The organism is Rheinheimera sp. KL1 (assembly GCF_001275035.1).
GTDB classification, from domain to species: domain Bacteria; phylum Pseudomonadota; class Gammaproteobacteria; order Enterobacterales; family Alteromonadaceae; genus Pararheinheimera; species Pararheinheimera tangshanensis.
Genome location: NZ_LAMX01000013.1, coordinates 113,326 through 158,945, shown reverse-complemented (window position 1 = coordinate 158,945; position 45,620 = coordinate 113,326). Strand labels below are relative to the sequence as shown.

At 46.1% G+C, this 45,620-nt stretch carries 47 protein-coding genes, 1 tRNA gene, 1 pseudogene and 1 riboswitch (1 of these 50 running past the window's edge); of the genes and pseudogenes, 13 read left to right on the top strand and 36 right to left on the bottom strand.

All coding sequences use genetic code 11. From position 1 onward, the window contains the following. Positions 1–231: 231 nt before the first annotated feature. Both WH43_RS07055 and katG read right to left on the bottom strand, forming a co-directional pair. Positions 232–1,209 carry a TerC family protein gene (locus WH43_RS07055; protein WP_053423922.1) on the bottom strand — a complete coding sequence of 326 codons (978 nt, stop codon included), beginning with the start codon at positions 1,207–1,209 and terminating at the stop codon, positions 232–234. A gap of 324 nt (positions 1,210–1,533) precedes the next feature. Further along, a complete protein-coding gene (katG, locus tag WH43_RS07050) occupies positions 1,534–3,762 on the bottom strand; it encodes a catalase/peroxidase HPI (protein WP_053423921.1) in 2,229 nt (742 codons plus the stop codon). 230 nt (positions 3,763–3,992) lie between these two features. Between katG and WH43_RS07045 the strand changes: the two genes are divergently transcribed. Together WH43_RS07045 and WH43_RS07040 are read left to right on the top strand one after the other, a co-directional pair. Next, positions 3,993–4,274, top strand: coding sequence for a type II toxin-antitoxin system Phd/YefM family antitoxin (locus tag WH43_RS07045; protein WP_053423920.1), 282 nt, complete (start codon positions 3,993–3,995; stop codon positions 4,272–4,274). Further along, positions 4,271–4,558 carry a type II toxin-antitoxin system RelE/ParE family toxin gene (locus tag WH43_RS07040; protein WP_053423919.1) on the top strand — a complete coding sequence of 96 codons (288 nt, stop codon included), beginning with the start codon at positions 4,271–4,273 and terminating at the stop codon, positions 4,556–4,558. The genes WH43_RS07045 and WH43_RS07040 overlap by 4 nt, the downstream gene beginning before the upstream one ends. A gap of 34 nt (positions 4,559–4,592) precedes the next feature. On the opposite strand, the gene WH43_RS07035 is transcribed toward WH43_RS07040, so the two are convergent. From WH43_RS07035 to WH43_RS07025, 4 genes are all read right to left on the bottom strand, one after another. Next, positions 4,593–5,210 carry a DUF2971 domain-containing protein gene (locus WH43_RS07035; protein WP_053423918.1) on the bottom strand — a complete coding sequence of 206 codons (618 nt, stop codon included), beginning with the start codon at positions 5,208–5,210 and terminating at the stop codon, positions 4,593–4,595. A gap of 111 nt (positions 5,211–5,321) precedes the next feature. Further along, positions 5,322–5,480, bottom strand: coding sequence for a hypothetical protein (locus tag WH43_RS20430; protein WP_286049551.1), 159 nt, complete (start codon positions 5,478–5,480; stop codon positions 5,322–5,324). Positions 5,481–5,779: 299 nt separating this feature from the next. Further along, positions 5,780–7,417: a chaperonin GroEL gene (gene groL / locus WH43_RS07030; protein WP_053423917.1), complete on the bottom strand. Its 1,638-nt coding sequence runs from the start codon at positions 7,415–7,417 to the stop codon at positions 5,780–5,782. Between the two features lie 52 nt (positions 7,418–7,469). Then, on the bottom strand, positions 7,470–7,760 hold the full coding sequence (locus tag WH43_RS07025) for a co-chaperone GroES (protein WP_053423916.1): 291 nt from the start codon (positions 7,758–7,760) through the stop codon (positions 7,470–7,472). A gap of 217 nt (positions 7,761–7,977) precedes the next feature. On the opposite strand from WH43_RS07025, the gene cutA reads away from it, so the two are divergent. The 6 genes and pseudogenes from cutA to prmA all read left to right on the top strand — a co-directional run bounded on the left by cutA (position 7,978) and on the right by prmA (position 13,690). Then, positions 7,978–8,298, top strand: coding sequence for a divalent-cation tolerance protein CutA (gene cutA / locus WH43_RS07020; RefSeq protein ID WP_286049550.1), 321 nt, complete (start codon positions 7,978–7,980; stop codon positions 8,296–8,298). Continuing rightward, the gene (locus WH43_RS07015) at positions 8,291–10,105 is read left to right on the top strand and encodes a protein-disulfide reductase DsbD (RefSeq protein ID WP_053423915.1); all 1,815 of its coding nucleotides are present in this window, start codon (positions 8,291–8,293) and stop codon (positions 10,103–10,105) included. The genes cutA and WH43_RS07015 overlap by 8 nt, the downstream gene beginning before the upstream one ends. Positions 10,106–10,358: 253 nt before the next feature. Continuing rightward, positions 10,359–10,817 carry a type II 3-dehydroquinate dehydratase gene (gene aroQ, locus WH43_RS07010; protein WP_008899125.1) on the top strand — a complete coding sequence of 153 codons (459 nt, stop codon included), beginning with the start codon at positions 10,359–10,361 and terminating at the stop codon, positions 10,815–10,817. A gap of 15 nt (positions 10,818–10,832) precedes the next feature. Then, positions 10,833–11,287: pseudogene (gene accB / locus WH43_RS07005) on the top strand (acetyl-CoA carboxylase biotin carboxyl carrier protein). A 16-nt stretch (positions 11,288–11,303) separates the two neighbouring features. Next, the gene (gene accC / locus WH43_RS07000) at positions 11,304–12,647 is read left to right on the top strand and encodes an acetyl-CoA carboxylase biotin carboxylase subunit (RefSeq protein ID WP_053423914.1); all 1,344 of its coding nucleotides are present in this window, start codon (positions 11,304–11,306) and stop codon (positions 12,645–12,647) included. A gap of 158 nt (positions 12,648–12,805) precedes the next feature. Then, positions 12,806–13,690 carry a 50S ribosomal protein L11 methyltransferase gene (prmA, locus tag WH43_RS06995; RefSeq protein WP_053423913.1) on the top strand — a complete coding sequence of 295 codons (885 nt, stop codon included), beginning with the start codon at positions 12,806–12,808 and terminating at the stop codon, positions 13,688–13,690. Positions 13,691–13,765: 75 nt separating this feature from the next. Here prmA and WH43_RS06990 read toward each other — a convergent pair whose 3' ends face one another. From WH43_RS06990 to WH43_RS06970, 6 genes are all read right to left on the bottom strand, one after another. Beyond that, positions 13,766–13,969, bottom strand: a complete 204-nt coding sequence (locus WH43_RS06990) for a PspC domain-containing protein (RefSeq protein WP_053423912.1) — start codon at positions 13,967–13,969, stop codon at positions 13,766–13,768. Positions 13,970–14,663: 694 nt separating this feature from the next. Continuing rightward, the gene (locus WH43_RS20425; protein ID WP_260394360.1) at positions 14,664–14,789 is read right to left on the bottom strand and encodes a hypothetical protein; all 126 of its coding nucleotides are present in this window, start codon (positions 14,787–14,789) and stop codon (positions 14,664–14,666) included. Between the two features lie 2 nt (positions 14,790–14,791). After that, entirely contained in the window at positions 14,792–15,058 is a 267-nt protein-coding gene (locus WH43_RS06985; RefSeq protein WP_053423911.1) for a hypothetical protein, read from the bottom strand. A 183-nt stretch (positions 15,059–15,241) separates the two neighbouring features. Beyond that, the gene (gene dusA / locus WH43_RS06980; RefSeq protein ID WP_082335709.1) at positions 15,242–16,243 is read right to left on the bottom strand and encodes a tRNA dihydrouridine(20/20a) synthase DusA; all 1,002 of its coding nucleotides are present in this window, start codon (positions 16,241–16,243) and stop codon (positions 15,242–15,244) included. 121 nt (positions 16,244–16,364) lie between these two features. After that, on the bottom strand, positions 16,365–17,189 hold the full coding sequence (locus tag WH43_RS06975) for a glycosyltransferase family 32 protein (RefSeq protein ID WP_053423909.1): 825 nt from the start codon (positions 17,187–17,189) through the stop codon (positions 16,365–16,367). 283 nt (positions 17,190–17,472) lie between these two features. Further along, a complete protein-coding gene (locus WH43_RS06970) occupies positions 17,473–18,891 on the bottom strand; it encodes a hypothetical protein (RefSeq protein WP_053423908.1) in 1,419 nt (472 codons plus the stop codon). Between the two features lie 175 nt (positions 18,892–19,066). Next, positions 19,067–19,161: riboswitch (cyclic di-GMP riboswitch) on the bottom strand. Positions 19,162–19,545: 384 nt separating this feature from the next. On the opposite strand from WH43_RS06970, the gene WH43_RS06965 reads away from it, so the two are divergent. Beyond that, complete coding sequence (locus WH43_RS06965; RefSeq protein WP_053423907.1) at positions 19,546–19,995, top strand: transcriptional repressor; 450 nt, start codon at positions 19,546–19,548, stop codon at positions 19,993–19,995. 178 nt (positions 19,996–20,173) lie between these two features. Further along, entirely contained in the window at positions 20,174–20,638 is a 465-nt protein-coding gene (locus tag WH43_RS06960) for a chemotaxis protein CheX (protein ID WP_053423906.1), read from the top strand. Positions 20,639–20,693: 55 nt separating this feature from the next. Here WH43_RS06960 and alr read toward each other — a convergent pair whose 3' ends face one another. The 6 genes from alr to rpsF all read right to left on the bottom strand — a co-directional run bounded on the left by alr (position 20,694) and on the right by rpsF (position 24,762). Further along, complete coding sequence (alr, locus tag WH43_RS06955; protein ID WP_053423905.1) at positions 20,694–21,770, bottom strand: alanine racemase; 1,077 nt, start codon at positions 21,768–21,770, stop codon at positions 20,694–20,696. Beyond that, positions 21,770–23,161: a replicative DNA helicase gene (gene dnaB, locus WH43_RS06950; protein WP_053423904.1), complete on the bottom strand. Its 1,392-nt coding sequence runs from the start codon at positions 23,159–23,161 to the stop codon at positions 21,770–21,772. The genes alr and dnaB overlap by 1 nt, the downstream gene beginning before the upstream one ends. 180 nt (positions 23,162–23,341) lie before the next feature. Continuing rightward, positions 23,342–23,794 (bottom strand): 50S ribosomal protein L9, encoded by a 453-nt coding sequence (gene rplI / locus WH43_RS06945; RefSeq protein WP_053423903.1) that lies wholly within the window; start codon positions 23,792–23,794, stop codon positions 23,342–23,344. 39 nt (positions 23,795–23,833) lie between these two features. Beyond that, on the bottom strand, positions 23,834–24,061 hold the full coding sequence (gene rpsR / locus WH43_RS06940) for a 30S ribosomal protein S18 (RefSeq protein WP_008899548.1): 228 nt from the start codon (positions 24,059–24,061) through the stop codon (positions 23,834–23,836). 10 nt (positions 24,062–24,071) lie between these two features. Then, positions 24,072–24,377 (bottom strand): primosomal replication protein N, encoded by a 306-nt coding sequence (gene priB, locus WH43_RS06935; RefSeq protein WP_053423902.1) that lies wholly within the window; start codon positions 24,375–24,377, stop codon positions 24,072–24,074. A 7-nt stretch (positions 24,378–24,384) separates the two neighbouring features. Then, a complete protein-coding gene (rpsF, locus tag WH43_RS06930) occupies positions 24,385–24,762 on the bottom strand; it encodes a 30S ribosomal protein S6 (protein ID WP_046520104.1) in 378 nt (125 codons plus the stop codon). A 231-nt stretch (positions 24,763–24,993) separates the two neighbouring features. Between rpsF and WH43_RS06925 the strand changes: the two genes are divergently transcribed. Beyond that, positions 24,994–26,358 (top strand): class II fumarate hydratase, encoded by a 1,365-nt coding sequence (locus WH43_RS06925; protein WP_053423901.1) that lies wholly within the window; start codon positions 24,994–24,996, stop codon positions 26,356–26,358. Positions 26,359–26,397: 39 nt separating this feature from the next. Here the strand turns inward: WH43_RS06925 and rlmB are convergent, their stop codons facing one another. From rlmB to tsaE, 14 genes are all read right to left on the bottom strand, one after another. Next, positions 26,398–27,132: a 23S rRNA (guanosine(2251)-2'-O)-methyltransferase RlmB gene (gene rlmB, locus WH43_RS06920; protein WP_053423900.1), complete on the bottom strand. Its 735-nt coding sequence runs from the start codon at positions 27,130–27,132 to the stop codon at positions 26,398–26,400. 99 nt (positions 27,133–27,231) lie between these two features. Then, positions 27,232–29,664: a ribonuclease R gene (rnr, locus tag WH43_RS06915; RefSeq protein ID WP_053423899.1), complete on the bottom strand. Its 2,433-nt coding sequence runs from the start codon at positions 29,662–29,664 to the stop codon at positions 27,232–27,234. Between the two features lie 57 nt (positions 29,665–29,721). After that, a complete protein-coding gene (locus WH43_RS06910; RefSeq protein WP_053423898.1) occupies positions 29,722–30,339 on the bottom strand; it encodes a tetratricopeptide repeat protein in 618 nt (205 codons plus the stop codon). Between the two features lie 324 nt (positions 30,340–30,663). Beyond that, positions 30,664–31,962, bottom strand: a complete 1,299-nt coding sequence (locus tag WH43_RS06905) for an adenylosuccinate synthase (protein ID WP_053423897.1) — start codon at positions 31,960–31,962, stop codon at positions 30,664–30,666. Positions 31,963–32,095: 133 nt separating this feature from the next. Continuing rightward, positions 32,096–32,284 (bottom strand): DUF2065 domain-containing protein, encoded by a 189-nt coding sequence (locus WH43_RS06900; protein WP_053423896.1) that lies wholly within the window; start codon positions 32,282–32,284, stop codon positions 32,096–32,098. Continuing rightward, positions 32,285–33,448 (bottom strand): aminotransferase class V-fold PLP-dependent enzyme, encoded by a 1,164-nt coding sequence (locus WH43_RS06895; protein WP_053423895.1) that lies wholly within the window; start codon positions 33,446–33,448, stop codon positions 32,285–32,287. 104 nt (positions 33,449–33,552) lie between these two features. Beyond that, on the bottom strand, positions 33,553–34,437 hold the full coding sequence (hflC, locus tag WH43_RS06890) for a protease modulator HflC (RefSeq protein WP_053423894.1): 885 nt from the start codon (positions 34,435–34,437) through the stop codon (positions 33,553–33,555). Positions 34,438–34,440: 3 nt separating this feature from the next. Next, positions 34,441–35,598: an FtsH protease activity modulator HflK gene (gene hflK, locus WH43_RS06885; protein ID WP_053423893.1), complete on the bottom strand. Its 1,158-nt coding sequence runs from the start codon at positions 35,596–35,598 to the stop codon at positions 34,441–34,443. A gap of 71 nt (positions 35,599–35,669) precedes the next feature. Beyond that, positions 35,670–36,956 carry a ribosome rescue GTPase HflX gene (hflX, locus tag WH43_RS06880; RefSeq protein WP_053423892.1) on the bottom strand — a complete coding sequence of 429 codons (1,287 nt, stop codon included), beginning with the start codon at positions 36,954–36,956 and terminating at the stop codon, positions 35,670–35,672. Between the two features lie 16 nt (positions 36,957–36,972). After that, positions 36,973–37,230, bottom strand: coding sequence for an RNA chaperone Hfq (gene hfq / locus WH43_RS06875; protein WP_053423891.1), 258 nt, complete (start codon positions 37,228–37,230; stop codon positions 36,973–36,975). Positions 37,231–37,326: 96 nt separating this feature from the next. Next, positions 37,327–38,247 (bottom strand): tRNA (adenosine(37)-N6)-dimethylallyltransferase MiaA, encoded by a 921-nt coding sequence (miaA, locus tag WH43_RS06870; protein WP_053423890.1) that lies wholly within the window; start codon positions 38,245–38,247, stop codon positions 37,327–37,329. After that, on the bottom strand, positions 38,237–39,982 hold the full coding sequence (gene mutL, locus WH43_RS06865) for a DNA mismatch repair endonuclease MutL (RefSeq protein ID WP_053423889.1): 1,746 nt from the start codon (positions 39,980–39,982) through the stop codon (positions 38,237–38,239). The genes miaA and mutL overlap by 11 nt, the downstream gene beginning before the upstream one ends. Then, positions 39,982–41,430 carry an N-acetylmuramoyl-L-alanine amidase gene (locus tag WH43_RS06860; protein ID WP_082335708.1) on the bottom strand — a complete coding sequence of 483 codons (1,449 nt, stop codon included), beginning with the start codon at positions 41,428–41,430 and terminating at the stop codon, positions 39,982–39,984. The genes mutL and WH43_RS06860 overlap by 1 nt, the downstream gene beginning before the upstream one ends. After that, positions 41,427–41,912, bottom strand: coding sequence for a tRNA (adenosine(37)-N6)-threonylcarbamoyltransferase complex ATPase subunit type 1 TsaE (gene tsaE / locus WH43_RS06855; RefSeq protein ID WP_053423887.1), 486 nt, complete (start codon positions 41,910–41,912; stop codon positions 41,427–41,429). Before tsaE ends, WH43_RS06860 begins: the two co-directional genes overlap by 4 nt. A 202-nt stretch (positions 41,913–42,114) precedes the next feature. Between tsaE and queG the strand changes: the two genes are divergently transcribed. Next, positions 42,115–43,254, top strand: a complete 1,140-nt coding sequence (queG, locus tag WH43_RS06850; protein ID WP_053423886.1) for a tRNA epoxyqueuosine(34) reductase QueG — start codon at positions 42,115–42,117, stop codon at positions 43,252–43,254. On the opposite strand, the gene WH43_RS06845 is transcribed toward queG, so the two are convergent. The 4 genes from WH43_RS06845 to orn all read right to left on the bottom strand — a co-directional run bounded on the left by WH43_RS06845 (position 43,223) and on the right by orn (position 44,854). Then, entirely contained in the window at positions 43,223–43,426 is a 204-nt protein-coding gene (locus WH43_RS06845) for a DUF1289 domain-containing protein (RefSeq protein WP_082335707.1), read from the bottom strand. The genes queG and WH43_RS06845 overlap by 32 nt on opposite strands. A gap of 52 nt (positions 43,427–43,478) precedes the next feature. Beyond that, positions 43,479–43,973 (bottom strand): DUF4442 domain-containing protein, encoded by a 495-nt coding sequence (locus WH43_RS06840; RefSeq protein ID WP_053423885.1) that lies wholly within the window; start codon positions 43,971–43,973, stop codon positions 43,479–43,481. Positions 43,974–44,097: 124 nt separating this feature from the next. Next, positions 44,098–44,173: transfer RNA gene (locus tag WH43_RS06835), tRNA-Gly, on the bottom strand. A gap of 129 nt (positions 44,174–44,302) precedes the next feature. Then, positions 44,303–44,854, bottom strand: coding sequence for an oligoribonuclease (gene orn / locus WH43_RS06830; protein WP_053423884.1), 552 nt, complete (start codon positions 44,852–44,854; stop codon positions 44,303–44,305). Between the two features lie 129 nt (positions 44,855–44,983). Here orn and rsgA point away from each other — a divergent pair, with 129 nt between their 5' ends. Then, a protein-coding gene (gene rsgA / locus WH43_RS06825) for a small ribosomal subunit biogenesis GTPase RsgA (RefSeq protein ID WP_053423883.1) crosses the window boundary here: on the top strand, positions 44,984–45,620 show its 5' portion. 407 nt of this gene lie beyond the right edge of the window; 637 of the gene's 1,044 nt are visible here — the first part of the coding sequence; the start codon lies at positions 44,984–44,986; its stop codon lies off the right edge, out of view.

Below are 45,620 nucleotides of genomic sequence, written 5' to 3'. Positions count from 1 at the left end.
TTTGTGTGACAACTTCACCATAATCCCTCGCAGGGAGGGGAGTCCATACATCTACGTCATACAAGGACAGATTTTAAGGCTTTCTGCCAGCCACTTAGCAACTGCTGGCGCATAGATGGCCCTTGGCATATGTGGATGACTCTAGCCTAGCTGGGCCTGATGTAGTTGGGAAGAGTTAACCAACTAGCATCCATGCAAAAAATAGATGCCAGTTGGGCTTAGCCGTCAGTTTTATTCTGCTGAACCTTCAGCTTCTTTACGATTTTTGCGCAGTGACAGTATCACAGAGGTGGCAATAATAGTCGCTACGACACATAAGGATAAAGCGGTTGGGATCTTCATCAGATCAATCAGCATCATTTTGATACCAATAAATACCAGCACTAAAGCCAAACCATACTTCAGTAAACTAAAGCGATCAGCCATATCGGCCAGTAGAAAATACATAGAGCGTAAACCTAATATCGCAAAGATATTTGAGGTTAAAACGATAAATGGATCTGTGGTAATGGCAAAAATAGCCGGGATGGAGTCAACAGCAAAGATCAGATCCGAGAATTCCACCAGCACCAACACCAAAAACAGCGGCGTGGCATACCGTACCCAGCGGCCATCGACGAAACGTTTGACGAAAAACTTCTCGCCTTCAAGTTGTTCTGTAATGTTGTAACGACGACGTAACCACAAGACGATTTTGCTATTGGCTAAATCAGGTTGTTGCTCAGCAGCCAGCCACATTTTTATACCAGTGAACAGCAGGAAAACGCCAAACACATAAAGTAACCAATGGAATTGAGTAATAAGCCAGGCACCAGCAAAAATCATGATGGTACGCATCACAATGGCACCTATAACACCCAATACCAGCACGCGTTTTTGTAAATCAGCCGGGATAGCAAACACAGTAAAAATCATCAGCCAGACAAAGACGTTATCTATGGCCAGTGACTTCTCAATTAAATAACCTGTGACATATTCCAGAGTTTTGGCTGTGGCTATTTGTTCACCCACAGTGTTATTCAGATACAGCCATAATCCGGCAGCAAACAGCATAGACACCGATACCCAAATACCAGACCAAATGGCAGCTTCTTTGACTGAGACTTTATGTTGTTTACCGCCACCGACCCAAAATAAGTCGATAGCAAGCATGATGATGACCACACTAAAAAATGCGGTCCATAACCAGGGGTTTGCAATGGATTCCATAAAAAGCTCCAAACAGGGTTTGATTCACCGGCTGCTACCGGTATTGTCCAGAACCGCTAGGGCTGGAACTCCTGTTTGAAAGGGATCTTTGCCAGAGCGGCAAAGGTCTTGCTCATCAGTGTGGTACTGACCTGGTTACCGGAAACCTGAAGTTTCGTAATGACGATAAACCAGTAATGAGCTACTCCCCTTTGGGATGGCGCAACTTTAACAAAGCCCGAGTAAAACAGTCAACTACTAAGATGATACAAGTGATCCCAGAAAAAACGGCGACCCAAAGGCCGCCGTGTTTTATCTTCATCATTGACTTCAACAACAAAGCTATCACATAGTCAGATCAAACCTGTCCAGCGTCATCACTTTGGTCCAGGCGTCGACAAAGTCTTTAGTGAACTTCACTTTGCCATCTTGTGCCGCATAAACCTCGGCAATAGCACGCAGCTCCGAGTGCGAACCAAACACCAGATCCACCGGGGTTGCTGTCCATTTCAGTGTGCCAGTTTTGCGATCCACACCTTCGTACATGCCTTCAGTTTTAGCTGACTTGCGCCATTCTGTAGACATATCCAGCAAATTGACAAAGAAGTCGTTGCTTAAAGTGCCGGGTTTACTAGTAAAGACACCGTGTTTCGCACCGCCTGTATTGGCGTCCAGCGCACGTAAACCACCTATCAGCACTGTCATTTCCGGTACGCTTAAGGTCAGCAGATTGGCTTTATCTACCAAAGCCTCAGCAGGAGATAACAGGGTATCTTTGCTGTAGTAGTTGCGGAAGCCATCAGCCATCGGCTCCAACACAGCAAAAGATGCCACATCGGTTTGCGCCTGACTGGCATCAGTGCGGCCCGGTGTAAAGGGCACTTCTACTGTGATGCCCCCTGCTTTGGCGGCCTGTTCTACCGCAGCACTACCTGCAAGCACAATCAAATCAGCCAGGGAAACTTTTTTGCCGCCGCTTTGGGCTTTATTAAAGTCCTGCTGAATAGCCTGCAGTTTTTTCAGTACCTTGGCCACTTCAGCCGGGTTATTTACCGCCCAGTCTTTTTGTGGCGCTAAAGCCAAACGAGCGCCATTGGCACCACCGCGTAAATCTGTACCACGGAAGCTGGCGGCTGCAGCCCAACTGGTGCGAACCAGCTCTGGCACTGTTAAACCTGATGACAACACTTTAGCTTTGAGCGCTTTGATATCCTCAGCGTTGACCAATTCATGATCGACAGCGGGCACAGCGTCCTGCCAAATCAAGGTTTCAGCTGGCACTTCAGCACCTAAATAACGCACTTTAGGCCCCATATCGCGGTGGGTTAATTTAAACCAGGCTTTGGCAAAGGCCAGTTCAAACTCTTTCGGATTTTCTTTAAAGCGCATGGTGATTTTGCGGTATTCAGGATCTTCTTTTAGCGCCAGGTCTGTGGTGAACATAATAGGCGCATGGCGTTTGGTTTTATCATGTGCATCCGGCACTAAGTTCGCGGCCTGACCGTCTTTCGGGATCCACTGAGTGGCACCAGCCGGGCTTTTGGTTTTGACCCAGTCAAAGGCATAGAGATTATCCAGATACTGAGTGGTCCAGGCGGTTGGATTCACCGACCAGGCTCCTTCTAAACCCGAAGTGACTGTATCTTCGGAATGGCCTTTGCCACATTTGTTTTTCCAGCCAAAGCCTTGCTCTTCCAAACCAGCAGCTGCCGGTTCTTTGCCAACACATTCTTCAGGTTTATGCGCACCATGGGCTTTACCAAAAGTATGACCACCCGCTATTAAGGCCACTGTTTCTTCGTCGTTCATCGCCATACGGCCAAAGGTTTCGCGAATATCTTTGGCGGCAAGCAGCGGATCAGGATTGCCATTTGGCCCTTCCGGATTGACGTAAATCAGGCCCATTTGAACAGCTGCCAGAGGTTTTTGTAGCTTACGATCACCGCTGTAGCGTTTGTCATCTAAGAATTTAGTTTCCGGGCCCCAGTAAACAATATCGGCTTCCCAGTCATCGGTGCGGCCACCGGCAAAACCAAAGGTTTTAAAGCCCATAGACTCCAGCGCCACATTGCCTGTCAGCACCATCAAATCGGCCCAGGAAATTTGTCGGCCGTATTTTTGTTTGATAGGCCAGAGCAAGCGCCGGGCTTTATCTAAATTGACGTTATCAGGCCAGCTATTTAAAGGCTCAAACCGCTGCTGCCCACCACCAGCCCCACCCCGACCATCGGAAATCCGATAGGTACCAGCGCTGTGCCAGGCCATACGAATAAAAAACGGCCCATAGTGACCATAATCCGGCGGCCACCAGTCTTGCGGCGTGGTCATAATTTTAGTGATATCGGCTTTGACGGCTTTTAAATCCAGCTTTTTAAACTCTTCAGCATAGTTAAAGCCTTGATCCATAGGGCTGGATTCCACCCCATGCTGACGCAGCGGCGCCAGGTTTAATTGTTCAGGCCACCAGAACTGATTGTCTTTATTCATGCTTTCAGCACTGGCGATATGGGTAGTTAAAGCTAGCGAAACGGCGACTGCTAAAGCCGAGAGTAATGTTGTTTTCCGTTGAAGCATATGCGCTCCCTCCATTGGTTAAAGTTAACCTGCACCGCGATGAACTCTAGACCAATAGAATAGAAAATTCGTTTCTAATCAATTAAAGTGATTAATTGAGGTTTTAGCGATTTGTAAAGCTTTAGGGACAGGGGTTTGGGGCTAACGATCTTTATAGTGAAACTGCCTTGCTTGATTACTCAAATTACACTATATTTTGTACGTTATTTCGTACTTAATAGGACTCTATTGTGGCACGTCTCCGACTTGATCAAGACATCCAACCTCTTTCTGAATTCAGATCCAGTGTTGCGTCTTATATCCGGCAAATTAACGAAACCCGCCGTCCTTTAGTGATTACGCAACATGGCAAAGGCGTCGCTGTGCTGTTGGATGTTGCTGAATATGAAGCTATGCAGGAGAAAATTGAACTGCTGGAAGAACTGCGCACCGCTGAAGCTCAATTGGCTTCAGGCTCCGGAGTTCCAAATGAAGATGCCCGCAGTTTACTGCTAGCGCGGCTGAAAAAATGAATGTGGTTTGGTCGCCTTTAGCTTTGGAAAAGTTGGGTGACGCTGCAGACTTTATTACTCTGGATAATCCAGTAGCAGCAGAACAATGGGTGAATGAGGTATTGGATAAAACAGCACTCTTGAGTTCACTTCCAGAAATGGGCCGAGCCGTGCCCGAACTTCTCTACAGTAATTACCGTGAAATCATCTTCGGTCACTATAGAATTATTTACTGCGTAGACCATGAAGTCCGGATCCTTACAGTGCGTAATTGCCGGCAAATGCTTGGAGATTGGGATGTTTGAATATTAGCCGCCACGAGTGACTAATGAACCTAACCTACTTCCAAAGCCTCTTATTTTCATTACGCACCATTTTAAAAGTTCTAAAGGCAGGACGAACTTTGAATACTTCGATCTTAGATTTTAAATCACCAATCAGTTTATCAAGCTCGCTTCGTGATATCTCACAATTACAGCCGACTATAACTTTCTCCAGATTTAAATTTCCTTCGAAAGGCATGTAATAGTTGCCGTCACTGTCACGTTCTTTAAGTTCAATGACAGTTCTAACTTCTTGTTCATACTCCCAATTTTTATATTTTGTATATAGAGCCTTATCCAGAATTTGCTTAACATTTAGCGAGTTGGCATCGAACTTACTCGTTGAATATTCAACTTCGTGGAAATTATTAGCAAACTCTTTTGGATAACTAAATCCCAGACATATCCCTCGATGACGGTCAGCGTAATGAGCCCATTGGACCGGGCAATTCCATGCCTTAGAAAAACATACAACGCCAACATCATTAGCAATTGCTCTGTGGCCACTTTTGAGTTTGGTTCTGAAATCTGATTTCGATGTATCAAAACAGAAAAATTCGAAAGGGTCATTCAAAGCATCAAGATTTGAAATTTTAAGCCTTCGATGCCTTAAGTTCAGCTTTGCAAATTCCAATGGTAAAAAATGGTTTGAAACATTAGAGACTCTCTTAGCGAAAAAATTAGACTACTTAATTCAATGAAGAACTACTTTCACAAAATGACACCACGCTAAATGTAGACATAGTCATGTTGATAAGAAAGCAAGTTTAAGCCCTAAAAATTTTGTACTTTTCTTTTTTAATCTGGCAAGTACAACTGCCGTTGATTCGCCAGTTTCGATGACTGTGGATGCTCGATAAATCGCTTTTATTATTGGCTTTTTGTTTACTTTTTTTGGTTCCATCTACGGCCCCTTCTTTAATTTCAGCTGGGTTATCTTAGCTATATTTTGTTGAGGCTGGCAGGACATTTTTACTCGTTAACTGCTAAATCATCTGAGCAGTTTGCTACACACCAAACACCAGTAACTGCGTAGTGAGCAATCAAAAGTGAGCGCGGGAGGCGCGAACGGGCGAACGCAGTAGTTGGTGGTGGTTGGGCTGGTTCGGAGAGCGGTTTGTCCCCTTCAAAATCCATTATGTCCATAAACAGAAAACCCGGCATAAGCCGGGTTTTTCTTTGAAAAACAATGATGTAACTAAGTTACATCATGCCTCCCATGCCACCCATGCCGCCCATATCTGGCATTGCAGGAGCGTCTTTCTTCGGCAGTTCTGTAACCATAGCTTCGGTGGTGATCATCAGAGAACCAACAGAAGCTGCGAACTGCAGAGCAGAACGAGTTACTTTGGTTGGATCCAGGATACCCATTTCCAGCATATCGCCGTACACGCCAGTGGCAGCGTTGTAACCGTAGTTGCCTGAACCGTTTTTCACGTTGTTTACTACAACTGATGGCTCTTCACCGGCGTTATCAACGATTTGACGCAGTGGTGCTTCCATCGCACGCAGTGCGATTTTGATACCGTGGTTCTGGTCTTCGTTGATGCCACGCAGTTCAGTCAGTTTGGCAGCTACACGTACTAAAGCCACACCACCGCCAGGTACTACGCCTTCTTCAACGGCAGCACGGGTTGCGTGCAGCGCGTCTTCTACGCGGTGTTTTTTCTCTTTCATTTCGATTTCAGTGGCAGCGCCTACTTTAATCACAGCAACACCACCAGCTAACTTCGCCAGGCGCTCTTGCAGTTTTTCTTTATCGTAATCTGAAGTGGCGTCTTCCACTTGTTGACGGATTTGCTTCACACGACCGTCAATAGCATCTTGCTCACCAGCACCATCGATGATCGTAGTGTTGTCTTTGGTGATCACAACACGCTTCGCAGTACCTAAATCTTCCAGCGTAGCTTTTTCCAGCTCCATGCCGATTTCTTCAGAAATCACTACACCACCAGTTAATACAGCGATGTCTTGCAGCATAGCTTTACGACGGTCACCGAAGCCTGGCGCTTTCACTGCAGACACTTTCACGATACCGCGCATGTTGTTCACAACCAGCGTTGCTAAAGCTTCGCCTTCTAAATCTTCAGCGATGATCAGCAGAGGCTTGCCAGACTTGGCCACGCCTTCTAATACCGGCAGTAATTCACGGATGTTGCTGATTTTCTTATCCACAGTCAGGATGAACGGGTTGTCCAGTTCTACCTGGCCAGCTTCCGGGTTGTTGATGAAGTACGGAGACAGGTAACCACGATCAAACTGCATACCTTCAACCACAGCCAGCTCGTTGGCTAAGCCCTGGCCTTCTTCAACAGTGATCACGCCTTCTTTGCCTACTTTGTCCATGGCATTAGCAATGATTTGGCCAATTTCATCGTCAGAGTTTGCAGAGATAGTACCTACCTGAGCAATAGCTTTAGTGTCGGCACATGGCTGAGATAAAGCTTTCAGTTCTTCAACGGCAGCGATCACAGCTTTGTCGATACCACGTTTTAAATCCATTGGATTCATACCGGCAGCAACAGCTTTTACGCCTTCGTTGATAATGTTTTGTGCTAACACAGTGGCAGTTGTAGTACCGTCACCGGCTTCGTCATTGGCTTTAGAAGCAACTTCTTTCACCATTTGTGCGCCCATGTTTTCGAACTTGTCTTCCAGCTCGATTTCTTTGGCCACAGATACACCATCTTTGGTGATGATTGGGGAACCGAATGACTTGTCCAGAATCACGTTACGGCCTTTAGGGCCTAAAGTTACGCGCACTGCGTTTGCTAAAATGTTGACGCCTTTGAGCATCTTGTTACGGGCTTCATCGCCAAAACGTACGTCTTTTGCAGCCATTTTAAAAATTCCTCTGAATGCTTTGAAATTAAATAAGAAAGTTCGGTTTAGATTATTCGGTGATCACGCCAAGGATGTTGTCTTCTTTGGTGATGACATATTCCTGGCCTTCGATTTTTTCAGTGCGTTCTACGTAAGCACCAAAGATCACTTTGTCGCCGACTTTCACATCTAAAGGACGGACTGTGCCGTTTTCTAAAATGCGACCGTTGCCAACTGCAACCACTTCACCACGAGTAGATTTTTCAGCAGAAGCGCCAGTCAGCACAATACCACCAGCAGATTTGCTTTCAGCTTCCAAACGCTTGATGATGACGCGATCGTGTAATGGACGAATATTCATGCTTTTTTATCTCCTAAAAGCGATTTGAGTTTTAACATTGGGTGTTAAATTTGTTGTGTTTGCTATATGGGGCAATCTCCTTATGAACCCAAGGGCTATTTTTTAAAAATTTTGCGCTTTTAAGTGTTTCTGCTTAGTTTTTGTGCAAACAATTCGTTTTATGCAACAAAATTCAGGTTAAGCAGGTCTTGTTTGCCGTGATGATGAGGATCCGACCATGATGATGGAACTGATTTTGTGTAATTGCCCTGATGCAGAAGTTGCAGAGTGCATCACTCAACACTTGCTGGAGCAAAAGCTGGCAGCTTGTGTTAACGTTTTGCCTGCAGTGCAATCGCATTATGTCTGGCAGGGTAAACTTGAACAAAGCACTGAAATTCCATTGTTAATTAAAGCCAGAAAAGAAGATTTTATCGAAGTCGAACAGGCCATTTGTGCTCTACACCCGTATCAGGTGCCTGAAATTATTGCTATTGCTGCACAACAAGTATTCGCCCCCTATTTACAGTGGGTTCAAGAGGTAACAAGTCGTGATTAAGAGTTTTTTAGTTAGCCTGCTGCTGTGCTTATCTTTTGTAAGTCAGGCACAAAGCACCAATGCGCTGGCAGCCTTGCAGCAAGGTTCGCAGTTTCTGCCGGTAGAGCAGGCTTTTGTGATGGATTTTCGCCAGCAAGAAAACAAGTTGCAGGTGAGCTTCACCATAGCGGACGGTTATTACTTGTATAAAGACAAGTTTAAGTTTGTCGGCATAGATGCTGCCTTTTCTCATCCACAGTACCCAAAAGGTGTGATGATTACTGACGAATACTTTGGTGAGTCCGAAGTGTATTTCCATCAGGTGGTGTTGGATATTCCGTTAAGCCAATTGGGTTCTGAAGCAATGCTCAAAGTGCGTTTCCAGGGCTGTGCTGAAGCTGGCTTATGTTACCCGGTGCAAACGCTGGATATTCCTTTGATAGCACCTGCTGTAACGGCTAGCGCCAGTACAGCTGATGCTGCAGCCGCTTTAGGTATTACGGATAATTCTGCTACAGATGATTCAACAACAACTTCTACAGCACCGGTTTCAGAACAGCTGCAACTGCTAGATAAATTACAAAGCGACAGCACAGTCAAAGCATTGTTTTTGTTTTTCCTGTTGGGTTTAGGTTTAGCCTTTACGCCTTGTGTGTTTCCTATGTACCCGATTTTAACCAGCATTATTGTAGGGCAAGGTCAGCAGTTATCCGGCAAACGCGCCTTTAGTTTGTCTATGGCTTATGTACAGGGTATGGCGATTAGCTACTCCTTATTAGGTTTATTGGTCGCAAGCTTAGGTTTGCAGTTCCAGACCTATTTTCAGCACCCTGTTGTCTTAATCGCCATCAGTATCTTGTTTGTGTTTTTAGCCTTGGCTATGTTTGGCGTCTTTAACTTAAGCCTGCCGGAAAAATGGCAAAACAAAGTAAATAACTTAAGCAACAAACAACAAGGCGGCAGCATTAAAGGTGCAGCGTTGATGGGTTTGCTATCAGGTTTAGTCGCCTCCCCTTGCACCACAGCGCCACTGACAGCAGCACTTTTATATGTAGCCCAGTCCGGTGATTTAGCTTTAGGCGCTTTAACGCTTTATATCTTAAGTATGGGTATGGGCTTGCCTTTACTGATTTTAGGCAGCACGGGCGGTAAGTTTTTACCCAAAGCCGGCGCCTGGATGGATGTTGTTAAAGCCAGCTTTGGTTTCCTGTTATTAGCAGTGCCGGTCTGGTTACTCAGCCGTTTCCTGCCTGCTTATGTGGTGGTCATTGCCGCAACTCTCGTCTTGTTGATGCTGGCTGTGTATTTACACCGCTTATCGCAGCAACTCTCTTCCGGTACTACAGGCCAAAGTATCAGTTGGATGCTGGCCTTAGTGATTGTGCTGGGCACTACAGGCGCGAACTTATGGTATTGGTTACCTGGCGCTACAGTGACAACAACGCAAGTCACTCAAACACAAAATACCGAATTTAAACTGGTGAAAACTTTGGATGAGCTGCAACAGGAAGTAAACAAATCAGCCGAGGCAGGTAAACCTGTGCTGGTCGATTTGTTCGCCGAATGGTGTGTGGCCTGTAAAGAGTTTGAGCACATCACTTTTGCTGATAGCGAAGTGAAAAGCTTAATGGCGCAGTTCACCTTAATTAAGATAGATGTCACCCATGCGACTGAGCAGGATCAGCAATTGCTCGATCATTTTCAGGTTTTAGGTTTGCCAACTTTGCTGTTATTTGATAAAAACGGCAGCGAATTAACGCAATCTCGCATTACAGGCTTCATGGGACCAAAAGATTTTAGCGCCCATTTAGGCCCAATACTGCAGTAAAAATTTCCGCGCTACTCACGCAAAGTCAGACTGGCTCTGACTTTGCCGAAATTTCACAGCTTCATTTTCAACTTCGCAAAAAAGTTCCGCTCTGCTGATAAGACCAGTATTTTGCTGCCATTTGCAACGATTTCACTATAATAAGCGGCAAATCTGCAGCGACAGCTGATCGCTGAACAAAAAAGATGCAATTGCTTTATGCCTTTGGCAAGATAGTTGGCAATTAAACAAGATGACGGGAAATTCGCGCTATATGTCGACAAACTTACGTATTTTGCTGCTCAACGGCCCTAACTTAAATATGTTAGGCAAACGTGAGCCTCAAATTTATGGCGCCGCCACTTTACCGCAAATTGTTGATGGCTTAACTGCCCATGCCAAAGAGCTGAATGCTACTTTGACTCATCTGCAATCTAACGCCGAACATGAGCTCATCAATGCTATTCAGCAAAGCCTTGGACAACAGGACTTTATTATTATCAACCCGGGCGCATATACCCATACCAGCGTGGCGATTCGTGATGCGCTGCTGGCCGTGGCTATCCCTTTTATTGAAGTGCATTTGTCCAATGTACATGCGCGGGAAGAATTCCGTCGTCACTCGTATTTATCCGATATCGCCAAAGGTGTGATTTGTGGTTTAGGGGCCAAAGGCTACCACTATGCACTGGAATCGGCGGTGTCGTCCTTATCAACCATTCCATCAAATTAATTAGGCAACTACGTCATGGATATCAGAAAAATTAAAAAATTGATCGAACTGCTGGAAGAATCAGGCATTAACGAGCTTGAAATTACTGAAGGCGAAGAATCCGTTCGTATCAGCCGCAATGGCCCAATGCAGCAATATGCTCCAATGCAGTATGCTGCTGCGCCAATGCAACAAGCTCCTGCTGCAGCGCCAGTTGCTGCCGCTGCTCCTGCTGAAGCTGCCAAGCCAGTCATCACTGGCCACCAGATGCGTTCACCTATGGTAGGTTCGTTCTACCGCGCAGCATCTCCAACTTCCAAAGCTTTTGTTGAAGTAGGCCAGAGCGTTAAAGTGGGTGATACGCTGTGTATTATCGAAGCGATGAAGATGATGAACCAAATCCAGTCTGACAAGGCGGGTGTGGTGACACAAATTCTGGTAGAAAACGGCGAGCGGTTGAGTTTGACCAGCCATTATTTGTGATCGAATAAGTTAAAAGGCAGACTCATGCTAGAAAAAGTACTGATCGCCAACCGGGGTGAAATTGCACTGCGTATTTTACGTGCGTGTAAGGAACTCGGTATCAAAACGGTGGCTGTGCACTCCACAGTAGACCGTAATCTGAAACACGTGCTGCTGGCCGATGAGACCATTTGTATTGGTCCTGCGCCATCACCACAAAGTTACTTAAATATTCCTGCGCTGATTGCCGCAGCTGAAGTGACCAATGCCCAGGCGATTCACCCTGGTTATGGTTTCTTAGCTGAACGTGCTGATTTTGCGCAGCAAGTGGAAGAAAGTGGTCTGGTGTTTATCGGTCCACGTCCTGAGTCTATCCGTTTAATGGGCGACAAAGTTTCTGCCATTGAAGCCATGAAAAAAGCCGGTGTACCTTGTGTACCAGGTTCTGACGGCGCTGTGGGCGACGACGACGAAGTCAACAAAGCTATTGCTAAACGTATCGGTTACCCGATTATCGTTAAAGCTGCTGGCGGCGGCGGTGGTCGTGGTATGCGTGTGGTGCGCAGCGAAGACGAACTGGTTGAATCTATTGCGATGACCAAAAACGAAGCAGGCACTGCTTTTGGTAATGACATGGTGTACATGGAGAAATTCCTGGAAAACCCACGTCATATCGAAATTCAGGTGTTAGCTGATGGTCAGGGCAATGCCATTCACTTAGGTGAACGTGATTGTTCTATGCAACGTCGTCACCAGAAAGTGGTAGAAGAAGCGCCAGCTCCAGGCATTACTCAGGAACTGCGTAATTTTATCGGTGGTCGTTGTGTGCAGGCGTGTATCGACCTGAACTACCGTGGTGCTGGTACTTTCGAATTCCTGTTTGAAGACGGCGAGTTTTATTTCATCGAAATGAACACCCGTATTCAGGTAGAACACCCTGTGACAGAAATGATCACTGGTGTGGATCTGATTAAAGAACAGCTGCGCATTGCCTCTGGCATGCCACTGAGCATTAAGCAGTCAGACATTGTGATCCGTGGTCATGCTGTGGAATGCCGTATCAACGCTGAAGATGCCAAGACCTTTATTCCGTCACCAGGCACTATCACCCGCTTCCACCCACCAGGTGGCAACGGTGTGCGTTGGGATTCGCATATTTACGCTGATTACACAGTGCCGCCAAACTACGATTCCATGGTGGGCAAGCTGATCACATACGGTGAAAACCGTGATATCGCGATAGCCCGTATGCGTAATGCCTTAAGCGAACTGCTGGTCGGTGGGATCAAAACCAATATCGAACTGCACAAGCTGATTATGACAGACGAGAACTTCAATAAAGGTGGAACTAATATCCACTATTTGGAACATAAACTCGGTCTGAAGTAATCCCCTGCGTACTTGAAGCTGCAGCGTTGTTGACTTTATAGCGCAGCGTTGCAGTCCTCCAAAGCCACCTTCACGGTGCTTTGTTATTTTTACGCCTGATTTTACGCCGCCAAACTGCTACAATTCGCGCCCATTTCCAGAGAGTGAAGAGCAACGCCATGCCGTGGATCCAATTACGCGTAAACAGCACTGAAAAACAAGCCGAGCAGGTCAGCGATATGCTAATGAGCTGGGGCGCGCAAGCTGTCAGTTTTGTGGACGCCAAAGACACCCCTATTTACGAACCAATGCCGGGTGAAGTCTTGTATTGGGAAAATACGGTTGTGGTGGGTTTGTTTGACGCCGAACACAAGATGGACAAGGTTGTTCGTCAGCTGGAAAAAGCAGCCATCTTTAAAAATGGGGTGCAGTACAAGCTGGAACAACTGGAAGACAAAGACTGGGAAAGAGAATGGATGGATAACTTCCACCCTATCCGTTTTGGTAACCGTTTATGGGTTTGCCCAAGCTGGCGTGATATTCCGGACCCAACGGCTGTGAACGTGATGCTGGACCCTGGTTTGGCCTTTGGTACCGGTACTCACCCAACCACAGCGCTTTGTATGGAATGGCTGGATGCACAGGAATTGTCGCAAAGTTTAGTGGTCGATTTTGGCTGTGGCTCAGGCATTTTAGGTATTGCCGCATTAAAGTTGGGCGCTAAGCGTGTGGTTGGTGTCGACATTGACCCTCAAGCTATTGAATCAAGCCTCGCCAACGCTACCCGCAACGGTGTAGAACAACAAATTGAGCTGTATTTGCCCAAGGATCAACCAGCTTCATTACAAGCAGATGTAGTAGTGGCTAATATTCTGGCCGGTCCGCTTGCACAATTGAGCGGCATTATCAGTGCTTATGTCAAACCAAGTGGCTTACTGGCGCTGTCTGGTATTCTGGAAAGTCAGGCTCAGTCGGTGATCGATGCCTATGCGGCAGAATTTGAGTTTGACCCGGTAGCGGTTAAAGAAGAATGGGTGCGCTTAACGGCGCGAAAGAAAGTTTAATGCCTTATCTATAGCCTAATAGCTTAACTGCTCTACAGGCGACCTGCCCGGTCGCCTGTTGCGAACAAACTCATATCAGTACACCCAACGTTCTGGCAGTATCAAAGCGGCGGCTATATAAGCAACCAAAACTGCGACCGGAAAGCAGAATGCCATGACCACTACAAGTGCGCGAATAACCCAAATCGGCTGATCATAATAGGCGGCAAAACCTGCACATACACCAGAAATTTTGCGTTTTGCCTTGTTTACAAACCAGGCGTTTTTGTCGTTTCTCATCACGTTACTCCCCAACTTTGTTAATTACCGCTTTATCCAGCATCCACAGCAAACCAGCTAAAGCCCAGACCACGACAATGTTGATGATAATCAGTGACATGTCCTGTTCCTCCTTCACCGGATTAATCCGTTCAGATTTCGTCTACGGCCCAGCTACCTACTATGCCAAACCATGCTAATACAACCATCAGTGCTACTATTTCCATTTTGACTCTCCTAACCTTTATTTGTGCTTTTGCTGGTACTCACCAACGCTTTGCTATTTAGACTTCGTCAGCTGCCCAGCTTGCAACAATACCGAACCAAGCTAATACAACCATCAGTGCTGCTATTTCCATTTTGACTCTCCTCAACCTTAGTTAGTGGTTTAATTCATCATCAGTTCATCTGTTGATATCTATACATTGCAGCTGTTGTGCCAATTTGAAAATAAATTTTAAACCATTGTTTTTAATGAACTTAATCAAATAAAAACAACAAAACCTTTATAGCTCAAATTTCATTCAAAACACGAAAGTAGTATTTTTGACCATTTTTTAGCTGATTTAAAAACAGCCTATTGAGACTAAACTCAGGCATGCAAATACAGCAGGATGACACTTCAGACAAGTTTGAAAATTGGTAGATCTAAAGGGATCGACAGATACAAACAGGAAAGCAGGAGAGGACGTAAAAAAGCAAAACCCGGTACTACTTAAAACCGGGTTGAAGAAGGAATATCGAAAGGCGGTAATAACCAATGCCAGATCACAGACACCAGGCCAACACTAACTACGGGTAATAAAAATAAACCCAACAACCCTAATGTTAAACTCAGCATCCCTAGTCCACCTTAGCTACTGCAATTACAGTCTCTTTTTCAGTTTCAGTGGTGGTCGCTAAAGTGGTTGCTAGTTCGGCCAGAGCTTTTTGGCTTTGCTCCAGAATAGCAACTTTTAACTCAGCCATTTGCTGGCTCATCAATTCGGCAGCTAACACACTAACGGCTTGTGTATTGACTGAAGGTAAGCTCAGTTCATTGGCTTGCGCTGCTGGAGTCACAGCAAAAGCTGCAGTGGTAACAAGGACTAATGTAGCAAGTGTTTTCATGGTCGTACTCCTTAATGAGTAGTGAAGTTCACTATGTCTATTTCAAGGTGCATGCCATACTGAAAAAATTTACTAAATCACTGATATTTAATGAATTAAATAAAATAAAAAGAATAATCAAAAAAATACACAAAGATTAAAAACAAAAAAGTGGTGAAATTCACCACTTTTTTGTTTTCGAAATTAAAGCTGCGGCACCTTTTTCAGTGCATCCAGCATCACTTGTGGACCACTGGTCGGTAAGTGGCCTATTTCACTTAAATGCCGGCGCCATAAGCGGGCACCAGGTACCCCCTGAAACAACCCAAGCATATGCCGTGCTATATGCCAGAAGCGTGCGCCTTGTGCCATCTGGCGTTCAATATAAGGCAACATCAGCTCAACCACCTGATGCGGCGTGGGCACCACGCGTGGGTTGTTATAAATAGCTGCATCAATTTGTGCCAATATCAAAGGGTTAGCATAGGCTTCACGTCCAACCATAACCCCATCTACGTGCTGCAAATGGGTTAAACAGTCAGCCAGCGTTTTCACACCACCATTGATGGAGATATCTAACTGCGGGAAATCTTTTTTCAGCTGATAGACTCTTTCATAATCCAGAGGCGGAATTTCGCGGTTCTCTTTGGGGCTTAAACCACTTAACCAGGCTTTACGCGCATGCACAATAAACTGGTTGCAGCCAGACTCGGCTATAGTGCCAACAAAGTCTACTAAAAACTGATAGCTGTCGTGATCATCAATACCGATACGACTTTTTACTGTGACAGGAATATCCACTACAGAGCGCATTTCGTTGATACAGGCCGCAACTAATTCAGGTTTGGCCATAAGACAAGCACCAAACATACCGTTTTGCACTCTGTCCGACGGACAACCTACGTTGATATTGATAGCGTCGTAACCCCGCTCCTGGCAAAGCTTAGCACTGTGTGCCATATCCTTTGGATCAGAGCCGCCCAGCTGCACAACCACAGGATGTTCTTCTTCATTAAAGGCCAGATAATCGCCCTGACCATAAATGATAGCGCCTGTAGTGACCATTTCGGTATAGAGCACAGCGTGCTGTGACAATAATCTGTGGAAATAACGGCAATGCCTATCAGTCCAGTCCAGCATAGGGGCAATGGAGAAACGGTGATCCATAATCACAGGCTTTGAGGGGGAATTAGTCGAACTTATCATAAAACGGCTGCCATCTGGTTAATCTGCTGTTTTCTTCGGCTCTAAATACAGAGTGTAGAAAAATCGCGCGAGTATACACCAGACAGCCCGGCATTTCAGCGTAAAGCGGAGTTTGTGGTGATCAGGGCTGAGATTTTAGCAATAACAAGCTATAACGCGAACTTAGCTCCAGCAAAGCTATTTTTCTCTCGCCTTGTTTTAACGGTAGCTCACCGCTACGGACTTTATTACGCTTCAAGCGCAGTAACTGATACCCTGCCAGATAAACCAGCAATTTCCGGCTGTATTCCTCAAACCAAGAACCATTGAAGTGGTGAATACTGAAGTTTTCTTTACCCGGTTCAGGTGTGCAGAAGTAATGACTAGGATAAATGAAAGCATCTTCGGTTAATTGATGGATCTGGTCACTCGCGTAGGGTTTACTCAAACTAAAACTTTGGGCAAATATATCACTGAACAACCCGGTATTCGGTGTTAAATCTTCAGAACCATCTGCTTTGTAAAAAGATTTGCTGTCATAAGCGCTTAGCAACTTTTCAACGACCGCATGACGGGGGGCTGCCCCAATCATTGCTGAGAGTGGCGCTACACGTCCTTTAAAATTCTCAAAACCAATGACAAATCCGTGATGACGAAATGGCTGCAGATCTGCAGTTAACTCTAAGTCGGTATCAAAATAAAATCCGCCCATTTCCCGGAGCGCATAAAGACGCAGGAAATCTGACACAAAAGCCCATTTTTTCGCTGCGAAAGCCTCTTGAGCATAACGATTATTTAAAGCAGCGAAACGCTCATTATTCCATTCGATAATTTCGTAATCTGGTAAAAACTTCTTCCAGCTGGCAATACAACGTAAAGCCAGTTCTGTTTTCGGGGCAGTACCTACCCAAACATAATGAATAATTTTTGGAATAACTTCTGGATTCATGGAGTGCTGTTCTAACATGCAAAGTTACTCATTAGTTTATGCTTATGCTCAAAGTTGACTGTAATCATTTGTTACTCTTTAGTTACAAGACGAAGTCAGGGGCGCGGCATATTAGTTGCTTTGGCGTAGGATAGCAAAGAATTAATTAACCATAAATTAACGACGAAAAATACAAATGAAAAAGAAGGTTTAAGCTAGTTTTCGCCTCGCAAATTTTCGTCTTCGATTCAGAGACTTAAAACAGCGAGGCGAGTCAGATAAATAGCAGACAGAGCGCAAAGCGACTCTGTCTGGCCAACCATTAGTTAGTACGATCTAAACCACCACTAATGATTCCAACTGAAACATCAGTGTTATTATTTAGATGGACAAACAACATTAAACGGTCTTTTTCCAAATCCTGGGCGGTAACGACACCTGAATATGAACCAGCCCCATCACAAGAGGTTAACTCTAGTGCAATGTCAGCGATAGAGTTTTCGTAGCCGGATACAGTACCGCTCACTACAGTACAATCCAATAACTTACCACTTAAACTACCATTATCAGCGATACTCAACTCACCCCAATTCCCCGTCACTGAGCTTAATAAAGATTGCTTTGGCACAGGTTGCAGATTGAAAAAAGATTCAGACATGTCCGTGTCGTACGTGATCTCACCTTCCACAGCCTGGCCCGTCAATTTCGGCACCATCAGTTTTAATGAAGCCTTCACAGCAGTTTTGACTGGCCAGGTAATACCTTGACCTGCCGCGTTCAAGGTAGTGACATCGACAGGTGTCTGATACTCAAAAAAGTATTTTCCACCATTGTTACCGCCTGAATAATAGACTTTGTTGCTTTTGGTAAATAAGATTTTGCCCGTAGTGTTGGCATAAAAGGCCGTATTTAACTTACCGGACAAAGCCAGTTGTTCCTGCTCAGATGCAACAGTATCTAACGAAGCGCTTACAGCCTTGTTACCGTTGTCTAAACCAAACCACTTCAGGTAAGTCACATCATTAAAGTTGTATGACCATAAGACACCTTCGTAGCTGCCCGCTTTGTCGCAGCTGCTATAAGTTAAGGTTGCTGCAAACACACCATTGGACTTCGCACTTAAAATGCCACTGATTTGACAGTTGTTTGCATCAACAGCACTGAGTGTGGTGTTGCCGTCAATTTGGACACTTCGAAAATCGGAGCTAATCCATTGACCATTCAACTTGCTAAGATCTGTAGTATTTTCAACTGGGTTAAATCTATTGCCATTGAGAAAGAAACTGTTACCCATAGACAAAGCCAAACCTGTCATTGAGCTAATCACTTTATCGCTATTGATAGTAAGCGTTGCATCAAACTGTCCTGAATTAACCATAGTTTGATCCGCGAGTTGATAGACAGCCGGAGCATCAACAATCTTATCAGCGACAACATAGTCTTTCACTTTGTCGACACGAGACCACATGGTGCCGTCAGTCTCAAAGCTGACGTAATACATAGTATCGTCGACAACAACAGCTTCGGAAATAGTGCCCTGATTCTCACGCACATAAGTGCCTGCGGAAAACTTGACTGTATTGGCAGCCGAAGGCTCGGGTGTAGGAACTGGAGCTGGGGCCGGAGTAGTTGAATTACCCTGTGATGCAGGTTCAGACGAGCCTCCACCGCCACCACATGCAACCAGTCCAGAAAAAGTGAAACCACAGATCACGCCGAGGGCTAACTTCCTTTTCAACATTGAAAAACTCCATACAAACAAAAAACCTGAGTACAACTGAGGACTGCACTCAAAGGCTATAAAATAACCACAACAACTTAGGGCTGTTGGCAAGAAGGGCAAAGATTCTGCAAAGAAACTTATAACTATAAAGAAGGAGGACCAGATACTTTAAATCAGAGGAAGCTGAGTGAGTACATGCAACCACTGCCATCATATACTTCATCAAAGAAGTAAGTAGACCAGCGGCTTTGCGTCCTGACCTTTCGGAACAGTTTGCCATTTGTGTTTTCACTTAGACTGATACAACAGACCATACAGCCTAAGAAAACGGCGACAATATATACAAACTTTTACACTTAAACAAACAAATTAATACAAAAAATCACTGTTAGATTACTTTTCAACCTTTTAAAGGCACAAAGAATAGGTCAGCCGCAGATAACGTCTTTATAAATCTATGCGCTTATTGCCTTGCGCTCCTCTAAAAACAGCTAGCTACGAAGTGAGACTCTCCGACGCCCTTGATAAAACGAAGAGACAAAGAATAAAAAAGAGGCTCTGGTACATATATGACTTAACTTCTGTTTTGTATCAGGAAATCCCAACTCAAAAGCTGGAGTGAACAAACTTCTGTGATAAACTGCCGCTATTGCTACGAGAGTGGGCTGAGTTATGTCGATTGAATCTTTGGTCACCAGAGCACGCCATATTTGTGATGTGAATGGCGCGCGTTTTACTACCATACGAGAAAAAGTATTCCGCTTATTGGCGGATACTCACGGTGGTATTGGTGCATATGAATTACTGGAACAGTTAAAAGCCAGTGAACCAGCGGCTAAACCAGCCACTATTTATCGGGCATTGGACTTTCTGACTGAGCAGGGGTTTATTCATAAAATTGAATCGACCAACGCATTTTTACTCTGTCATCACTTTGAGCAACATCATCCTGCTCAGCTGTTGATCTGCGATCAATGTGGTCATGTAGAGGAATTACATTCATCTCCGTTACAACAGGAACTTGTAAAATTAGCCTCTGAAAAAGGCTTTTTAATTCAAAGGCAAACTGTGGAAGCTCACGGCAGTTGCCAAAATTGTCTGAAAAAAGCGTCAAACGACTGAATCCGCTTGACGCCTTCTGGTCACACTGGCTATTTTAGTGACTAGAACAGCATAAAATTGTAAATAATTTAGAAAAATTCATACCAAAACAATAAGCTAGACTTGTGTTATAAAGCAGAGCCACCTAATCTTGAAGTTGGCAACGCAATCAGGTCCAGACTTCGAACAGGCTAATTAAATGAATGTTGAGTATGTAAATCCGTTTCTCTCTTCGTTAGTCAACGTGTTAGGTACCATGGCCAATACAAAAATTGTGCCCGGACAGCCACGATTAAAGAAAGATGAACAGGCTCGCGGTGAAGTATCAGGTTTGATTGGTATGATAGGCCCAACCACAAAAGGGTCGTTCTCAGTCACGTTTGAAGAATCTTTGGCGCTGGAAATCATGTCCAGAATGTTGGGTGAAAAACCTGACAGTATTAACGAAGAAGTTACGGACATGGTTGGCGAAATCACCAACATGGTGACTGGTGGGGCGAAACGTATTCTCGGCGAAAAAGGCCATGAATTCAGTATGGCGACTCCTGTTGTTGTGTCAGGTAAAGGCCACACTATTACCCACAAGACGACTGGTGCGAAAATTCTGATGCCTTTTGATTCAGACTTCGGCAAAGTGTTTATTGAAGTCAGCTTCGACGAATAATTAAGGGGTCAGATCACATTATTGGCCAGACTAATAATGTGATCTGACCCCAATTTCATTCCAGATACCGAAATTCGACTCTGCTGGTGATATTACAGAGCAACTCGTAAGGAATAGTCTGTACACGTTCAGCAATTTCCTCTACTGGTAAATCCGCTCCCCATAACAGCACTTCGTCACCAATCTGTACATCAGCCTTGCCAATATCGACTGTGGTCATATCCATAGAAACACGACCCACTATTGGATACCGCTCACCTTTAATCAGCACAGGGCAGCCATTGCTGGCTGCTCTTGGATAACCATCACCATAACCGACTGCCACCACAGCTAAACGGGTATCAGCGGGCGCTGTCCAGGTACCACCATAACCCACTTTGTCGCCTTGCTTCACGTCACGCACTGCAATCACGCTGCTGCTAAAGCTCATCACGGCTTTTAACTGATGGTGCTCTGCTCTGCCCAGCTCCATCGGCGAAACACCGTATAAAGCTAAACCAGGCCGGATCCAATGGCCATGGCTTTGTGGCCAAGCCAAAGTGCCTGCAGAATTGGCCAAACAAAGCTCACCAGCCAAACCTTCAACAGTGTTCATAAAGAGATCGATCTGCTGTTGGGTGCTATCAACCGCCAGCTCATCAGCGCTGGCAAAATGCGTCATCAACCGCATAGGCTGGATCACATTAGCACTTTGACACAACTGCTGATAGGCCTGCAGAAACTGCTCCGGCAATAAACCTAAACGGTGCATACCGCTGTCCATTTTTAGCCAGACATGGATAGGCGCATCGAGCTCTGCCGCCAGCAAAGCGTCAACCTGACTTGGATGATGCACCACCACCTGTAAGTTACTGGCAACCACTTGTGGCAATTCGTCCGCATGGAAAAAACCTTCCAGCAGCACTATAGGTTTGACGATGCCACCAGCGCGCAGCATCAAGGCTTCATCGATGCGGGCCACACCAAAAGCACTGGCGTCTTTGAGCTGTTCGGCCACTTTCAGTAAACCATGACCATAGGCGTTGGCTTTGAGTACCGCCAGTACTTTGCTGCTCGGAGCTGCAGCACGGACTTGTTTTAAATTATGCAATAAGGCCGCTAAATCAATACGGGCCTGTGGACGACGACTCATTAATACTCGTCCTCAAAACGTGCTGTTCCGGCATAGTTGTCAAAACGTGAATAGCGGCCATGGAAGGTCAGGCGAATACGACCTATAGGGCCGTTACGCTGTTTACCTATAATAACCTCAGCCGTGCCTTTATCCGGGCTATCGTCGTGATACACCTCATCACGGTAGATAAACATAATTAAGTCGGCATCCTGCTCAATAGAACCAGATTCCCTTAAGTCGGAGTTCACAGGGCGTTTGTCGGCTCGTTGTTCCAAACTACGGTTAAGCTGCGATAAGGCCACTACAGGCACTTTTAACTCTTTGGCTAAGGCTTTGAGTGAACGCGAAATTTCGGCGATTTCTAAAGTCCGGTTTTCCGATAAGCCAGGCACTGTCATCAGCTGCAGGTAGTCGACCATGATCATGCTCAGGCCACCATGCTCACGGGCCACCCGACGGGCACGGGAACGCACTTCAGTCGGTGTTAAGCCTGAAGCGTCATCGATATACATTTTGCCTTTGCTGTTCAGAAGTTCGATGGCGGAGGATAAACGCGCCCAATCTTCGTCATCCAGCTGGCCTGTCCGCACTTTGGTTTGGTCAATACGGCCTAAAGACGCCAGCATCCTCATCATAATTTGTTCGGACGGCATCTCTAAGCTGAAAATAAGCACAGGCTTGTCGCTGGTGATAGCGGCGTGTTCGCACAGGTTCATCGCAAAAGTGGTTTTACCCATAGAAGGACGAGCCGCTACGATGATCAGATCGGACGGCTGCATACCGTTGGTCATTTTATCCAGATCCATATACCCCGTAGAGACACCAGTTAAACCACCAGCGCTTGGGTTACGGAACAGCTCGTCTATTTTATCTATGGTTTTCGACAGAATGCTGTTGATAGGCTCAGGGCCTTCATTCGAGTTGGCGCGCTGCTCAGCGATTTTAAATACTTTAGTTTCAGCAAAATCTAATAGCTCAGCACTGTTGCGGCCTTGTGGGTCATAACCTGCATCGGCAATATCATGCGCCACTGCAATCATATCCCGCACTACGGCGCGCTCACGCACTATCTCGGCATAGGCCAGAATATTGGCTGCACTAGGGGTGTTTTTGGCAATCTCGCCTAAATACGCGAAACCACCGACGTCTGCTAGTTGCTGATTACGCTCTAAATCCTCAGAGACTGTGATTAAGTCGATCGGCTGGTTAGCTTCGGCGACACGAGACATGGCAGAAAATATAAAGCGGTGTGAACGTAAATAGAAGTCCTGCTCAACCACTTTTTCTGAGACTTTATCCCAGGCATCATTGTCCAGCATTAAACCGCCTAAGACGGATTGCTCTGCTTCAATGGAATGTGGCGGCATTTTTACCGCAGCGACTTGTTTATCTCTTTGCTTATTGTCCATAACACCAGAAGTTCTAGAAATTAGGTCACAGGCTGATAGCGCCTGTCAGGGAGCGATAGCCTACCATTAAAGCATGGTTGAGGGTTTGGAAAAATCAGTAACGCAGAATATTTTTAACGTAAAAACAGGATAAAAGCGGGAAGGGATTGGGCACACAAAACTGTGTGCCCAAAAGGCTGATTAAGCCTCAGCAACCACTACTACTTTGATAGTAGCTGTTACTTCTGCGTGTAACTGCAGTGCGATGTTGAATTCGCCAGTTTCACGGATAGTACCGTTAGGTAACTTCACTTCAGCTTTCGCTACTGCAACACCTGCAGCAGTGATAGCATCAGCAATATCACGTGTACCCACTGAACCGAACAACTTGCCTTCGTCACCCGCTTTAGAAGCTAAAGTCACTTCAGCCAGAGCAGCGATCTTCTCAGCACGAGCTTGAGAAGCAGCTAAAGTTTCAGCCAGTTTGGCTTCTAACTCAGCGCGACGCTGTTCGAATTTTTCGATGTTAGCTTTGGTCGCTGGAACTGCTTTTCCTTGTGGGAATAAGAAGTTACGAGCATAACCAGATTTAACAGTTACGTTGTCGCCTAAACCACCCAGGTTAGCGACTTTGTCCAACAGAATAATTTCCATTGTAATACCCTCTCTGTATACGGTTTAACCAGTCGCTGCTTAGCTGTGTGAATCGCTGTATGGTAACAAGGCCAGGTAGCGGGCGCGTTTGATAGCGCGAGCTAATTGACGTTGATACTTAGCGCTGGTACCAGTGATACGGCTTGGGACAATTTTGCCACTTTCAGTGACATAATTTTTTAACGTAGCTGTATCTTTGTAATCGATCTCAATCACGCCTTCTGCAGAGAAACGGCAGAATTTACGGCGACGGAAATAACGAGCCATGAAATTTCTCCTAACTTAATATTTCAATCTGTTGGGCATGCAACACCAGTTTAGACTGACCGCTGCGGCTCAGATGACGGTTTAAAAAACCTGACACCCGAACTTTGTTTCCCAGTTTCAAATTGTGAGTTTGTTGCGCTAACCCGGCTCCGGCACAGACTACTTGTAGCCTGACATAAGCCTGACGGTTAAAACCGGCTTCCTGCTGCACCGATTGGTGCTCAATCACTAAATAACTGTGAGGAATACCGGCCGGACTTTCGCTGTGGTCGACCTGACGGCAAATAGTGCCAGTCACGACCAGGCTATTGTCCATCTGCAAATTACTCGTCGTTTGCTACCAGCTCATCTGAATCACGAGGAGCACGGTCACGACGTTCTTCACGTACCTTAGCCATTGGTGATGGCTCAGTCACTGCAGTGTTAGTGCGCATGATCAGGTTACGCAATACAGCGTCGTTGAAGCGGAAGTTAGTTTCCAGCTCGTCAATTACTGCCTGTGGCGCTTCTACGTTCATCAGAACATAGTGAGCTTTGTGCAGCTTTTCGATTGGATAAGCTAATTGACGACGGCCCCAGTCTTCTAAGCGGTGAATTGAACCACCAGCTTCTTTGATCGCGCCAGTGTAACGCTCGATCATTCCTGGAACTTGTTCACTTTGATCTGGGTGAACCATAAACACGATTTCGTAATGACGCATTGTAGCTCCTTACGGTTAGTTAGCCTCGGGTGAGCTCGGCCAGACTCGCATAGAGGCAAGGAACGTTCTGGATGGCCGAAGGGGCGGTATTCTAGGGGTTTCTTGCTGTTAAAACAAGCAGCAATACAGATTTTTATTAGGCTAGAGTGTCAATTCAACCTGAATATTGCTTTTTATCTGAAGCGGCCCCATAACATTTCTCAATGGTCAGGAAATAAGCGGGAATTAGGCATGGGTTTCAGAACTGAACGCGACAGTATGGGTGAAGTACAACTACCAGCCGAAGCCTTGTATCAGGCGCAAACGCAGCGCGCTTTGGATAACTTTCAAATAAGCACTTTGACTATGCCTCCGGCTTTTATTAAAGCTGTGCTTAGAGTGAAACAAGCTGCAGCTGCCGCCAATCTTGAGCTGAAGTTACTGCAGCCAGAAATTGCTTCGGCGATCAATACTGCTGCAGAGCAGCAACTGCTTGAACTGGATATGGCGCACTACCCTATCGACCTGTTTCAGACAGGATCTGGCACCAGCACCAATATGAATGTGAATGAAGTACTGGCCACTTTAGCCAGTAAAAGTTCAGGCCTGGCTATTAGCCCTAACGATCATATTAATCTGGGCCAAAGCAGCAATGATGTCATTCCAACCGCCATTCATTTAAGTGCAGCTGTTGCCAATCATCAGTTGATTGAGACGCTGGTCAGGCTTGAAGCTGTGATAGCGACTAAAGCTCAAGAGGTTGGGCATATCGTCAAAACTGGCCGTACTCATTTAATGGATGCGATGCCTGTGACTTTTGCTCAGGTGTTATCCGGCTGGCAAGCCCAAATTGCCCATGCACGGCAGCAACTGGAGTTTGCCCAGCAACAAGTATTAGCGCTAGCTCAGGGCGGCACAGCAGTGGGTACTGGTGTGAACGCCCATCCGGATTTTGCCGCTCTGTTTTGTCAGAAGTTAAGTAACCAGACAGGTTTAGACTTCAGACCCAGCTCTAATTTCTTTTTCAGTTTAGGCTCGCAAGACGCTATTGTAGCTTTATCAGGTGCCACTAAAGTGCTGGCTGTAGCTTTAATGAAAATAGCCAATGACTTACGTTGGATGAACTCTGGCCCACTGGCGGGTTTAGGTGAAATAGCTCTGCCTGCGTTGCAACCCGGCTCTTCCATTATGCCCGGTAAAGTCAATCCGGTGATCCCAGAGGCTGTAGCCATGGTGGCGGCCCAGGTGATAGGCAACGATGCCACCATTACAGTGGCTGGTCAGTCGGGCAACTTTGAGCTGAATGTGATGTTGCCTGTGATAGCCCATAACATCTTACAAAGTCTGGAGCTGTTAAGTTCAGCAAGTTCTGTTTTAGGTGAAAAAGCCATAGCGGGATTTACGGTGCAGGAAGACAAAATAAACGAGGCGTTGTCGCGTAACCCTATTCTGGTGACGGCTTTGAATCCATTGATTGGGTATTTAAAAGCGGCGGATATTGCCAAACAGGCTTACAAAGAAAAGCGGCCTGTGATTGATGTGGCATTGGAGCAAACCAGTTATAGCAGAGCAGAGTTAGAAAAGTTATTGGATCCGGCCCTTTTAAGTCGGGGTTAAAAGTTGGGGGGCAATCTGCAAGGTCTGCCCCCCAACAGATTACTGGCGCTGACGCACAGCTTCAAATAAGCAGATACCGGTCGCGACCGATACGTTTAAGCTCGAGACCGAACCAAACATAGGGATTTTCATCAGCGAGTCACACAATTCGCGGGTCAGACGACGTAAACCATCCCCTTCAGCGCCCATGGCTATGGCCAGAGGGCCATTCAGTTTGGTTTGATAAATTGTCGTTTCAGTTTCACCTGCAGCGCCTACCACCCAAATACCAGCGTCTTTTAATTCACGAATAGTACGGGCTAAGTTAGTCACAGTGATGAAAGGCACGACTTCTGCGGCACCACAAGCCACTTTACGCACCACAGGAGTGACTTTGACTGACCTGTCTTTAGCTGCCACCACTGCATGCACACCGGCAGCATCGGCACTACGTAAAATAGCACCTAAGTTATGTGGGTCGGTAATGCCATCTAAAATCAGAATAAAAGGACTGGATTGTTCAGCGACAATACGGGCTAAATCCTGCTCATTGCCTGATTGCTGAGCACGGGCTTTAGCCACCACGCCCTGATGCTGCGCACCATTGACCTTTTCGTCTAAAGCACGACGGTTGCAGTACTGCACTGACACGCCAAAATCACGGGCGAATTTCAGCAACGGCTGTAAACGCTGATCGTCTTTGTCTTTTAAGATAAAAAGTTCAAGAACATCTTCCGGCGCACGTTCAAATAACGCACTTACCGCATGAATACCAAATACAAAATCTGCGCTCATCGCAACCTCTTTAAAAATGACCGAGCCCGGTAACACCGGGCTCAGTTTAACTATCGGCTAGTGTAGCAAAAACACCAGCGTCTTGCTGTTGTTACTTAGCTACTTACGCTTACGCGGTGCTTTACCTGGCCGCGGACCCGCAGGGCTTTTCGCTGCCGGACTTTTAGCCGCTGGCTTGCTACCTGCTGGTTTTTTCGCTGTAGGCTTTTTACCCGCTGGTTTCTTGCCCGCTTTAGCTGGAGCTGTCTGCTCAATACCGGCTTTACGGGCACCTTTTTTGCGCATCGAGGCTTTTTCTTCCGCTGGTGTCATAGCGGCCTTTTTGCTGGCACTGATTTTACGATTGGACGTCGTGCGTTTTTCCATGCCCACTATGCCTAAATCAATTTTGCGTGCTTCCAGGTTCACCGCCAGCACTTTGACTTCAATCAGGTCGCCCATACGGTATTGCACATTGCTATGCTCACCACGAAGCACCTGACGCTCAGTATCAAAATGGTAGTAGTCATTCTGAAGCGAAGTGACATGCACTAAACCTTCGATGTAAAGATCTGTGATCCGTACAAACAAACCAAAGTTAGTGACGGTCGACACCACACCTTTGAAGCTGTCGCCAATGTGATCCTGCATATACTCACACTTCAGCCAATCTGCGACTTCACGGGTTGCATCGTCAGCACGGCGTTCCGTCATTGAACATTGTTCACCCAAAGGATGAATTTGTTTTTCAGTGTAACCTTTAGGCCCGGTGACTTTCTGACCTTGAGTTTGCAAAATGGCTTTAATAGCACGGTGCAATACCAGATCCGGGTAACGACGAATAGGCGAGGTAAAGTGTGCATAAGCTTCTAACGCCAGACCAAAATGCCCCAGGTTATCGCCCTGATACACAGCCTGCTTCATTGAGCGCAGCATCGTGGTTTCAATCAGCTCTTTATCCGGTCTGTCCTGCAGTTTTTGCAAAGTCAGCATCAGATCCAAAGGTGTTGGTTCCACAGGCAGATTAGCTTCAATACCTAATTCAGCCAGGAAACGTCTGAAGTTGGCAAAACGATCGCCATCCGGGCGCTCATGCACACGGAACAAGGCAAAAGCCTCATGTTTTTCAATCAGCTTAGCGGCCGACACGTTGGCTAAAATCATACATTCTTCAATGATCTTATGCGCTTCGTTGCGGTGAATTGGCACTATCTGTTCAATTTTACGATGGCTGTTAAAGATAAAACGGGTTTCGACCGTTTCAAATTCAATAGCCCCCCGCTCGGCCCGCACTTTCGCCATTTGTTTATACAGCGAATACAGGTTATCGATATTGGTTAAGTTGGCTTCGTATTGCTGACGTAACTTCGGATCACCTTCTAATATGGCGTGAACCTTGTTGTAAGTCAGACGTGCACTGGAGTGCATCACGGCTTCATAGAACTGATAACCATCCAGTTTGCCTTGTTTACTGATATGCATTTCAGCAACAAAACACAGCCGGTCAGTGTGTGGATTCAATGAACATAAACCGTTGGATAACACTTCAGGCAGCATAGGCACTACATGGTCCGGGAAATACACCGAGTTACCACGGTCCAGCGCTTCTTTGTCCAGCGGAGTGTCTGGCAGCACATAAGCACTGACATCCGCTATAGCGACCCATAAATGCCAGCCACCATCGGCTTTGCGTTCACAATACACTGCGTCATCAAAGTCACGGGCATCTTCGCCATCTATAGTAATCAAACCCAATTGCGTTAAATCAACGCGGCCAGCTTTGGCTTCTTCCGGCACTTCAGTGCCATAACCTGCCACTTGCTGTTCAACAGCTTTGGAAAACTCGTGAGGGATCTGATGGTTACGAATAGCGATTTCGATTTCCATACCAGGCGCCATATGTTCGCCCAGCACTTCAATCACTTTACCTACGGCGTTTACTCTTTTGCTTGGACGTTGGCTGATTTCAACCAACACCACCTGACCATGACGCGCTGCGCCTTCTTCACCTGGTGGTATCACAATGTCCTGGCTCAGACGTGGATCGTCTGGTACCACCACACCTAGAGCAAAATCTTTAAAATAACGGCCTACTATAGGTTCATTACGAGGTTCTAAAATGCGGACTATGCGGGCTTCTACTTTGTCGCGGCTGGCAAAATCGCTTTTCGATGCCAGCACCACGTCGCCGTGCAGCAGACGTTTCATTTCAAAGTTAGGAATAAACCAGTCCGGACCACCTTGTTCCAGCTTTAAGAAGCCAAAACCATCGCGGTGTCCTAACACAGTACCTTTAACTAAATCCAGGTCGTCGACCAGACCATAACGTTTGCTTTTGTTAAACAGCAACTGGCCGTCACGTTCCATAGCACGCAGACGTTTTTTCAGCGCAAACATCGCCTCATCGTCTGTCAGCTTTAATTCAGCGGCCAACTCTTCAAAGTAGGCAGGTTGTTGCCGCTGCTTTAAGTGTTCGAGGATAAATTCCCGACTAGGGATAGGGTTTTCATATTTTTCTTGCTCACGCGCAAGATGCGGATCTTTGACCGTCATGTTTTCTCTTTTTCACTAATTCAGCCTGCAGTGTAGCAGTCGCAGGTGAATTTTTCACTACAATGGCCTTTTGGCCCTCGTTAGCGCAGCACCCGGCATTTTATTCGCCAGCTGAGCTAACAGCTGTTGCACCTCTTGGTGCGTTTTGGTGTCGGCGATCACAGAGTGATGCAGCCAACGGTAACAATCTTCCATATCCAAAGGACTGGCGTCGCCTTTGAGCAGCATTTGAGCAAAACGTATCTGCGCTTTTAAATTGCCTAAACCGGCAGCTTCCCGCAGATAGACCACAGCTTTGCTGTTGTCCCGCTGAACAAAACGGCCGGTATGATAATAACGCCCGACTTGCTCCAGCGCTTCAGGTAAGCCCTGAGATGCAGCTTGTTGCATTAAATCCCAGCCGCGTTCGACATCTTTTTTTACACAAACGCCAAAGGCCAGCATATCACCATATAAAAACTGGTAGGCCGGAACTTTCATCACATCAGCTCTGGCTTGAATATCATTCACCAGCTGACATTCGTCTTTTTGCACCCGCTGCAAATGCACATTTTGTTTAATTAAATCCAGCAGTTCGTCCTGAGTATACAACTGCACTACCGCCACTTCCTGCGCTATGACAGGCAAGTTAAGCAGCACCAGAACTGAACTTAAGACTAAAAAACAAAACTTCATAATTACCCCAGGCCATCGATATTTATACACGGATAGATAAAAAACATACAAAAATCAGGCCATCGCAAAAGACAGTGTTCTGACACCAGCATATCCCGTTTAGTTCGCAGAACAAAATAGTCATCAACGCTGCGGCTGCAAGTACGACATATCTATCCTCTAAGTAATTGCTGTTGCAGCTAGGCGACAAGAGTTCTAGTCCTCAGGAGCATAGTTCACTATGTGACTGGGGCTAGGACGTGAAGTCAACAACGCTGCGGCAGTAAGTACGACGAGGATAAAAAAAACGCTGCACATGGCAGCGTTTTTTCTACTTACCGCGGATTAAACGGCAAAAGGATGACGCAGCGTGATGGTCTGAATACGATCCGGGCCTGTTGAAATAATATCAATAGGTACACCAGTGATCTGTTCCAGACGAGTGATGTAGTTGCGAGCTTCTACTGGCAGGTCTTCCAGCTTCTGTACGCCAAAAGTGCTTTGGGTCCAGCCCGGCATTTCTTCAAAGACCGGAGTAACGATCTCGTACCCTTCAGCTGCCATTGGCGGCACGTCAGTGATAGAACCGTCAGCCGCTTTGTAGCCAATACAAATTTTGACCACACTTAAGCCATCTAATACGTCGAGTTTAGTTAAGCAGAATCCAGAGATACTGTTTAACTGCACAGCACGTTTCACTGCAACAGCATCAAACCAACCGCAACGGCGCTTACGGCCAGTGGTTGCGCCAAATTCATGGCCTTTCACACCTAAGTGTTCACCCACTTCGCAGTCCAGTTCTGTTGGGAACGGGCCTGAGCCTACGCGGGTGGTATAAGCTTTCACAATACCTAACACATAGTCTAAGTAACGTGGGCCAAAACCAGCACCAGTAGCAACGCCACCAGCAGTAGTGTTAGACGAAGTCACATAAGGGTAAGTACCGTGGTCAATGTCTAATAAAGTACCTTGGGCACCTTCAAACATGATTTCTTTACCAGCTTTACGGGCTTTATCCAGTAAATCGGTCACATCTACAACCATAGGCTTTAACACTTCAGCTATGGCTAAAGCACTGTCTAAAGTCGTTTGGAAATCAATCGCATCCACTTTGTAGTACTGAGTTAAAGTGAAGTTGTGCAAATCCATCAGAACTTTCAGCTTCTCAGCAAACAATTCAGGATTAAACAAATCACCTACACGCAGACCACGGCGCGCTACTTTGTCTTCATAGGCAGGGCCAATACCACGACCTGTAGTACCGATTGGCTTATCGCCACGGGCTACTTCGCGCGCTTTATCCAAAGCCACATGGAAAGGCAGGATTAACGGACAAGCTTCGCTCAACAACAGACGCTCTTTTACCGGAACACCTTTTTGCTCCAGCATCGCCATCTCTTTTAATAAAGCTTCAGGGGATAACACTACACCGTTACCGATCACACATTTTACGTTGGAGCGCAAAATGCCTGATGGGATCAAATGCAATACCGTTTTTTCACCGTCAATTACTAAGGTATGACCTGCGTTATGGCCGCCTTGATAGCGCACCACATAGCTGGCTTTGTCAGTTAATAAATCAACGATTTTACCTTTTCCTTCGTCACCCCATTGGGTTCCGAGTACGACAACGTTTTTGGCCATGGTTCCTACATCATGGAGAAAAATTAGGCGGGGATTCTACCAAATTAACAACCAAAGTTCAGCGCGATTAAGAAAAAAAAACCAGATATTTTCTTTCTGGTTCTTTTTCAATAACTAAGAGGGATAAAAATAGCTAAGAGGCAAAGAAAAACAGCAGCAAAATACCAGCAATCACCAGTGTTCCACCCACCTGCTGCATTTGAGCTGTGGGTTGTTCTGCGATTTTCTGCAGGTAAGAGCGCCACTTATTTGGAAATAACATCGGCCCCAGGCCTTCAATGATCAACACCAGCCCTAAAGCCGCCCACCAGTAGTCTGCCATTTAACGAATCTCCTTCAGGCAACTTAAGTTGTAGTCCGCCGCATTGTGGTACAAGGCAAAACCAAAACGCAGCCTGTCACCCCGGTAATCCGTTATGATGCCCTGCTGCTTTAATGCTGCAGCGATACGAGCCACATCATCAGCTGCAAAACGAAAAGTTAAAAACTGACCTTGTTGCTGATTTTGCTTATCCAGCAGATGAGCACGATTTAGCAGTGGATGCTGCATTTCATCTAATATGGCGAGGAAGCTGTGCTGCAGGCTTTGGATATAAGACTGCACTTTTTCAACCGTCAGGCTTTGCTGTTGGTACAAGTCAAAGACTGCCAACACCCGGTATAAAGCTGAACAATCCATAGTAGCACCGGCAAAACGATAACCATTGTTGGCGTATTGCACTTGTCCTTGTTTAGCCTTTGCCAGTTCACCAAATTCAGCAAACCAGCCGGTGTAAACAGGTCTGTGTTCACTGCCTTTCGGTACAGCCAGGAAACAACAGCCTTCGCCACCCTGCGCATATTTGTAACTGCCCGCCAGGTAAAAAATACGCTGTGCTATAGCCGATAAGTCGGTCGGCACCGCCATAAAACCATGATAGCCGTCTACGACTATCATTGCGTCTGTGACTTTATCCAGCTGTTGGACCAGACCAGTCAACTCCTTAACCCCCACTCCAGAGTTAAAAAACACTTGACTGAAAAATACCAGATCCGTCGGCTGAGCCGCCACAACTGCCGCAAAACGCTCTGGAAAAGTAGCAAAAGGCTCGGTCGGTACCCGAATGACATTAACTGTGTTTAGTTCTGACAAACGATTGATCTGACGATGAAAACTATGAAACTCGCTATCGGTAGTGACGACTGTTAGGGCTTTGGACCAGTCAAAGCAGCTTAATATCCGCATGACAAATTCGTGGGTATTGGGCGCAAACACTATTTGTTCTGCGTCAGGCAGCTTTAAAATTCGGGCTATGTGGTGCTGTACCGCAGGCACTTTATCACCAAACACCAGATCCCACTTATCATCCACCAGCCTGGCACTGTCATCCCAGTAAGCCAAAGTGGCGTCGCGGGTTACATCGGGCCAATAGTGATGGGAATGGCAGGCAAAATGTTGTTTATCCGGGTTGGCTTTTAAGAAGTGCTGATAAAACTGCTGATACATAGGAAGATCCTTACGAAAGACAACGCAGAGTAACCGAAAGCTATAGGAACAGAAAAGGCCCTTAAGGGCCTTTTCTTATTCAACAAAACAGTGCTGGTGTCAGCTTAGTTTTGCACTTTGTCCGACTTCATATAGCGGAAGAAGTCGTTATCTGGCTGGATCACCATCACGTCGTTTTTGTTCTGGAAGCTATTCTTATAGGCTTCTAAACTACGCACGAAACTGTAAAACTCACCATTTCTGCTGTACACATCCGCATAAACTTTAGCAGCAGCTGCATCACCTTCACCACGCACTGTACGTGAGTTACGTTCAGCATCCGCTACCATAATAGTCACACGGGCATCGACGTCCGCTTTGATAATTTCAGACTGTTCCATACCACGGCTACGGTGTTCTTTAGCCACTGCAGTACGTTCAGCACGCATACGCTGGAAAATAGAGTTACTGATTTCATCAGGTAAATTGATTTTTTTCACCCGAACGTCAAGTATATCTATACCTAACTCTTTTGAACCAGAAGCAGCCTGTTCCATTGCACGTTGCATCAGCTGAGTACGCTCACCCGATACAATTTCCTGAATGGTGCGGCTACCAAACTCAGTACGTAAACCGTTGTTGATGTACTGCTTTAACAGCACTTCAGCCTGAGACAAATTACCGCCAGTGGATAAGAAGTACTTACCAAAGTCGGCAATACGCCATTTCACATAGCTGTCGACCAATAAGTCTTTTTTCTCAGCGGTAACAAAACGGTCTGAAGACGGATCTGCCAGAGTTTGAATACGGGCATCCAGTTTACGAACGTTCTCAATCAGCGGCACTTTAAAATGCAGGCCAGGTTCAAACACCCGAACAGCTTCAGTGTCATCACGTTGAATTTTACCAAAACGAATGACAATGCCACGTTCGCCTTCAGGTACAACAAAGACTGAAGACACTGCAACAATACCCAGGATAGCGATTAAGGCTAATACTAAATTTTTCATCACTTAACCTCTGCCAGTTCTGGTGCTGTCTGCACGGCTTGCTTCAGGACGCAGATCCGGAGTTCTGCCCTCATTACCATTGGTTCTGTTTGGCGCTAATGGGTTCATCGCAGGAGCTTTGGTATCGCCACTGTTATTAATCATTTTGTCCAAAGGTAAATACATAATGTTATTACCATTTTTTACATCAACCAGTACTTTAGAGCTATTGCCGTATACCTGCTCCATTGTCTCTAAGTACATACGATCACGAGTCACTTGTGGCGCAGCCAGGTATTCAGGTAACAGTTTCTCGAAACGAGCCACTTCACCCTGAGCTTTTAACAAGGTCTGTTGTTTATAAGCTTCAGCTTCCTGCATCATCCGATTCACCTGACCACGGGCACGCGGTTCGATTTCACGGGCATAAGCTTCAGCCTCACGAATGTAACGTTGCTCATCTTCCTGCGCCGCTATCGCATCATCAAAAGCTTCTTTCACTTCTTCTGGTGGACGGGCATCACGGAAGTTGACATCCACTAATTCTAAACCCATGGCATAAGGAGAGATGATTTGTTCTAACTCAGTTCTGGTGTTTTGACGAATCACTTCACGGCCTTTGGTCAGTACATCATCCATAATGGAATGACCTACCACATAACGTAAGGCGGCGTCTGTCGCTTCACGTAAGCTGCTGTCTGCATCGACCACAGAGAACTTGTAAGCGCGGGCATCAAACACACGGTACTGGATTTCAAAAGTGACACGGACCAGGTTTTGATCCTGAGTCAGCATAAAACCGTCGGTACGTAATGAACGCACGCTGGTCACATCCACCGGAGTGACTGTATCGATAAAAGTCGGTTTCCAGTGAATACCAGGCATCACTTCAGAGTGATACTGACCAAAACGTAAGATCAAACCCCGTTCTGATTCTTTAATGGTGTAAAAGCCACTAAAGGCCCAGACCAGTAAAGCTACCACAGCTATTAATATCAGTGCGGCTGAGCCACCACTGTTATTGCTGTTGCTGCTGGTGTTTTTATTGCCACCAAAGATACCACCGAACTTTTTGCTTAAGTTACGGAATACTTCATCTAAATCGGGCGGGCCCTGATCACGACCACCTTGTTTCCAAGGGTCGTTGTCTTTGCCATTATTGCCCGGCTCGTTCCAAGCCATGCTTCACTCCATCTCTAGTTGTGATATTGAAACTAATGTATCAAAAAAAGCTTCGTGCTGACGATAAAAAACTAAGGACTGACGATATAGTTTTGTAACAGTCCATCACTTTGTTTCAGTAAACGCGCCCACTGAGCTTTTGATAAGACGATTCTAAGCTGGGTTTCCCCCAGATCAGTAAAAGATTCTGTCTGAACCGCAGAGAGTTCGTGTAACCGAGCCCGCCATAGAGCGGCATCTGCAGGCAGTTTTAAATCCAGCTGCATATAGTCATCCGCCAGTCGTTCGCGGATCACCTGCAACAGCAACTCTATACCTAACCCCTGCTTCGCTGATATGTAGACGGCTATAGGTTCTGCTTGTTCATTGTATTCTATACGGGCTTGTTGCTCAGTCTGGTCAATTTTATTAAACACCAGTAACTGAGGCACCTGATCGGCGTCAATTTCATGTAACACCAGTTGCACTTGTTTGATATTGTCCGCCATCCGCTGGTCGGCTACATCTATCACATGCAGTTGCAAATCCGCATCCCGGCTTTCCTGCAAAGTGGATTTAAAAGCTGCCACTAAGTCATGAGGTAAATGACGGATAAAACCCACAGTATCGGCAAAGATAATAGAACCAAACTCTGGCAGTTTCACTTGCCGTAGTGTTGGGTCCAGCGTTGCAAACAGCTGATCGGCTGCATAAACATCCGCACTGGTCAGGCGATTAAATAAAGTAGATTTACCAGCGTTGGTATAGCCGACTAAAGACACTACAGGAATTTCAGCACGTTGTCTGGCCTTGCGGCCTTGCTCACGCTGTTTACCGACTTTATCCAGCTTCAGTAACAAAGCTGTGATTTTCTCCCGCACCAAACGCCTATCTGTTTCAAGACGGGTTTCACCCGGGCCTCTCATGCCAATGCCACCTTTTTGCCGCTCAGCATTGTCCCAGCCGCGCACTAAACGCGACGACAAATGTTTTAGCTGCGCCAGTTCAACCTGCAGTTTACCTTCGTAGCTGCGGGCGCGCTGGGCAAAAATATCCAGGATCAAGGTGGTACGATCAATAACCCGGCACTGACAAAGCAGTTCCAGGTTACGGGTTTGAGCAGGGGTTAAAGCGTGATTAAAAATAATCAGATCGACTTGTAGCTCAGCGACAGCTTGCGCTAGTTCTGCCGCTTTGCCACTGCCAAGAAAAAACTTAGCATCAATCGAACTACGGTTGGCGGTCATCACAGCACGTGATTGAACTCCAGCCGAGGACACAAGCATCTCCAGCTCCTGCAAATCTTCGCTGGCGCTGTCTTGTGAAAGATAGATATGCACAAGGATCGCTTGCTCGGCCACCATTTCGCTGTCAAACAAGCTTAAGAATTCCCGATTATTCCATCTCGTCCATTTCGCCTGTGCCTGTACCATGGCTAGCCATAGTATTGACAGCGCGAGCTGGGACTACAGTAGAAATGGCATGTTTGTAGACCATTTGGCTGACTGTGTTTTTCAGAAGGATCACAAATTGATCAAAAGACTCGATTTGTCCCTGCAATTTAATACCGTTCACCAGATAAATAGATACTGGGATACGCTCACGTCTTAAAGTATTTAAAAACGGGTCTTGTAACGATTGGCCCTTTGCCATTTTCGCTTTCCTTATTTCTAATTATGGTTCTCTATATATGGATTATTATATTATTTTCAAGTCGTTAAATAACAACTTTTTTTCAATTATCTTTAACTAGCTTAGCGAAGTTAAAATGGCTTGCAAGTTTTCGGCCTGTTTGTCTTCAGTTTTTAACCAATTTAATTCAGGCCAGCTGCGTAACCAGGTTAGTTGCCGTTTCGCCAGTTGACGAGTAGCGGCAATTCCCTGCTCGATCATCTCCAGCTCAGACAGCTGTCCTTGCAGGTGCAACCACATCTGACGGTAGCCCACACAACGCATCGAAGGTAAATCCAAATGCAAATCAGGTCGTTGCATCAGAGTTTTTACTTCTTCAGCAAAACCAGAAGCTAGCATTTGCCGGAATCTGACAGCTATACGTTGGTGAAGTTCAGAGCGATCTGTCGGATTGATAGCAAATTGTTGCACCTGATATGGAAAAGGCTCACCTTTTTGCTCTGTCAATTCAGTTAAACTCTTACCAGTTAACCGGTAGACCTCTACAGCCCTGTTGACCCGCTGTGGGTCATTCGGATGAATACGGGCCGCCGACACCGGATCAAACTCTGCCAATTGCTGATGCAAATAGCCCCAACCGTGCTCTGCCGCTTCAGTTTCAATCTGTTGCCGTATCTCCGGGTCCGCTTCAGGCAAAGGCGATATGCCCTGTAACAGAGTGCGGAAATACAACATAGTACCGCCAACCAGAATAGCGGTTTTCCCTCTGTTGTGAATATCAGCAATAAGTCGTAATGCGTCGTTACGAAAATCTGCAGCCGAATAAGCAAAAGCCGGATCCAGAATATCAATTAAGTGGTGAGGTGCGTCTAAAAGCTCGGCTGCAGTGGGTTTGGCGGTACCAATATCCATGCCCTTATAAATTAAAGCGCTGTCGACGCTAATCAATTCTGACGGGATGCTTTTATACAGATCTATGGCCAGTGCAGTTTTGCCACTGGCAGTAGGCCCCATTAAAAATATGACTTTAGGATCCATCTGAGTCCTGCAATAGCTGAATTGAAGCTGTTAAATCCAATGGCACGGCAGACCAATGTGGCCCTTGCTGACTTAACAATGGAAAATGTTTCATTAAAGCAGAGGCTAGCAGTAATTCTGAGCCTAATAACTGCTGCAACAATAAGCTTAGCAGTTGTATATCTTGCTGCTGTAACCAGCCTTGCCACCATAAAGGTAACCACTGCGCTACTGCACTTTGTCGCAACCAGGTCGGCACAGCTCTGACAATTAAAGTTTGATTACTGATTAAAAAATCAAAACCCAAATGGCTTAATAAATCCGCTTTGCTGAGCAACAACTCTTGCTCTGTTTGTTGTAGCGTTAAGCGTACTGGCATCAATAAAGGTAAAGGCTCTGCACCTTGTTCCAGCCATAATCTGGCGCTGCTCAGCGCTATATCGACTAACCAGAGTTGATCTGAGCCAGAGCAGAGCAAATAACGATTCTGGCTTATCAGAGCATCGTGTCGTACAACAGACACTGATTGCTCCACCCGCTGAGTTTTTTCAGCAAAGACCGGCCAGCTTTGTGCTGCAGGTTGTGCTACCGCAGGTCGATAAGGTTGACCTGCATAAGCTGAATGTCTGGCAGCATAAGAAGGAGCTGTGGCAGAACGCTGAACAGGTTCAGATCTGGTTTTTAGTGCTGAAGCTTCCGGCATAGCAAAGGCAGAAGGTTCTGCTGGTACTACAACCTCACGACTCTGTTGCTGCGGCTCTAACTGCAGTAACGCGTCAGTTAATGCCGAGGCAACAAAATCGTGTACTAAACGAGCCTGATGGAACCGAACTTCATGCTTGGCCGGATGCACATTGACATCCACCTGACGTGGATTAATGTCCAGATAGAGTACAAAAGCCGGTTGCTGTTCAGCACTTAGCATAGAGCCATAAGCCTGACGTATCGCATGATTGAGTAACTTATCTTTCATCATACGGCCGTTGACATAGCTGTACTGACATTGCAGTTGCTCTTTACAGGCTGAGGGTTGCAACACCCAGCCCCAAAGCTTTAAGTCGTCATAAGCGACTTCAACAAAAGCAGCCTGTTCCAGAAAGTTTTTGCCACACAAAGCGGCTACGCGTTTTTGCTGCGCTTCGCGGCTATCGGCTTTTTTCAGCTGTCGTACTGTTTGACCGTTATGAATTAAAGTCCAACTGACATCAAAACGGCTTAATGCTAAACGTTTCACCAACTCATCAATATGCGCAAACTCGGTTTTGTCGCTGCGCAAAAACTTACGCCGGGCCGGAGTATTAAAAAACAGATCCAGCACTTCAATACTACTGCCATCCGGATGAGCTGCAGGTTTAATTTGTACCTGCATATCACGGCCCTCGGCACAGGCTTGCCAGGCTTTATCCTGAGCCGCTGGTTTTGACGTTAACGTCAGACGGGAAACAGAGCTGATAGAAGCCAAAGCTTCCCCCCTGAAGCCCAGACTGACTATTTGTTCCAAATCATCCAGAGAGCTTATTTTACTGGTGGCATGTCGACTTAGAGCCAGGCCTAACTCAGCTTCAGCTATGCCAGAGCCATTATCACGAATAAGGATTTTTTTGCTGCCACCACGCTCAATCTCAATCAGAATTTGATCGGCACCAGCATCCAGGCTGTTTTCGACCAGCTCTTTGACGACAGAGGCAGGACGTTCTACCACTTCGCCTGCAGCAATCTGGTTAGCCAGTTGAGGAGGTAAAATTTGAATAGGCATCAGGGGATCCGCAATACCTGACCAATCAGAATGTTGTCACTTTTCAGATTATTGTGCCTGCGAAGTTCAGCCATGCTGACTCCATACTGTTTCGCCACTCTGGATAAAGACTCACCCCGTTTTACTTTATGAGTCCGATTGCTCATTGCAGGGACAGCTGATGATCGTCTGTGTGTGGAGGGCATCACACTAGGCACTGAGCGGCCATTATTTTTATGGGCGGCAAATAATGAATCCGCTGGCGGTGATTTTTCAAAATAACCTTTGATAGCCCGAAACATAGCCAACGCCAGCTTGTGTTGATGATTTGAATCTTTCAGTAAACGTTCTTCGTTGTAGTTCGATATAAAACCTGTTTCAAACAGAATGGATGGAATATCTGGCGCCTTTAACACAGCCAGACTGGCAGCCTGCGGCTCCTTTTTATGTAAGTGGGCTATGGGTGCTACTTCACGTAATATCTCTTTCGCTACTTCAAACCCAGTGACCATCGAATGATTCATCGACAAATCCAGTACGGTTTGTGCCAGATACCGTTCGTTAGCCGAGTCTTTAATGACTTCGGCCACACCACCTAATAACTCTGAATGTTGTTCGGTTTGTTCCAGCATCCGTCCCACTTCGGTCGTAGCGCGGCGCATCGACAACACCCAGACCGATGCGCCATGAGCTTTGCGGTTTTGTACAGCGTCTGCGTGCACCGAAATCAATAAATCAGCTTGTTTTTGACGAGCGATATCCGGTCTTTTATTTGGGTGAATATAGTAATCACCGGTACGGGTTAGCACAGCTTTTAAGCCAGGTTGCTTATTGATCATATCGGCTAACTGGCGCGATATAGATAGAGTAATATTTTTCTCATAGGTGCCTTTAGGTCCGACCGCTCCCGGATCCTGACCACCGTGCCCTGCATCAATAGCGATAATAATATCCCGCCCTGTCGCTTTGCTATGGAGCGTACTTTGAGGCGCTGAGCTTACAGGCTGAGACACCACGGCTTGTGGTCGTGACGAAGTCACTGAGGTAACAGGCGCTGTCTGATTGGACGCAGCGACAACACCTTGCGCTTTTATATCTACTACCAGACGATGGCCATAAGGCGGTGAAGGTGGCAAAGAAAAAATACTGTCATTGACCGGAAAAGCCAGTTCGATCACCACGGCAGTAGCCGCACTTGGTGTTCTGCTGGCATAAACCCGCTTGACCAGAGGTGAGTCCCCACTGACAGTGCCTATGTTCAAGCTAGTGACACCAGCAAGCTCTATTTCCAGTCGACTTGGGTTACTTAAGCGTTTTACTTTGTGTGTGGGGGCATTGGCCAAATCTAACACCAATCGGGTATTGTCAGGCGCATGCCAAATGCGCACACCTTTGACACTGTTCACTGCCCAGCTTTGGCTGGACACAAGTAACAGCAGCAGAGCAACAATTCTGAGTGTCAGACTCATTGAGCCTGCTCCCATGCCAACTTAATAGCGTTCAACCACAGCACAGCATCAGGCTGATTTGCCGTTACACACAACTGACGCTGATTTTGATCGATCTGTAACTGCAGATCCAGATCAGCATCCGCCAATAAACCATAACCTCGTTCAGGCCACTCAATAAGACACAAGTTGCCTTTGGAGAAATAGTCGCGAATCCCCATAAACTCCAGCTCTTCCGGGTCGCGAAGACGATACAAATCAAAGTGAAAGACCTGCTGTTCAGCAATAGTGTAGGGTTCAACCAAGGTATACGTAGGGCTTTTCACATTGCCCTGATGTCCCATAGCCTGCAACAAACCACGACTAAAGGTGGTTTTACCTGCCCCTAAATCACCCTGCAAATACACTACTGCTCCATGGCGTAAATGGGGTGCAAATAAGGCGGCCAATGCCAAAGTAGCGGCTTCATCCGCTAAATGAAAAATGTAGCTTTGAGCTGTCATCTGTACCTAAGCTGAGTGATCTCAGTCGTCACAATTTTTTAAGCGCACGTGCTGTTTGACTACAGCAGATGAATTGACCGCTATGCTAACAAAAACAGCGCAGTGCAGCCAGTTTCTTCTGAAACAGGAAGTATAAAGGTCAAAGCAAAAACCTGAGTGGCTTTTATGTTAAAGTGCGCAGCGAATAGTAGTGGATCTCAGTATGACCAACAGCATCAATTGGCAGCAGCTTGCAGAGCAAATTAAAGTATGGGGCCAGCAACTCGGCTTCCAACAAATAGGTATAACCGATACGGATCTAACATCGGAAGAACCTAAATTACAGCAATGGCTGGATGCGGGTTATCATGGTGAGATGGACTACATGGCTGCTCATGGTATGAAAAGAGCGAGGCCTGCTGAATTACATCCAGGCACTATTCGGGTGATCAGCGTACGAATGGATTACTTGCCAGAGCATGCACAGTTTGCCGCCAATCTGGCCGATCCTTCAATGGCCTACATCAGCCGTTACGCGCTAGGGCGCGATTACCATAAGCTCATTCGTAACCGATTAAAACAGTTGGGCGAACGGATAGAAAAAGAGTTGGGAGCATTAGGTTTCCGACCTTTTGTTGATTCGGCTCCTATTCTGGAGCGGCCGCTTGCAGTCAAAGCTGGCCTTGGTTGGCAAGGTAAACATAGTCTGGTGTTGAATCAGGATGCTGGTTCCTGGTTTTTCCTCGGCGAATTGCTGGTTGATATTCCGCTGCCTGTCGACGCTGTACATACAGGAGACTGCGGCTCTTGTGTGGCTTGCATCACTATTTGTCCGACTCAGGCTATAGTAGCGCCTTACACAGTGGATGCCAGACGCTGTATTTCTTATCTGACGATAGAGCTGCAAGGTGCTATTCCAGAAGAGTTCCGGCCTTTGCTTGGCAATCGCATTTATGGTTGTGATGATTGCCAACTGGTATGCCCTGTTAACAGAGCAGCGGATACTACCCATGAGCAAGACTTTCAGCGCAGACCACAGTGGCTGAATACATCTTTGCTGGATTTATGGCGCTGGACTGAAACTGAATTTTTAAACTACACAGAAGGTTCTGCGATTCGCCGTATAGGTTATCAACGCTGGCAACGCAATATTGCTGTCGCTTTGGGTAACGCACCTTTTGATCCTACTATTGTCGACGCGTTAGAACAGCAACTGGCGTTAGCCTCTGAGTTGGTGGCAGAGCATATTCAGTGGGCTTTAAGACAGCAGCAGAATAAAAGTCTGTTACAGCAAAATTTATTGAGTCGCCAGACCGACCGTTTAGTTCGGGTTATTCAGAAGGGTCTACCGCGCGATGCTTAAGATCAAACTGAGGCTTTGCAGCCAAACGCAGCTGCGCGTCTTGTAAAATTTGCAGTTTCTGAGTCCGATCCGCGGTATGCCAGTCTTTAATCTCCTGCAAAGTGCGACCACAGCCCAAACAAACATCAGAGTGATTTAAACAGCAAATGCGGTTACAGGGTGATGCAGGCATAGAAGTCTCCGTTATTAAATTCATCATAGCCTGCCAACTAACTATCCAAACTTTATTTTCTCTGTTTAGGCACCCAGGCCCAGACAAACTCTGCGATGACAGGCTCCACATTCAGCTCATCAGTAATTTTCACCAACATAGTGATCTCGCCTTTTTCTGTGTCACGAATGCACTGAATTTGTTCATCCGTCAGTGAGGTCGTTGCCACCAGCTTGCCTGTCGCTCTTTTGACATAGTTCAGCTGCATCGACTTTAACAGCGGAATACGATCGTCAGCCACATGCAAACCGACTAAAAAACCACTGGCTGATTCCCCCAGCAAAGCCATAGCAGCAGCGTGCACAGAACCTATATGGTTTTGTACTTTGGTCTTGTTCGCCAAGCTTAATTGCGCCTGTTGAAAATTTAACAAATCAACTTTGACCGAGGCAGTACCAGCAAATTTCACAGCTTTACCAAACAATAAAGTCAGCAGAGGAGAACGTAACCAAGGCGAGTAGTGATTGATTTTGGTCACATAACGGCCGAGTTTATTAATGGCTTTCATACTGGTCTTACCTGTAAGTTTTAGTCAGGCAAAGATAGCAGCAATAAAATCCGCCAGCAAGTTGAGTTCAAGGCAAAAGAGTAAGTTTTAGATTTAAGAAGAAAATAGAAAATGGAGTAAAACTTGGAGCGGGCAACGAGGCTCGAACTCGTGACCTCGACCTTGGCAAGGTCGCGCTCTACCAACTGAGCTATGCCCGCATCCTGTTTTTTGGTAACCAGTACTCTTTATCTTGGTTATAAAGAAGATTACTAAAAACACCGCTTCAATCGATTTTTCGTTCGAAGCGGCGCGCATTTTACAAAATTCCTTGGCCTTTGCAAGAGATTTTATTCAGGAATTTTGAAAAAATGTTTTTTATAAACTGCTAATTCCGCAATAGATTCCCGAATATCATCAAGAGCTAAATGACTTGATGACTTTTTAACCAGCTTAGTCACTTCCGGGTACCATCTTCTCGCTAGCTCTTTCACTGTGCTGACATCCAGGTTGCGATAGTGGAAAAAAGCCTCAAATTCCGGCGCATACTTGACTAGAAAGCGTCTGTCCTGGCCAATGCTGTTGCCACACATAGGTGATTTGCCTGCAGGCACATAATCAGAAAGGAAGCTGATGGTCTGTGCCATAGCATCTGCTAATTCAACTTCACTTTCCAGACAACGCTTGGTCAAACCACTTTTACCGTGAGTTTCAGTACACCATGCATCCATGCCGTCTAATACAGCTTTAGGTGTTTTAATAGCAAATACAGGACCTTCAGCCAGTATATTCAGTTGGCTATCGGTGACTATAGTAGCCATTTCTAAAATGACATCCTGTTCCGGATCCAAACCAGTCATTTCCAGATCGATCCACACCAGATTATTCTCATTGCTCGCCATGCTTTATACCCTAGGTAATATGCAGCCAGTATTGCTGCTTTGTAACTTGCCCGAATAGCGGTATCATACTATGCCTTAAGCAAAGTAAAAACCGCCGTAGTCAGGCAACAGTAAAGACACAAGGCCCCAGTGACCAAGAAAAAGCATCTCAATCAACGCCAGCATCAACGTATAGCCGCCAATCAGGATCGTCGTTTAGCCAGGGCTCAGAATAAAACCAACAAACCAGAGCTGGATTCTGACTTATTGACTGAAGCTGAACATGGCTTAGTGATCAGTCGTTTTGGCCAACATGCCGATATTGAAGATAGCTCAGGCCAGATCTTTCGTTGCAATATCCGCCGCACTGTTAACTCTCTGGTGACAGGTGACAAAGTGGTGTTTCGCCGCACTAAAGTGCCAGGCGGTGGCCCAGAAGGTGTTGTCGAAGCTGTTGCTGAGCGCGAATCCGTATTACTGCGTCCTGACTTTTATGATGGTTTAAAACCTGTAGCTGCCAATATAGATTTGATGATTATTGTCTCTGCGGTTTTACCTGCGTTTTCGCTGAATATTGTCGACCGCTATTTAATAGCGGCCGAAGCTATGCATATTAAACCTTTGTTATTGTTGAATAAAATTGATTTATTAACGGAAGAGCAACGTGCTGAAGTCGATCAGCAACTAGCGATTTATCAAAAGATTGGTTACGAATTTTTATTACTCAGTGCCAAAACCGGCGAAGGCACTGCTCAGCTGGATGCCTACCTGAAACAAGGTGTTAGTA

Excerpts from the sequence above, each read along its gene's own strand:
- WH43_RS07055 (WP_053423922.1), bottom strand. The coding sequence starts at position 1,209 with ATGGAATCCATTGCAAACCCCTGGTTATGGACCGCATTTTTTAGTGTG.
- katG (WP_053423921.1), bottom strand. The coding sequence starts at position 3,762 with ATGCTTCAACGGAAAACAACATTACTCTCGGCTTTAGCAGTCGCCGTT.
- WH43_RS07040 (WP_053423919.1), top strand. The coding sequence starts at position 4,271 with ATGAATGTGGTTTGGTCGCCTTTAGCTTTGGAAAAGTTGGGTGACGCT.
- WH43_RS20430 (WP_286049551.1), bottom strand. The coding sequence starts at position 5,480 with ATGGAACCAAAAAAAGTAAACAAAAAGCCAATAATAAAAGCGATTTAT.
- groL (WP_053423917.1), bottom strand. The coding sequence starts at position 7,417 with ATGGCTGCAAAAGACGTACGTTTTGGCGATGAAGCCCGTAACAAGATG.
- WH43_RS07025 (WP_053423916.1), bottom strand. The coding sequence starts at position 7,760 with ATGAATATTCGTCCATTACACGATCGCGTCATCATCAAGCGTTTGGAA.
- cutA (WP_286049550.1), top strand. The coding sequence starts at position 7,978 with ATGATGATGGAACTGATTTTGTGTAATTGCCCTGATGCAGAAGTTGCA.
- aroQ (WP_008899125.1), top strand. The coding sequence starts at position 10,359 with ATGTCGACAAACTTACGTATTTTGCTGCTCAACGGCCCTAACTTAAAT.
- accC (WP_053423914.1), top strand. The coding sequence starts at position 11,304 with ATGCTAGAAAAAGTACTGATCGCCAACCGGGGTGAAATTGCACTGCGT.
- prmA (WP_053423913.1), top strand. The coding sequence starts at position 12,806 with ATGCCGTGGATCCAATTACGCGTAAACAGCACTGAAAAACAAGCCGAG.
- WH43_RS06990 (WP_053423912.1), bottom strand. The coding sequence starts at position 13,969 with ATGAGAAACGACAAAAACGCCTGGTTTGTAAACAAGGCAAAACGCAAA.
- WH43_RS20425 (WP_260394360.1), bottom strand. The coding sequence starts at position 14,789 with ATGCTGAGTTTAACATTAGGGTTGTTGGGTTTATTTTTATTACCCGTA.
- WH43_RS06985 (WP_053423911.1), bottom strand. The coding sequence starts at position 15,058 with ATGAAAACACTTGCTACATTAGTCCTTGTTACCACTGCAGCTTTTGCT.
- dusA (WP_082335709.1), bottom strand. The coding sequence starts at position 16,243 with ATGATAAGTTCGACTAATTCCCCCTCAAAGCCTGTGATTATGGATCAC.
- WH43_RS06975 (WP_053423909.1), bottom strand. The coding sequence starts at position 17,189 with ATGTTAGAACAGCACTCCATGAATCCAGAAGTTATTCCAAAAATTATT.
- WH43_RS06970 (WP_053423908.1), bottom strand. The coding sequence starts at position 18,891 with ATGTTGAAAAGGAAGTTAGCCCTCGGCGTGATCTGTGGTTTCACTTTT.
- WH43_RS06965 (WP_053423907.1), top strand. The coding sequence starts at position 19,546 with ATGTCGATTGAATCTTTGGTCACCAGAGCACGCCATATTTGTGATGTG.
- WH43_RS06960 (WP_053423906.1), top strand. The coding sequence starts at position 20,174 with ATGAATGTTGAGTATGTAAATCCGTTTCTCTCTTCGTTAGTCAACGTG.
- alr (WP_053423905.1), bottom strand. The coding sequence starts at position 21,770 with ATGAGTCGTCGTCCACAGGCCCGTATTGATTTAGCGGCCTTATTGCAT.
- dnaB (WP_053423904.1), bottom strand. The coding sequence starts at position 23,161 with ATGGACAATAAGCAAAGAGATAAACAAGTCGCTGCGGTAAAAATGCCG.
- rplI (WP_053423903.1), bottom strand. The coding sequence starts at position 23,794 with ATGGAAATTATTCTGTTGGACAAAGTCGCTAACCTGGGTGGTTTAGGC.
- rpsR (WP_008899548.1), bottom strand. The coding sequence starts at position 24,061 with ATGGCTCGTTATTTCCGTCGCCGTAAATTCTGCCGTTTCTCTGCAGAA.
- priB (WP_053423902.1), bottom strand. The coding sequence starts at position 24,377 with ATGGACAATAGCCTGGTCGTGACTGGCACTATTTGCCGTCAGGTCGAC.
- rpsF (WP_046520104.1), bottom strand. The coding sequence starts at position 24,762 with ATGCGTCATTACGAAATCGTGTTTATGGTTCACCCAGATCAAAGTGAA.
- WH43_RS06925 (WP_053423901.1), top strand. The coding sequence starts at position 24,994 with ATGGGTTTCAGAACTGAACGCGACAGTATGGGTGAAGTACAACTACCA.
- rlmB (WP_053423900.1), bottom strand. The coding sequence starts at position 27,132 with ATGAGCGCAGATTTTGTATTTGGTATTCATGCGGTAAGTGCGTTATTT.
- rnr (WP_053423899.1), bottom strand. The coding sequence starts at position 29,664 with ATGACGGTCAAAGATCCGCATCTTGCGCGTGAGCAAGAAAAATATGAA.
- WH43_RS06910 (WP_053423898.1), bottom strand. The coding sequence starts at position 30,339 with ATGAAGTTTTGTTTTTTAGTCTTAAGTTCAGTTCTGGTGCTGCTTAAC.
- WH43_RS06905 (WP_053423897.1), bottom strand. The coding sequence starts at position 31,962 with ATGGCCAAAAACGTTGTCGTACTCGGAACCCAATGGGGTGACGAAGGA.
- WH43_RS06900 (WP_053423896.1), bottom strand. The coding sequence starts at position 32,284 with ATGGCAGACTACTGGTGGGCGGCTTTAGGGCTGGTGTTGATCATTGAA.
- WH43_RS06895 (WP_053423895.1), bottom strand. The coding sequence starts at position 33,448 with ATGTATCAGCAGTTTTATCAGCACTTCTTAAAAGCCAACCCGGATAAA.
- hflC (WP_053423894.1), bottom strand. The coding sequence starts at position 34,437 with ATGAAAAATTTAGTATTAGCCTTAATCGCTATCCTGGGTATTGTTGCA.
- hflK (WP_053423893.1), bottom strand. The coding sequence starts at position 35,598 with ATGGCTTGGAACGAGCCGGGCAATAATGGCAAAGACAACGACCCTTGG.
- hfq (WP_053423891.1), bottom strand. The coding sequence starts at position 37,230 with ATGGCAAAGGGCCAATCGTTACAAGACCCGTTTTTAAATACTTTAAGA.
- miaA (WP_053423890.1), bottom strand. The coding sequence starts at position 38,247 with ATGGATCCTAAAGTCATATTTTTAATGGGGCCTACTGCCAGTGGCAAA.
- mutL (WP_053423889.1), bottom strand. The coding sequence starts at position 39,982 with ATGCCTATTCAAATTTTACCTCCTCAACTGGCTAACCAGATTGCTGCA.
- WH43_RS06860 (WP_082335708.1), bottom strand. The coding sequence starts at position 41,430 with ATGAGTCTGACACTCAGAATTGTTGCTCTGCTGCTGTTACTTGTGTCC.
- tsaE (WP_053423887.1), bottom strand. The coding sequence starts at position 41,912 with ATGACAGCTCAAAGCTACATTTTTCATTTAGCGGATGAAGCCGCTACT.
- queG (WP_053423886.1), top strand. The coding sequence starts at position 42,115 with ATGACCAACAGCATCAATTGGCAGCAGCTTGCAGAGCAAATTAAAGTA.
- WH43_RS06845 (WP_082335707.1), bottom strand. The coding sequence starts at position 43,426 with ATGCCTGCATCACCCTGTAACCGCATTTGCTGTTTAAATCACTCTGAT.
- WH43_RS06840 (WP_053423885.1), bottom strand. The coding sequence starts at position 43,973 with ATGAAAGCCATTAATAAACTCGGCCGTTATGTGACCAAAATCAATCAC.
- orn (WP_053423884.1), bottom strand. The coding sequence starts at position 44,854 with ATGGCGAGCAATGAGAATAATCTGGTGTGGATCGATCTGGAAATGACT.